A 57,671-nucleotide genomic window follows, 5' to 3' on the forward strand; every position below is an offset into this window, starting at 1 on the left:
ACGGTTTGGAGCCATATAGGCAGTGCTGGGTTTTTTTCGATTTTACGACGAAGGCGGTTGATCTGCACATCAATGGCACGTTCACTTATATTGCTGTCATCGGTTGCGAATTTATGGCGCGGAATTGTATCGCCTGCATTTTCGGCAAACATGACCATCATTTCTTGTTCTTTATCTGTTAATTTAATAATTTCTCCTCCTTTTTTGAGTTCGCGTCGTGAAATTGAAAATATATAAGGACCAAAAACTATTTGCTCAATTTTAGGTTGGTGAGGGGGAAAACCACGTCGTAAAATGGCGTTGATGCGAAGGAGAAGTTCACGAGGGTCAAACGGCTTAGCCAGATAATCATCTGCCCCTGCTTCTAATCCACGGATACGATTGTCTATTTCTGATAAAGCTGTTAACATAAAGATAGGGACATCTTTTGTTTGGCGGAGTGAATGAGTGAGATCAATACCGTTTTCGCCAGGCATCATGACATCAACAATAAGAAGATCAAAATCTAAACTTGCTAACAGTCGTCTTGCTTCATTCGCATTAGCTGAAACTGAAACACGAAATCCATTTTTAATGAGAAACTGAAATAAAAGATTGCGAATACGTGTATCGTCATCAATCACAAGAAGGTGAGGGGCATCGTCACACAAAACTTGAACGTGATTGCTCATTCTTAAAAAACCTTGATAAAAATTTAGTTTACACAAAATGCAAGTTTACATAAGTTGTATAAAGCTGTCGAGCAGCACCTTTACCTTAAAGGAAAGAAAGTTTTATTTATAAATTTAAAAAAGTTATTTTTGAAAAGGATATTATGGGTAGTCTTAATATACATATTATTCCAGTTACGACATTCCAACAAAATTGCACTTTGCTTTTTGATAGTGAAAGTAAAACGGGGGTCCTCGTTGATCCTGGTGGTGATTGGCCACGAATTCAAGACGTAATCGAAAAGAATGGTGTTATCGTTGAGGCTATTTGGATAACACATGGTCATTTTGATCATGTAGGAGCAGCAATGCAAGTGAAAGAAGCGCTTAATGTAAAAATTATCGGTTCACATCGCGATGATAAGCCTGTGATGGATGCCGTGAGCGAAAGCGCAAAAAATTATGGCATCACTGATGCTTGCATCTGTATTCCTGACCAATGGTTAGAAGATGGTGAGTGCGTTCATTTTGCTGGACATGTGTTTAAGGTTTTTCACACCCCAGGACATTCCCCTGGTCATGTTATTTATTTCAATGAAAAAGAGCGCTTAGCCCTCTTGGGTGATGTTCTCTTTCGTGGTTCTATTGGACGTACGGACTTCCCCTTCTGTTCTTATGAAAAATTGATGCAATCTCTTCGAGAAAAAGTTTTACCCTTAGGCGATGATGTTTGTTTTATCTGTGGGCATGGTCCCAAAAGTAGCATAGGCTATGAGCGCCAAAATAATCCTTTTCTTCAAGATTTTAATATATGAGCAAATAAAAAAAACGCTTTGAAGCGTTTTTTTTGCCATTTAAGACTTTTTAGTAGGGCAGAACAGAAGTTAATTTATTGGGGCATAACAAACGTGTTCCAAACCATTACGGTCTCGGAAAGTTCCTGTTTTAGGGTTGAAAGAACGGTATTTTTTCTTGCAATAGTTAAGCCAATCAGATTCTAATGATTGTTGTACTGGCTCATATTCCACCGTTTGCGGAGCTTCATAAATTATCTGTTCCTGTGGAACCTGTTGATATACAATTTGATGCTGTGGTGCGGTTTGATAAACCACTTGTGGCTGTTCTGATTTTTTAAAAATTTTGCCGAGAAGTGCACCTGCTGCAAGAGCAAGAATGCCCATTGCTAAAGCTTCTCCTGAGTTATTTATATTAATACTACTGTGTTTTGTCTTTTTGCGCTCGACATAATGATATGTCTTGTGTTCAACATGATGGTGTTGTTGTGCTCCCCATTTATGGCTAACATAATGACGCGTGTGGGGATTATCAAAAGAGTGATGTTCACTATGAGAAAAATGGGAGCTAAAATTGTGAGACGGTAAACCAGCCTCCCTTCTCATGTCATAGTTATGATACCATGCCATATCTGCAAGCGTTGGATTTAATGGCATCAAAACGGTTGCAGTAGACATTGCTGATAATACCGCTAATCTGATCACTTTTTTCATAATGATGCTCCTTGTGTAAATTCGTATTTTTCACATCCTACACGTTTCAAACTGAATAGAGCCTGAACAATTTTGGACTTTATTGTGACAAAAAAATAAAAATTCATTTAGTTAAAACATTGCCGGTACAGTAAAATAAAATCATGACAGAATTTTGATTTCAATTAATGTACTCTTCTTAAGGTTAATTAAGCAGCTTGTATTTAGAGCACCAGATTTTTTACTATTGGTTATAAATTATTTATTGATGAGTACTTTTTTATTGCTTGATACAATATGAATTGAACAATAGGTGTATGAACAAAAGTTATCGTTTTTTATTATAGGCTTATGGTGCTAAGATAGAACCTTATTTGTGTGATTGAATACAGTCCTGTTTGACTACTCTCTTGTGAGGCTAAATATTGAGTTCGATATCATATTATAACTGTATAAATATAATATATTGCGGGAACTTTTTTGATATATGGGAAACATTCTTGTTGGGATATGGCTGTTAGTTTGACAGTATTGGCATGACAAAATGCATTTGACACAATATTGCTGATGAGACGCGTGAAGGCACGTGGACGTGCTTGTATTTGTGTAGGGCTTTCAATGGTGTAGGAAAATTGGCGTTTGTGAAGATGTGCATCGGTAGAGAATTTTTGCATAAGAGCATTTAAATCAAAAGTTTTAACACACTCACTTTCTTCACTACGGGCAAAAGCAAGGTAATCTTCTAACATATTTTACATGTCGCTCACATCTTGTTCAAGCTGCTTAATATCAAAGTCAGTATTTGCTAATGTTTGCTGAAGTTTAAAACGGGTGAGAATGGTTCTTAAATCATGGCTTACACCCGAAAGCATCGTGGTGCGTTGTTCGATATAGTTAGAAGATGGTGAGTGTGTGTATTTTGCTGGACATGAGTTTAGGGTTTTACATACACTGGGGCATTCCCTTGGTCATGTTATTTATTTCAATGAAAAAGAGCACTTAGCCCTTTTGGGTGATGTTCTCTTTCGTGGTTCTATTGGACGTACGGACTTCCCCTTCTGTTCTTATGAAAAATTGATGCAATCCCTTCGAGAAAAAGTTTTACCCTTAGGCGATGATGTTTGTTTTATCTGTGGGCATGATCCCAAAAGTAGCATAGGCTATGAGCGCCAAAATAACCCTTTTCTTCAAGATTTTAATATATGAGCAAATAAAAAACGCTTTGAAGCGTTTTTTTTTGCCATTTAAAACTTTTTTAGTAGGACGGAACAGAAGTTAATTTATTGGGGCATAACAAATGTGTTCCAAACCATTACGGTCTCGAAAGGTCCCTGTTTTAGGGTTAAAGGAACGGTATTTTTTCTTGCAATAGTTAAGCCAATCAGATTCTAATGATTGCTGGAGTGGCTCATATGCCACTGTTTGCTGCACTTGATAAACTCTTTGATTTTGCGGAACTTTTTGATAAATTACCTGATTTTGTGGTACTATTTGATAAACCACTTGTGGCTGTTCTGGTTTTTTTAAAATTGTACCAAGAATCGTACCTGTTGCAAGACCAAGAATACCCACCGCTAAAGCATCTCCTGAGTTATCTATATGAATATTACTGTGTTTTGTCTTTTTGCGCTCGACGTAATGATATGTTTTGTTTTCAACATGATGATAATGGTGGTGGTGATGATGATGATGTTGTTGTTGTTGTTCCGTCTTACTCTGTTTGGCTACAGACCTTTCATGTTTGGCTTTAAATCTTCTCTTGTCGTCATCAGAACTCTTGTGGAAATCATCAACAAACTTTTGGAAATCATCAGATAAAAAGCTACGTTTTTTATCAGAACAATGGGAGCGAGAAAAACCGCAAGGCAGAATATCAGCTTTCTTCCTCATTTCCCTTATCGCATCATCTGTTTCTTTACGCATCTTCCTCATCATATCATCTATTTCTCTCGAGATAGAGTCACTACGATTCCATGCCATATCCGCAAGCGTTGCATTTAGCGGCATCAAAACGGTCACAGTTGACATTGCTGATAATACCGCTAACCTGATCACTTTTTTCATAATGATGCTCCTTGTGTAAATTCGTATTTTTCACATCCTACACGTTTCAAACTGAATAGAGCCTGAACAATTTTGGGCTTTATTGTGACAAAAAAATAAAAATTTATTTAGTTAAATCTATCGCGGAGACAGTAAAATGAAATCATAACAGAATTTTGATTTCAATTAATGTACTCTGCTTGAGGTTAATTAATAAGTTTGTATTGAGAGTCCACGATTTTTTACTATGGAATATAAACTCTTTATTTAGGGATAATTTTTTATTGTTTGGTACAATATGAATTGAACAATAGGGATATGAATAAAAGTTATCATTTTTTATCATAGGCTTATGGTGCTATGATAAAGTCTTATTTTACTTTATTTGTGTTATAGGACAGTGTCCTATTTGAATATTTTCTTGTAAGGATAAATAATATTGAGTTAGATATCAGAGTATAACTGTATAAAGATAATATATTTTAGAAATTTTTTATAAAATGTTTCCACTCATGTTGTTTTAGACAAATTGAAGCACCCTTGATGTTGGAGGTTGTCTATTTTTCGGATAACGCTGTTTGCTTTTGAGCTTTCGTCTTTTTTTAGAAGAGCTGAAGATTATTTTATGCGGTTTGAAATTTTTTGCTCCTTCATTGATTGCGTTTTTTTCGTTTTATTGTTGCTTGATTAGGGGTGTTTTTACGAGATTTTCCTTTTTGATTTTCCAAAATACCAGTGTCCATGGTTGGTCCCATGTGTGCAAGGTCTGGTTTGGAGAAAAGACTTGGTTGTAATACGCGCTCATGGGTGGATTGTTCGCTATGATGTGTTAAGGGATTTTCCGCGAGTTCTAGTTCTATCTTTTGTAATTGTTTGATTTCATCGCGAAGGCGTGCTGCTTCTTCAAAATTAAGATCAGCAGCTGCTTCATGCATTAATTTTTCGAGGTGTTTAATATGAGATGCTAAATTGTTGCCAACCATATTTTTTTTCTCGATGACATCAGGGATATTTGTACGAATATGGTTGTTTTCATAGCCTGAATTGAGAATATCTCCGATATTTTTTTTGATACTTTTCGGTGTGACATGGTGTTCTTCATTATAGGCTATTTGTTTTTGTCGACGTCTTTGTGTCTCCTGTAAGGCTCGTTTTATGGAACCAGTGATCGTATCTGCATAGAGGATAACACGGCCATCTACGTTACGTGCAGCACGTCCGATTGTTTGTATGAGGGAAGTTTCAGAGCGCAAAAAGCCCTCTTTATCGGCATCTAGAATGGCAACAAAACCACATTCTGGAATATCTAAGCCTTCTCGGAGCAAGTTGATACCGATGAGGACATCAAAGGTGCCAAGCCGAAGATCGCGTAGAATCTCAATGCGTTCTAATGTATCAATGTCAGAATGCATATAGCGTACACGAATACCTTGTTCGTGGAGATATTCCGTTAAATCTTCGGCCATACGCTTTGTGAGAACTGTCACCAATGTACGGTAGCCTTTTTGAATTGTTTTACGAATTTCATTCACAACATCATCGACTTGATTTTTGGCTGGACGAACCTCTGTTGGTGGGTCAACAAGCCCTGTGGGGCGAATAACTTGTTCTGCAAAAGTACCGTGAGATTGTTCTATTTCCCACCGTCCAGGTGTTGCGGAGACAGCAATCGTTTGTGGGCGCATAGCATCCCATTCTTCAAAGCGTAAAGGACGGTTATCCATACAAGAAGGGAGGCGAAAACCATATTCTGCTAAGGTTGCTTTTCTACGAAAGTCACCTCGGTACATGCCACCAATTTGGGGAATGGTTACGTGGCTTTCATCGATAAAAACAAGAGCATTATTTGGAATGTATTCGAACAAGGTTGGTGGTGGTTCTCCGGGTTTTCGTCCCGTTAAAAAGCGTGAATAATTCTCGATTCCAGAGCATGAGCCGGTAGTTTCCAACATTTCTAAATCAAAAATTGTACGTTGTTCTAAACGTTGTGCTTCTAAAAGACGTCCAGCCGCATTTAATTCATCGAGGCGTTGAACGAGTTCCATTTTGATCGATTTCATTGCTTGGTTAAGTGTTGGGCGTGGTGTTACGTAGTGTGAGTTGGCATAAATTTTAATCGATTGAAGATCACCTGTTTTTTGACCCGTTAGAGGATCAAATTCCGTAATTGTTTCCACTTCATCGCCAAAGAGCGAAATACGCCAAGCACGATCTTCGAGGTGGGCAGGGAAAATTTCGATTGTATCCCCTCGTACACGAAAGGAACCACGAACGAAGTTGATATCTTGTCGATAATACTGTTGAGAGACTAAATCAGCCAAGAGTTTTCGTTGATTGAGTTTGTCCCCTTTTTCTATTTCGAAGGTCATGGCCGTATAGGTTTCTACGGAACCAATTCCGTAGATGCAGGAGACAGATGCGACGATAATAACATCATCACGCTCTAAGACAGCGCGTGTTGCAGCATGGCGCATACGGTCGATTTGTTCATTAATTGAGGATTCCTTTTCAATATAAGTGTCTGAGCGTGCAACATAGGCTTCTGGTTGATAATAGTCATAATAGGAAACAAAATATTCGACGGCATTATGGGGAAAAAAACTTTTAAATTCCCCATAAAGCTGCGCTGCTAGAGTTTTATTGGGAGCTAAAATCAGAGCTGGACGCTGTGTTTTTTCAATGATATTGGCCATTGTATAGGTTTTCCCTGAGCCGGTAACACCCAAAAGCACTTGTGTACGTTCATTTTTTTGAATTCCCTCAACCAGAGTTTTAATGGCTTGAGGTTGATCTCCCGCTGGTTTAAAAGATGTTTCGAGTTGAAATGGAATACCACCTTCAGATTTTTCAGGACGAATGGGGCGGTGAGGTGTCCATAATGCACCATTCTTAAAAAGAGGATTACCTGAAGCAATAAGAGCAGAAAGAGCTTCTACTGTTGCAGTAACACCATTTTTCATTGTTGTATCCTTTGATAGAAAAGTGCTGGTGATTTTAAAGAAAATACTAATTTTTACAAATTTATTACGACAACAGCAAAACGTTATTGAACAGATTTATTTTGGTTTATTAGAGCTTTCATTAGGATATTGATCAAGTTTTTTATGAGACAAATTCTTCGAAGTGTTTCTTTGGAAGGAGCATATTTGTGGTTGTTCGTGAACACTATTGCATTTTTGCCATGATGATATTCAAGAGGGCATAAGTTATTATGGCTGTTATGGAGAATAATCGGTACGTTTGGGCATTAAAGACATTGTATATGTGTGATAAAGATCATTTCCATCTTTAAATGAAAGATAACGAGATGACACCCAACCTATTTGAGTGTTATATCGGATATGGCACCAATTTCCTTCACAGTTTTTAACAAAAACTAATTCTCCAGCAGAGATTAAGCCGCAAAGTGCATATTGAGTGCTGGGACCTGTTCTAAAATTAAGATTTCTCGTAACAAAAGCATCTGCTGCCTCTGATATTGTTGTGGCTAAAAAGAAAGAGCCAAACATAAAAAAAATGACGATTTTTTTCATTTTTCTGTAAAGAATTTCTTTAGAGATTTTCTATCCTTCTCTCTTCATATTCTATATAATTTCTTTTACTAGATTATGATAAAACAGAAAAAAATACAATTCTTTCTTCTTTAGGACACTTTAAAGAGAAGAGTGAAGTTTAACGTTTTAAACACCAAAATGAGATGTTTTAATCACTATTTGTGCATGTTTTGTTTCCTTTATTTATTTTTATATGGAAAACAGCGATACTGTACTATATAATAAAAAAGATCGTAGTTTTCGGATTCCAAAAGTAATTTTGGAAGCCGTTTTTTGTATTTTTATTAAACCTTCCGTGTAATAGAAAGGGACGGATTATGGAAAAAGTTCCGATGACTACAGCTGGTTTTGAGAGTCTTAAAGAAGAGTTGCGTTGGCGTCAACAACAGGAGCGTCCGCGAATTATTGAAGCAATTTCTGAGGCGCGTGCGCATGGTGATTTATCTGAAAATGCTGAGTATCATGCAGCTAAAGAAGCGCAAAGTCATAATGAGGGGCGTATAAATGAGCTTGAAGATTATATCGCACGAGCAGAAGTTATAGATGTCTCGCGTCTTTCAGGTGACAAAATAAAATTTGGCGCAACCATTAAACTCTTGGATGAGGACACTGAAGAAAAAAAAGTGTATCAGATCGTAGGAGATCAAGAAGCTGATGTAAAGGTTGGTAAAATCTCTATTTCTTCGCCTATCGCACGTGCACTTATTGGCAAGCAAGAAGGTGATGTGATTGAGGTGAATGCACCAGGTGGTGCGCATAATTACGAGATCATTAAGGTTCAGTACATCTAAATAACATATGGATTATTATGCGTGTATCTTTGGACGAAACTGAAATTATTGCGCCTCACTTTAAAAGGCGTTTGTCGGGAGTAACATCTACGATTATTCAGCTTATTCCACTGCAACGCGAACAGGGTGTGCGTATATCCACTTTGGGGTTTGGTTTACCACGAACTTTGCCAACTCTTGCCTTTAGGGACCTTTTCGGACTTTGGAAAAGTCCGAAAGGGAAGCCGTTTCGTATTTGGCATGCACGACGCAATATTGAGATGCTTTGTGGGATCTTTTTGCGCGATGTTTTGCGAATGAAGCTGAAACTTATCTTCACATCGGCTTCACAACGTCATCATAAGCCTTTTACCAAATGGTTGATTCGCTGTATGGATAGGGTTATCGCTACCAGTACACGTACGGGCGTCTATTTAGAAGTGCCTCATAAGGTTATTATGCATGGGGTGGATGTGAGGCGTTTTACTCCACCACACACTCTTGATGATTGCTTTTCTTCGACAGGATTTCCAGGAAAATATGCGGTAGGATGTTTTGGGCGTCTGCGCTACTCAAAGGGAACAGATTTATTTGTTGATGCCATGATAGCATTATTGCCTGACTATCCTGAATGGACAGCACTTATCGCTGGTCGTACGACAGAGCAATATTATCATTTTGAAAAAGAATTACGCCAAAAGATTGCTAAGGCTGGTCTGGATGATCGCATTATTTTTCTTGGTGAGATTCTGGACATCCCTTTATGGTACCGTCGTTTAACACTTTATGTTGCACCCTCTCGTACAGAAGGTTTCGGTTTAACACCATTAGAAGCAATGGCATCACAGGTTGCGGTTGTAACGAGTGATGCAGGAGCTTATAAAGAATTGGTTGTAGAAGCGACAGGAACAGTTGTAAAAGCAGGAGATGGAGCGGCTTTAACAGCAGCAATTGAACCTTATTTTGCTGATGTAGAAAAAACATTGGCAGCCGGAAAGAAAGCTTTAACCCATGTTCGTACTCACTTTCCTTTGGAAAAGGAGACTGCGGAGATTGGGCGTGTCTACAAAGAACTGTTTGCAGAAAAAACACTTTGATTATTATATCAAAAATCTTTTTGAGGAATGATAAAAGTATTTTTCTTAAAGGTTTTTCATAGTCATTAAGAAAACAGCTCAATGATATAAATGTTATTTTACAAAATTTATATTGTCTTTAGTAGCACGCTATAAAAAGTTCTCAAAATTTTGGATAAAATATTAAAAATGTATACGCTTGAGAGCGATATGTAGTTTATGATAAAGCATACTAGGAGAGAAGAAAGCTACTTTTATTCATTGATATTTTAGAATAAGAAAATAATGCTTTAACTCAAGTCTGGGGATTTATGCACTATCTTATACGGTGTCGTGCTGATATTGTTCGTTTTGTAAGACTTAAATAGATAGCAAAAAAAACGTTTTCTTGTCTTAAAAAGATAATGATGGTATCTCCATGGATAAAATAGTCGTACATATTTTCAATAAATTCATAATAAGATGGATTTAAGATCAATATATATATATATGATTTTTATAGATAATTTACCTTTTCAATTTGAATAAGAGCTTTGAGTACCGTAAGATTTTCTCATGTAAAATCTGTTGATATTAACAATGAGAGCTATCTTCTTGTACATCACAATTGGAAGAAGGCATGTGGTGGATAAAAACTATTGAAGACAGGGTGTAAAGAGATTTCTTATAAATTGTCTGAAATGCAGGCTGTTACGACATTAATAGAAAGAAAATAATATGGTGGTACTAATTTATATCTTATTTTTTGGTACCGACTTGCACCTTATTGTTATTTAAGTAAAAATGATGGTGCCCATTTTATATCTTTCATGAGGGCTGTCGTGAAATGGGGGTGATGAGTATTGTGAGATGTTTTTTTATAAGCTTGTGAGTTCGTAATATAATAGCATTTTATTTTCTATAAGGGTGTAACTCTATTAAAAAGAAAAAACACTTTTATCAGCAAATGTTCATATTTTTGCATGAGAGATTATTTGTAAAAAAGAATGTTCTATGCGTCCACTTTATTTGATAAAGAAGATCAATAAAGGGAAGTTTTATATGTTATGGCTTTGAGAATATCGGTATTTGATTGTTTTTGTTGAATTATTTTTATATCATTGATATGATGTTTTGTATGAAATTTTAGGAAATCTTCAGTAGATTGGGTGAGGAGTGAATATTATGACGCATACTGTTCTCACCTTTTTATCTTGTAAATTTTTTATCATGGTAGCATAAAATATCTCTGCATTAGAATTGTTCACGCCAGAAAGCGGGAATAAAAAGGACGAATATTGTTATGATTTCAAGGCGTCCAGCTAACATTAGAAAACTTAAAATCCATAAAGCATGATCGTTGATTGTAGAGAAATTACCAGTGGGGCCAATAATATCTCCAAAGCCTGGACCAACATTTGAAAGTGCGGTTAAGACCCCCGTAAAGGCAGAGGTAAAGTCAAGACCGGTTGTAAGCAAAAGTGCAGTGCCGATAACAAGGCAAAACATATAAAGACAGACAAAAAATAAAACGGCTTGAGCAACATCATTTGATATATTTGAGTGATCGTAGCGCGCTTTTACAACGACATTAGGAGAAAGAAGTTTTTCTATATTTGTTTGTGTAATACGCCAAAGAATAATGAGGCGATTGATTTTCATGCCACCAGAAGTAGAACCAGCACATCCGCCTGTAAAAGAAACAATAAAGAAAATTCCAAGCGCAAACGGTCCCCAAAGTTGATAATCTTCAGCGCTGTAACCGGTGGTGCTAATAATGGATGAAAGGTGAAAAATGACATCAAGAAAAATCAAGTGGAACGCGCGATGATCATAAAACCGTAGCCATGCCGCTAAAGCAAAGCTGAAAAGGAGAACGATATGGAGAAAAACAATCACTTGTGGGTCAAGGAAGCGTTTGGAGTGTCCAGGAAGGACTAATTTAACATAAAGTACGAAAGGTAAAGCAGAAAGCAACATGAAGATTGTTGAAATAATTAAGATGGCTGGTGTATCAGAAAAATAGCCAAAAGAAGCATCATGCGTTGAAAAACCAGCTGTTGCTACTGTACTCATTGCATGGTTAATGGCATCAAATAAATTCATGCCTGCAGCAAAATAAGAAAGCATACAAGCCAATGTTAACCCAACATAAGCGATGATAATTCCGTTAGCAATTTGGTTGATGCGAGGCAATATTTTTTCAGATTTATCAGATGATTCCATATGAAAAAGTCGCACGCCACCCACACGCAGTGAAGGCAAAATTAAGAGGGCTAAACCGATAAAACCAATGCCCCCAATCCAGCATATAAGAGAACGCCATAATAAAATACTTCGCGATAAATTATCAAGATCAGAAAGGACTGTGGAGCCTGTTGTTGTAATTCCAGAAACAGATTCAAAAATGGCTCCTGCTAGAGAAATGGGAAGAGGAGAAAGATAAAGAGGTAAGGCACCTACGATGCTTCCTGTAAGCCAAAGACAAACAGTGAGCATAAAGCCAAGCCGTGCTGAAAAACGACAAGTAGCTCCCTTAGTTGCTAAAAGAATCAGCGTTGCTAACATGGTAGTTATGGCACAAGAATAGAGAAAACTTATCCAATTACGATTGTTGTCGTGCAAATCCACAAAAATTGGCAAAAGCATTGCTCCTCCCATGATTAAGGCAAAACGTGCACAGACATTGATAATAAATTGAAAAATGATCGTTCCCTATCTTTGTATCTCTTTTTATTATGGTTTTGTGCTCATAAGAAGTTACATTTTTCTCTTTATAGGATAAGGATTAATTCTTAACATTAGCGTGCCTTGATGAATTAGTAATCAGACCTTTTCATAAAACTTGAAAAGAAGTATACATAACATAATTAGGGCTCTTGAAAAATATTTTTTTAAAAGGCTGCATTCCGTTATCATTTATAGAATAATTAATTATAATAAAGTGAAGGGGATTTAATGGTACAATCGCATATTCGTCTGCTGATTATTGGCTCAGGTCCGGCTGGTTATACAGCGGCGATCTATGCAGCAAGAGCAATGCTTAAGCCGGTTTTGGTGACGGGCTTGCAGCAGGGTGGACAATTAACAATTACAACTGATGTTGAGAATTATCCAGGTTTTGCAGATCCCATTCAAGGACCATGGTTGATGGAACAAATGGCGAAACAAGCTGAGAATATGGGGACAAAAATTGTCTATGATACAATTATAAAGGCTGATTTGTTGAAGTATCCTTTTGTCTTATATGGGGATTCAGGAACACAATATTCTTGTGATGCACTGATTATTGCAACAGGAGCTCAAGCGCGCTGGCTTGGTTTAGAAAGTGAACAGACCTTTATGGGCGGAGGTGTTTCCGCTTGTGCTACATGTGATGGCTTTTTTTATCGTGATAAGGACGTTATTGTCGTGGGAGGAGGAAATACGGCTGTTGAAGAAGCACTTTATTTATCGCATTTGGCTAAAAGTGTAAGCGTGGTTCACAGGCGGGGACAGTTTCGGGCAGAAAAAATTTTACAAGATAGGTTGCTGGCTTGTAATAATGTGCGTGTTCTTTGGGATCATGTGGTTGAAGAAATTGTGGGGCTGCCAGCTCAAGATTCAAAGGGCGCTGTTGTAACAGGGGCACGTCTGAAAAATGTTAAGACAGGTCACGAGATGAAAGTGAATGCAGAGGGCATATTTATTGCCATTGGGCATGATCCTGCTGTTTCTCTGTTTGAAGGACAGCTGAAACAAAAACGAGGCGGCTATTTATGGACAGCACCCGACTCAACAGCAACAAGCATTGCTGGTGTTTTTGCTGCTGGGGATGTGACAGATGAAACATTCCGCCAAGCTGTAACAGCTGCGGGAAGAGGATGTATGGCAGCGTTGGAAGCAGAACGGTTTTTGGATATACCCAAGCGTTAGTCACTCATTGAGAACATAGAGAATATAGAGGTAGAATTAATTGTGGCGCCACCGTTGGATTGGGATAAGTTAAGGGTTTTTCACGCTGCAGCAGAAGCGGGATCTTTTACGCATGCTGCTCAAAAACTTCATTTATCTCAATCAGCCGTTTCACGACAGGTTTCGGCTTTAGAACAAGAGGTTGGGGTATCCTTATTTCAACGTCATGCGCGTGGTTTGATTCTTACAGAACAGGGAGAAACTCTTTATCGTACAGCTCATGATGTTTTGATGAAGCTTGAAAGTGTGCGTTTGCAATTAAGTGAAAGCTATGCAAAACCAACGGGGCACTTGCGTGTGACCTCGACCTTTGGAATGGGGGCAGGGTGGATTGCAGAGCGTATGCCAGAATTTCTTAGTCTTTATCCTGATATGCAGGTTCAGCTTTTGCTTTCCGATGAAGAGCTTGATTTGACAATGTGTCATGCGGACTGTGCTGTTCGCTTGCATCAACCCAAACAACCTGATCTTATACAAAGAAAACTCTTTACAATTCATATGCATGTTTATGCTTCGGAAAAGTATATTGCAAATTATGGAAAGCCGGAAAAATTGTCTGATCTCGATGAGCATCGTATTATTTCGTTCGGTGAACCTGTTCCACCTTATTTGTCTGGTTTAAATTGGTTGGAAAAGGCTGGTAGAAGTGATGGATCATTGCGCGTTTCAGTTTTACAAATCAACAATATCATCTCAATAAAGAATGCGCTTATGCGTGATCTTGGGATTGCTGTGCTTCCTGATTATATCGTCAATAATGATGAGCATTTAGTGCGTCTTTTTCCTGATATGGTTGATATTCCTTCTTTTGATACTTTTTTTTGTTATCCTTATAATTTAAAGAATTTGGCAAGGTTAAATGCTTTTCGAGATTATATTTTTTTAAAAGCTCGCCAGTGGTCTTTTTAATATTAATATCTTAATTTATAAGGAATAATTAGCTGTGCGGGTAAATATTTTTGAAAAGAGGGATAAATGTTTTTTATGAATACTAGCAACCATGAGGATTATTATATATTGAAAAATGGACAATCGTGTGATGGTGTAGTTAACATTTTTACTATTTAATTAAAGAGAGTGGTACATGATGGAGACAAATTTAAAGCTATGTGTTTATTGCATAGCAGATACGCTTAAGTCTTTGTTGTGCTTTTCCTTATAAAATGACATAGAATATTATCTCTTGATTATGTTGCCTCCCAGTTTCGTTTTCTTGAGTGTTCCCTTACGAAGATCTATCAGATTGATTTTATCTCTGAGGATTTTCCAAATTTGCCGGACATATGTCCGGCTTTTTTTTAATTTTTGAAAGAGTCCCTAGAAATTGCAATATATGGGAAGATGATAAAGAAAAAATTTCGAAACTGGTGGATATCCAACAATTTTTTAAGAATACTAAAATTCAATGAGGAGTTTGAGAGGGGGTATTCTATTGTACTGTAAAAGTCTGTCTTTTAGGGGCGTGATATAAAATATTTAAAACCTTATACATGAAGTGCTTTTTATTAGAATGTGAGGTGAATATTTAAGGCAGGTCTTGTTCATAAAGCCTATGAAGTAAATCAAGTAGTTATTAAATAGAACTTAAAGGAAACTGGATTGTTTACACAACGATGGGAGGTGGCTTCTTCTTCGTTTTAGGACGAAGAAGAAGCTGAGAAATAGAAGAGATTTTATTGTAAGGGCCTTTGATTATAAGGGCAATTGTGTTTAAAAGTGCTCGGTCTTTTTTAGAGTTATAAATTGAATGGAGAAAGTAGAATAGGCTTGTCATCTCTTATGATAATAGACCGATTCATTTATTTGATAGCTAAATTTTTTTGATCTTTATCTACAGCATCTATTTTTGTGTTTATTCATAGATATTTTTGCTGAATCGATAGATTTAGACCATGACACAGTTTCAGATATTTTCTCGGATATACTAACATTCGGCAAAAAACAATCACAAGAGATGATATTAAAAATTTTAAATTAAACTGTTGCAAAAACGCTGTATACGTATACAAGCTTTTTCAAGTAATTCTTCTGATGTTGCATAAGAAATACGAAAAGCTGATCCAAGTCCAAAAGCAGATCCTTGGACGACAGCAACAGCTTCTGTTTCTAGAAGCGCTATGGCAAAGTCTTCATCATTCGTAATACGTTGACCATTGGGTGTTTTCTTTCCAATAAGTCCGGTGCAAGAAGGATAAACATAAAAAGCACCCTCAGGCGTTGGACAGTGAATGCCAGGAGCTTGATTTAGCATGGAGACAACGAGATCACGGCGTGCTTGAAAAATATTTTTATTTTTAGCAATAAAGTCTTGTGGCCCGTTGAGTGCTTCAACCGCAGCCCATTGTGAAATGACACTTGTTCCAGATGTTTGCTGTCCTTGAATGGTATCCATGGCTTTAATTAATTCTTGTGGTCCGCCTGCATAACCGATTCTCCATCCCGTCATCGCATAGGCTTTAGAAACACCATTCATTGTGAGTGTACGCTCATAAAGCGCTGGTTCTACTTGAGCTGGAGTCACAAAGGTAAAACCCTCATATGTGAGATGTTCATATATATCATCGGAAAGGATATAAACATGAGGATATTTTACTAAAACATCTGTGAGTTTTTTCAATTCATTATGTGTATAAGCGGCACCTGATGGATTTGAAGGAGAGTTAAAGATGAACCATTTGGTTTTGGGGGTAATGGCAGCTTCTAGCTCTTGTGGTTGGAGTTTATAAGAAAATTCGGCTTTTGTTTCTAAAAAGACAGGCGTACCATCGTTGAGTGCGACCATTTCTGGATAACTAACCCAATAAGGGGATGGAATGATGACCTCATCTCCTTTATTCAAAGTTGCCATGAATGCATTAAAGAGAATTTGTTTTCCACCAGTACCAACAATAATTTGTTCTGGTTGATAAAGAAGGTTATTTTCTCTTTTAAACTTTGCAGAAATTGCTTGGCGCAATTCTGGAATTCCAGATATGGGAGGGTATTTTGTTTTTCCCCTTCGAATAGCTTCAATAGCCGCGTTTTTGATGTTGTCTGGGGTATCAAAGTCTGGCTCTCCAGCACTTAAAGCAATAACATTGCGCCCTAATGCTTTTAAATGACGGGCCTTTTGAGAAGCAGCAATTGTTGCAGAAGGTTTGATACGAGACAGTTTGTCGGCAATAAAAGCCATAATTTTAAATCCTTATATTATATCAACAAATGGTTATTGCTTTAAGGATATTCTATAAGAGATTATATTGTATGCAATAAAAAACTTCCAAAATACTCTTACACGGGCTTTATATTCTTCTTTTTTGAGATATTTTACAAGATAATCTCTTCGTAGATTTTATGAAAGTTTTTGAGGAAGTATAAAAGAGGTTTGATGAATTGTGCAAAGGAGATAAACAGTCTTTTATTTTAACAAGGTAAAATAATGCTTTATACAAAATAAAAAATCTTCGTCTCTACAGACGAAGATTTCTAAATAAAATATTGCAGAATTTAAACTTTAAAGTGCTGCAAGGTTACCAGCGGCAAATTTTCCTGAACGACGATCTTGAAGAACATCATAAGAGATTTTTTGCCCTTCATTAAGACTGTTTAGACCTGAACGCTCGACGGCAGAAATGTGTACAAATACATCTGCACTACCATCACTAGGCTGAATGAATCCGAAACCTTTTGTTGTATTAAACCACTTAACTGTTCCTGTAGACATAGGAAACTCCTTAGAATATATAATTATATTGAGCATTGAAGCTTTTATTCCTTCAATACGGTTGTAGATCGAAATTAGGTGGGAGAAGTTTCGTCGAAAGTGCAGATTGCACAGGAAAGAAAGTCACGTAACCGAAAATTCGATGAAACCTCTATAAAAGTTTTTAGAACAAAAAGCAAGTCTTAATCAATTTTTATATAAAGAAAAAATAAGAAAACAGTGTACATTTTGCTAAGTAGAAAAAAATTCAACTAAAATAACTTTGTAGTGAACGTACCTCAAGGTGCCTTTTTTTGAGTGCTTTGATCGCTTCTACGACGGCTTCGGCTCCAGATATTGTTGTATAATAGGGAACATTTTGCATGAGTGCTGCATAACGTAATGATTTTGAGTCTGAGATGGCACTGGCAGTGCTAGTTGTATTAAAAATCAATTGAATTTGGCGATTACGAATAGCATCTTCAATATGGGGGTGTCCCTCTAGAACTTTGTTGATTTTTTTTGCTTCAACGTGGTGTTCGGTGAGAAATTTTTGTGTTCCACTTGTGGCGACAACAGAAAAGCCAAGCTCAGTTAAACGTTTTACAGGATTTAAGATGCGTTTTTTATCTTCATCCCTTACAGAAACGAACAAAGTTCCCTCTTTAGGGAGTTTTACACCAGCTCCAAGTTGGGCTTTAGCAAAAGCAAGCGAAAATTCATAGTCAAGACCCATAACTTCACCGGTTGAGCGCATTTCTGGACCAAGAAGTGTATCAACACCTGAAAAACGAGCAAAAGGAAATACTGCTTCCTTGACAGCAATATGTTGTTTTTTCTGCAAAGAAGGTAATCCACCATAAGCTTGAAGAGCATCATGAAGCGTTTCTCCTGCCATAATACGTGCAGCCATTTTAGCAATAGGGCGACCAATCGTTTTTGCAACAAATGGGACAGTACGTGAAGCACGGGGATTGACTTCTAAGACATAAATGGTGTCATCTTTTATAGCATATTGTACATTCATTAAGCCGCGAACATGAAGTGCTTGTGCTAATGCTTTGGTTTGGCGCTCTAATTCAGTAACTATTTTATTTGAGAGCGTATGGACTGGTAAAGAACATGCTGAATCACCAGAGTGGATACCAGCTTCTTCAATGTGTTCCATAATACCAACGATTAGTGTTTCTTTGCCATCACATAGACAATCGACGTCTACTTCAATTGCTTCTGTTAAATAGGTATCAAAGAGAAGCGGATTTTTACCAAGCAATATATTGATTTGTCCTGTTGTGTCGTTAGGATAACGGACTTTGATATCTTCTGAAATTAATTCGGGGACACTCTCAAGTAAATAATTTTGTAAGCTACGTTCATCACGGATAATTTGCATAGCACGTCCTCCTAAAACATAAGAGGGACGTACAACCAAGGGGAAGCCTAGTTCGTGGGCAATGAGGCGTGCCTGTTCAATGGAGTGGGCAATACCATTTTTAGGTTGTGTTAAATTAAGTTTAAATAACAGTTTTTGAAAGCGATCTCTATCTTCTGCTAAGTCGATAGCGTCAGGTGAAGTACCTAGGATGGGGATGTTGTGTTTTTCTAGAGCGCTTGCCAATTTCAAGGGTGTTTGTCCGCCAAATTGGACGATGACTCCAACCAAATCTCCTTTTTCCTGTTCTGCTTCTAAAATAGCGATAACGTCTTCTGTTGTTAAAGATTCAAAGTAAAGGCGATCAGAGGTATCATAGTCGGTTGAAACTGTTTCAGGATTACAGTTAATCATAATCGCTTCAAATCCTGCATCACGCAGTGCAAAAGCAGCGTGGCAGCAACAGTAATCAAATTCAATACCTTGCCCAATGCGGTTTGGTCCACCGCCTAAAATAGCAATTTTTTTGCGTTCAGAAACGTGTGCTTCCGAGTGCTCTACACCTGCAAAGGGAACTTCATATGTTGAATACATATAGGCTGTAGGAGAAGAAAATTCAGCGGCACAAGTATCAATCCGTTTGAAGACGTGTTTAACATTCAGTGATTTGCGTAAAGCTGCGATATAATCGGGTTCTTTCCCTGTAAGGGAGGCTAATCGCGCATCTGAAAAGCCCATAGCTTTTAACATACGTAAGTTATCTGCGTCTTGGGGTAATCCATGAATGCGGATACGCTGCTCCATTTCAATGATGGAGGCTATTTGTTCTAAAAACCACGGATCAATTTTGCTAATTTGGTGAATCTCATTTAAGGGTAAGCCTGTGCGCATGGCTTGAGCAATATAGCGTAGACGATCAGGGCTTGGTATGGCAATGGCGGAGCGTATAGAACTTTTTTCATCACCTTCAGCATGCTCTGGAATCACAATTTCATCAAGACCCGTAAGCCCTGTTTCAAGTCCACGGAGTGCTTTTTGTAACGATTCTTGAAAAGTGCGTCCAATTGCCATGACTTCTCCTACAGATTTCATCGCAGTTGTGAGGACAGGTGATGAACCGGGAAATTTTTCGAACGCAAAACGAGGAATTTTTGTCACAATATAGTCAATAGAAGGCTCAAATGATGCTGGTGTTGCACCACCCGTGATATCATTTTTTAATTCATCAAGTGTATAACCAACAGCCAGTTTAGCCGCTACTTTAGCAATGGGAAACCCCGTTGCTTTTGAGGCAAGCGCTGAAGAGCGAGAAACACGCGGATTCATTTCAATAACAATGAGGCGCCCATTTTCAGGATTGACAGCAAACTGTACATTGGATCCCCCCGTTTCAACACCAATTTCACGCAAAACAGCAATCGAATCATTACGCATACATTGATATTCTTTATCGGTTAAGGTGAGAGCAGGTGCTACAGTGATCGAATCACCGGTATGAATCCCCATCGGATCAATGTTTTCAATAGAACAAACGATGATACAATTGTCGTTCTTATCACGAACAACTTCCATCTCATATTCTTTCCACCCTAAAACACTTTCTTCAATTAATACTTCTGTTGTTGGTGAAGCTTCAAGCCCACGTTCAATAATTTCATAGAATTCAGAGCGGTTATAAGCAATTCCACCACCAGTTCCACCAAGGGTAAATGAAGGACGAATAATAGCTGGAAGCCCGACAACATCAAGAGCTTGAACTGCTTTTGCTGTTGCATGGGCGATATAATGTTGTTTGCGATCAGCTTCGGTATGTCGCCAGTTGCGCTCAAGTTCTTCGAGTGCTTTGTCAAGCGCAGCACCAGAAAGCTTGGCTTTAAGTTCAGCACACGTTTTTGCGTGTTGTTGGCGATTTTCTTCTTTCAGTTCTGTTGCATTGGCTAACATAGAGCGTGGCGTTTCCAAACCGATTTTTGCCATCGCTTGGCGGAATAAAGCACGATCTTCAGCTTTATCAATAGCATCAGCATTGGCTCCTATCATTTCAACATGATAGCGGTCTAAAATACCCATACGCTTTAATGATAAAGCAGTATTGAGGGCTGTTTGTCCTCCCATAGTGGGTAAAAGGGCATCGGGACGCTCGTGGGCAATAATTTTGGCAACTATTTCAGGAGTAATGGGCTCTATATAAGTTGCATCAGCTAGATCTGGATCTGTCATAATCGTGGCAGGATTAGAATTTACCAAAATAATTCGGTAACCTTCTTCTTTTAATGCTTTACAGGCTTGAGTGCCTGAATAATCAAATTCACATGCCTGACCAATGATAATAGGTCCTGCTCCGATGATAAGAATAGATTTTATATCTGTGCGTTTGGGCATGACTTTTTCCTATGACAAATATCTATGTGCGATTGTTGCGGGCAAAATATTTCAGTTCTGAGGCTACAATCATTTTATAAGTTAAGTGACAAAGAAAGTAAGCATTAAAATACCTTTTCCATGCTTTTTTTCATAAAATTGAAGATAAATTTCTTTTTTGAGTTGAGTCATCTCATCAGTCTATCAAAAGTATGACCTTTGATAAAAAAATAATAACAGTGCTCCAACAAATTAGAATATTCAAGCATACGTGGAGCATAAAAAGCCAGAACATCTTTCCAATCCATTGCCGGCATATTTTGTGTTTTATGACGTTTTTTGCTTAAGAGAGCACGCGCTTTTTCTGTTGCTTGTAAAACATAAGCCATTATTTATGGTTCGATGGGATTTCGTAAAATGAAATGGGAAGCTTATCGTGTTTTTCCGTAAAATACTGCCGTTTAGAGCTGTGATATAAGGTATGAAAATTTACCACATTAAGGTGTTTTTTGTTAGAGTGTATGATAGAATTCAGGACAGGATTTGTCTGTAGAGAGCTTATGAAATAAACCATATAAAATGGTTTCAGTTGGAATCTGTTATATAAAAAGCAAGATTGTTGATAGATCGGCTCTGGTCGAAGTTTCTGTTTTAGGGTAGGAAGACAGTCAATCTATGTATCTTTCCATTTCATAAAAGGGTGAGAGTGTATTTTAATACAATGGCTAAGGATATAATTTCAGAATGATTTTGTTTGTTTTTAAAAGATAGTGAATACTCTCCTTTTACTTTATTGATGATGTTCAAGACTTATTTAAAATATAAAGAAGGCTAAAATGCTGAACATTTCCCAAACAAGAGTATTCTGTTTGAAAGATGTATCAATAGGAAAGCTTTTGGTGGCTAGGTCTCAAAAAGGGATTTGTCATATAGCGTTAGGAGACACTATAGAGCAATTATTACAGGAGTTTACGATACGCTTTGGTGATGCACAACAAGTTGTAGGTGACAATACATTTAAGAGAGAAGTTGCCCATATTATAGCCATGATAGAAACACCTAAGCTGGTAAAAAAATATAATTTTCCCTTAGATATAAATGGTACAGTTTTTCAACGACAAGTATGGGCAGTATTATGTGATATACCATGTGGTGAAACAATTTCCTATGAGATCTTAGCGTGCCGTATTGGTATGCCGAAAGCTTTTCGTGCCGTTGCTAATGCCTGTGCACGTAACGAATTGGCTGTTATCATTCCTTGTCATCGTGTTGTGCGTAAAAATGGTTTTATTTCAGGGTATCGTTGGGGGGACAAACGGAAACAGATTTTACTACAACGAGAACAAAATGGAGAAATTTAACTTTGTGTGATGGGCATTATAATCGTTACAGTTGTTCCTTTCATTTCTTTTGAAGTAATTTCAAGTTTTCCTTTGTGGAGTTCTAGCAAGGAGCGTGAAATGGCTAAGCCAAGACCTGAGCCCGTATGAGATTTAGTAAGCTGATTTTCAACTTGTTCAAAAGGTTGCCCAAGTTTTTTAATTGCTGATTGGGGAATACCAACACCTGTATCTGTAATTTTAAAAATAAGATTATTTTTTTTCTTGAAAGCGCAGACATCAATATTTCCACCAGAAGGCGTAAATTTAACGGCATTAGAGATGAGATTAAGGAAAATCTGTTTCATTGCACGACCATCAACTTCAGCATGAAGTTCTGGGGTAATGTTTGTTGTAACAACAATATTTTTTTCTTGAGCTTGAGGCGTTAATGTTCGTACTGCTTCACTAATGATGGGCTCAAGATCGGTATTTTTACAATCAAGCGTAAATCTTCCTGCTTCGATTTTTGACATATCAAGGATGTCATTGATAAGGGTTAGAAGATGGGTTCCTGAATTGTAAATATCATGCATATATTCCTTATAGCGTTGTGAACCAAGAGGACCAAAAGTTGATTGCAACATGATGTCTGAAAAACCAAGAATAGCATTCAGAGGCGTGCGCAATTCATGAGACATATTGGCTAAAAATTCTGATTTAGCCTTATTAGCACTTTCGGCGCGTTCTTTTTCTGCTTTCAAACTTTTATTAAGTTTTTCAACTTCTGTTGCGCGTTGTTGAGCACTCCCTCGCGCGCGCTTGAGTTCTTGAATGAAAGAAAAAAGACGCCTTTCACTGTCTTCAAATTTTTCCTGTTGTTGTTTAAGCTCAGAAATATCAGTACCAATACAAACCAATCCTCCATCTTGGGTTCGTCGTTCGTTAATTTTGAGCCAACAACCATCTGCCGTTTGGCGAATACTGGTTAAGTTACCAGTACCATCATCTTTAAGGGGATATTCACTGAGTGCAGGGCGTGCCATGGCTTCGACGGTTGCACGTTGGATACCTGATTGTAGAATTTGTTTAGGAATAGCGGCATATTCGCAAAATTTGCTGTTGGACATGACTAAACGTCCTTCAGCATCCCACAAGACGAAAGATTCTGAAATGTTTTCAATCGCATCACGGATACGAAGGTCGGCTTGCGCCGTTTGTTCAGCCAATTGTTGCTGTTCACTAATATCGAAGGAAATACCAACCAAATGGGGTTCTTCTTCTTCAGTCACTTCGGCACGAATGCGCATCCATACATAATGACCATCAGCATGACGCATAGGAACGTTAATATCGATATGCTTTTTTTTACCGCTCATTAATTCCTGAGCAAGGTCAAAAAAATTCGCATCATTTGGATTGATAATGGCGCTAATTTGGGAAATTGAGAGCAATGCATCTTGAGGGACATAGCCGAGCATTTCGTACATTGCTCGTGACCAGTAGACGCGTCCACTTGCCATATTCCAATCCCATAGTCCACAGCGTCCACGCATCATTGCCATATCAATACGGTTTTGAATTTTTTCTGAAACAAGATCTGTTTTGCGTGCTCGTACAATTTGGTTATAATAAGCATAAAGAAGAGCGAGGATAACGCCACTAGTTCCAATGAACATGGTTATATTTAACGAGAGAGCTTTCCGCCATTCCATGTAAATATGTTGCATTTTTTTACTGATGAATACCCCATATTGTCCATTTTCTGTTTGCTGAAAGGAAGCAAGAGCAGGAATATCTTTTCCTATTGTAATTTTCATGATTCCAGCATGTTTTCCTAGAGCTTGTAAAGTAATGCTTTCAGAGGTAAAATCCTGTAAGGGTTTTCCTAAGACAATCTCGGAACTTGATGAAGCTAGGACATTGCCTTTTTGATCGACAATAGCAATAACAGCGCTGGTTTTTATAAAACCTTTGTTACGAAAATTGGTTAGGATATTTTGTAAATGATTATGAGAAAGAGCAGCAGCTTTTCCTTGTCGAGTGGCGGCAAGTAAGTCACGGTCGATTGTATTGGTAATATGAGAAGCTAAGAGAGTGATGGTAGAATGCGTGTTTTTATCAATTGTGTTGCGCCAATCATAGATTGATAGGAAACGGATTGCTGCTAGTATAACAAGAAATGCAAGAATTACAAATGGGAGTGAACGTCGCAGCCAAGATTCAATAAAAAGAAGTTTTTTATAGGCAGAACCAGAAAATAGATTGGTACGCTCTGTCCGCTTCTTGCGACTTTGAGCGCTTGATTTTGAATCAGCATACACCTCCCTTGGCGCATTATATGCGTCCAATTTAGCCATCTCGCGTTCCTTTAATTCTGGAATAATGTGATTTAAAAACTGCTTCGATATTCATAGTAACCCCATCGAGTGCAATGAATCAAAACAGGAGTCTTCTGTCCAGTCTTTTTTTTAAAAAAAATAATTTTACTTTTATGATTTTGGAATATGAAAAGAAAAAAGTACTTTAAACGTGATCTATAAACAGGCTTAGATTGCCTGTTTATAGATTTAATGATGATCGAATAGTTTATAGAATTTATTTTAAAAAATATTATAGCATATTGATTTAAAATATTTTTTTGTTTCAAGTGAGCAGACGGTTGATGATATCAGCAACATCGCTTGATAATTTTGGCGCAGCAGCAATCATTTTTAATTCAGTTTCAAGTTTTTGTTGTCGAATAGGTTCTAATTGTCGCCAAGAGCGCATCATTGTTAATAATCGTGAAGCAAGCTGTGGATTTTTTTTGTCAATTTCCAAAATGACTTGGCAAAGAAAATGATAAGACGCTCCATCCATCCTATTAAAGCCCGTGAGATTGTTAGAGGCAAAAACACCGATTAGGGAACGTACACGATTAGGATTATCTTGTGAAAAAAGCGGATGTTGCATGAGCTTTTGAACATTCTCGAGTGTTGATGTGCCAGCAACCATTGCTTGAATAGAAAACCATTTATCCATGACCAAAGGGTCATGCTGATAGCGGTTTTCAAAATCATTTAAGGCATTTTGTGCCTGCTCACTTTCATTAAAACGCTTCACGAGAACAGCGATACTCGCCATACGGTCAGTCATATTATCAGCTGTTGCATACTGTATAGCAGCTCGATTTGGATTGGCTTCAGCAATGGAAAGGTAATCCAGTATGATATTCTTTAATGCTCGCTTTCCAGCTTGTGCTGTGTTTGGTGAATAGGGCTCTTGGGTTTGCATTTGTCCATAGAATTTTGTTAAGAGCTCTTGATGAGTTTGTGCAAGTGAAGCTAAAAACTGATGGCGGACATAATGAATACGATCTGGATCAATATTTTTACCGATTGTATGAGCAAGCTCAACTTCACTAGGTAAATTTAAACAGAAGGCACGAAATTCAGGCTCTAAGGTTTCATCTGTTATGATCGTTTCAATCAGCTTTAGCAAAGCAGAAGGGAGTGTTGCTTTTTCTTGTGTTTTATCTTGAATGCTGTGAATCAAAGCTTGCGTCATTAAATGATTAAGAGATTGCCAGCGATTGATGTGATTGTCATCATGTTGTGCAAGAAAAATAAGTTCTCTTTCATTGAATGGAGTGTGTAGAATGATTGGTGCTGAAAAGTCTCGCAGCAGTGATAAAACGGGTTTTTCATGCAGTCCCTTTAATGTAAACGTTTGGCTTTCCTTGGATAAAAGCATAACATTTGATTGAATATCTGTATCTGCTTCATAGGTGAGGTTTTCTCCGTTAGATCCTAACAAGCCAAATACGATAGGGATAAGCATAGGCTTTTTTGTATTTTGTTGTGGGGTTGCGGGAATATGTTGCTTTGTATGAATTGTTAAAACACCATCGCTATAATGACTATCGATTTCTACATTGGGTGTTCCTGCTTGTTCATACCATAGCATGAATTGGGAGAAGTCTTGACCAGACACTTCAGCAAAACAGGTAATAAAATCTTCAATTGTACAAGCTTGTCCATCATGACGTTGAAAATAAAGATCAGTGCCTTTACGAAACAGAGTAGGACCTAAAATAGTTCGTATCATGCGAACAACTTCAGCACCTTTTTCATAAACAGTTGTGGTGTAAAAATTATTAATTTGGCTATATTGACGAGGACGTACAGGATGCGCAAGAGGTCCTGCGTCTTCTGCAAATTGCGTCGCTTTTAATGCTTTTACATTTTCAATTCGCTGTAGGCTGCGTACATTTTGATCTGATGAAAATTCCTGATCACGATAAACAGTGAATCCTTCTTTTAAACAGAGTTGAAACCAATCGCGACAGGTAACACGATTACCGCTCCAATTATGGAAATATTCATGTGCAATGACACGTTCAACATTTCTATAATCCTGATCGGTTGCTGTTTCAGGATCGACAAGAACATATTTATCATTAAAAACGTTAAGGCCTTTGTTTTCCATTGCTCCCATGTTAAAGTCGGACACAGCAACAATATTGAAAACATCAAGATCATATTCGCGTCCGAAACATTGTTCATCCCAACGCATGGAACGTTTAAGAGCATCCATTGCATAGGTTGCGCGTTCGGTTTTTCCTTTTTCTACATAGATACCAAGCTCGATACGTCGTCCAGATACAGTTGTAAAATGGTCTTCTAACTTATCAAGATCTCCACCTACTAAAGCAAAGAGATAAGATGGTTTGGGATAAGGATCTTCCCAAATGGCAAAATGGCGATTATTCTCTAAAGTTCCTGTTTCCACCAGATTACCATTTGAAAGCAAGATTGGGATTGTTTGGGTATCTGCTTCAATTTTCACTCTATAGGTAGAAAGAACATCTGGGCGGTCGTAAAAATAAGTAATACGACGAAAACCTTCCGATTCGCATTGTGAGCAATAAACACCATTTGAAAGATAAAGCCCCATAAGTTGGCGGTTGCTTTCAGGATTCAGTTCCGTAACCAATTTCAATGTAAAAGGAGCCGTTGGTGGCGTTGTAATTTCTAAACGTGAAGGCGTCACTTTATAAGTGTTTGGGGCTAATATCTCATCATTAATAGAAACAGAAATTAAAGTAAGATCATCACCAGAAAGAACAAGAGGTGCTAATTCTTTTGTATCGTGACGGGATTCAATAGACAATATGGCTGTAACATAGGTTTTTGTCGGTGCTAATTGGAAAGAAAGTTGTGTTTTAGGGATAACGTAAGGGGTTGGTTGGTAGTCTTCCAAACGATAAATAGATATTATTGGCTGTTTCATAGTTTTTTCCCATTTGTATTTTAAGAGTTAAAGAAGGGTGTGTTAATTTTAGAAGCAATATAGGATTAAAGAATTACAAAAGGCTGTCGAGGCGATTTTTTACTTCTAAGAAGTCTATCCATGTAAGCTTCTTTTGACTAGGGGTTCTAAGAAGGTAAGCTGGGTGGAAAGTTGGCATAACAGGTATTTTTATATTATCCTCGCTTTCATAGATATGCCATTTCCCTCTTGTTCGGATAATCCCATTTTGAGATCCAGTAAGAAACTGTGCAGCAACGCCTCCCAGTGCTATAAGAACACGAGGACGCGCTAAATAAATGTGCCGTTCAATAAAAGGGCGGCACAAGGCAACTTCTCTTGGTGTTGGTGTACGATTTCCTGGTGGACGCCAAGGAATAGTGTTGGCAATGTAAACATTATTTCTTGTTAAGCCAATTGATGCGAGGATTTTATTAAGCAACATCCCAGCTTTTCCCACAAAAGGAATTCCTTGTATATCCTCGTCTCGTCCTGGTGCTTCGCCTATAAGCATCAGGGGGCTTCCTGCTGTTCCATCTGAAAAACAGGTATTTTTTGCTGTCAATTTTAATGAACAGCCATTAAATGCAAGGAGAGCAGATTTTAATTCATCAAGTGTCTTTGCACTTTTTGCACTCTCTATAGCTGTGGATTCATTTTGTATAGTCCTAGAGTTATGCAGCTGATGATGATCTAATTTTACGGTTGGAGATGTTTTGGGAGATGCTTGTTGATTATGAGAAATGTTAACAACAGGCGTTAATTTTCTCTCTGAACAAGCAGACTGCTTAAAACGATCAATAGGAAAATCTGTCAGAACGGCATCCGCACCACTTTCTTTATAAAAGTTTAAGAGTTCTTCATAGGAAATTGAGCAAGGCGTTTGATTTAACATTTTACTTTTTCTAATGATCTAGCGATTATAGATCAAACAAAATTATCCTTCAAGTTTTATTAAATGTATTCGCTAGCCATTAATGTATAAGAACGCTGATAGGCTTCTCTCTTTTCACAAAAAAGGCAAATCGTAAAATGCGAGTGTTCGCGATTATATGCATCTTTAAATGTATAATTTGTTTAAATTGCGCTATTTTAACTTTTTAAACAGACTAAACTCACTCATAATAAAAGAATTTTTTACTGAATGCAAGTGGTGTGATAATATTTTTTATCATTATATTCTATATTCAATACTTAATGAAAGTGAATTTTGTATTATTTTATTTATAAAATTAAGTATAAATTTTATATTATTATATTTTTTAATAACTTTTATTAAAAATATTAAATATATTAATTGAAATATATAAATATTACTTTTATATAAGAAAATACTAAGACGTTATAAACTATTTTTACAATGGGTTAAAAGCAATGTGTGGATATATGCTTTTGCTTTTTTTACAGCTGAAATGAGAGGTTCATTTAATGCTAAATGCGCTGCAATAGCGCTTGAGAGAATGCAACCTGTTCCTCGCATTGTTCCTTTTAAACGTGGAGTAGAGATATTTATGACTTCAGTTTTGTCAATGAAGCTATCAATTGCAAGAGGACCTTCTGCATGTCCCCCTTTTACTAAAATAGAGCGAGCTCCCAATGACAAAAGTTTTTTTGCTTGTTGTATTGCTTGCTTATCATGAGATGCCAATGGACTTTGGCTAAGAAGAGCGAGTTCTTCTCTATTCGGTGTTAAAAGATCAACATGAGGAAGCAGTTTATCGATCATAGTGTCGATGATTGTTTCCGTTATTAGTTTTCCTCCTGATGAAGCGACAAGTACAGGGTCCAAAATAACTGGAACATGGGGATAGTCTTTGAGTACGTTACAGATTGCTGCTATAATTGCTTTTGTCCCCGTCATACCGATTTTTATTGCGCTTATTGGATTTGCTTCTAGGGCAGCACGCATTTGCGCAGCGACGAGGTCTCCACGCATTGGAATGATTTCGACAACGCGATTATCATCTTGTACGTTAACACAAGTAATTGCTAAATTTGCTTTTATTTGAAAATGCGCAGTGGTTTCTATATCACGAACAATACCAGCACCTCCTGTTGGATCAGTGCCCGCAACAATAAGAATGGAAGGTATCAACGCCATGTTTGTGTCACTTTTATCCACTGCTGTACACGTTCTTCAGGTTTTTTATGGAGGATAATATCAGTCACAACAGCAGCACTATTTGCTCCTGCTTTTAAAACACCAACTGCGCGTTCTGGTGTTAAACCACCAATACCCACCAAAGGTAAAGCACCAATCCGCTTTCTCCATTGTTTGATTTTCTCTAGTCCTTGCGGCATCCATTTCATTTTTTTTAAGATTGTCGGATAAATAGGACCAAGTGCAATATACTCAGGATTAGCAGAGAGTGCGGTATCCAATTCATATTCATCATGTGTACTAAGACCAACTTTTATACCACTTTTACGAATTGCGTGAAGATCAGCATTGCTCAGGTCTTCTTGTCCCAGATGAATAAAATTACACTTTTCATCAATTGCTATTTCCCAATGATCATTAATAATTAATTGTGCTCCCAATTTATTGCATATGTTTTTTGCACGCTTAATATGTTGACGGATTATTTGTTGATTTTCATGTTTCATACGCAATTGTACGAGCTTGATACCAAGAGGAAGCAAACGTTCAATCCAATCAGCGTTATCAACGATGAGGTAAAATGGATCCAGTTTCATGAAAATACCGCTTTTCCAATGATTGGTGTTGAAGGGACTGCTACATTGCGTGCTTCGATCATGCCAGCTTTATATCCCATACGTCCTGCTTGAACAGCTTTAGAAAATGCTTCAGCCATTAAGACAGGATCAGCTGCTTTAGCAACTGCGGTATTAAGCAGTACTGCATCATAACCTAGTTCCATCGCAATGGCGGCATGTGATGGGCGTCCAATGCCGGCATCAATAACAAGAGTAGCATCAGGAAGGTAAGCACGGATAGAACGCAATCCATCAGTATTATGAGGTCCTTTGGCAGAACCAATAGGAGCACACCAAGGCATAATAACATGGCAACCAATGTCGAAAAGTTTTTCAGCAACAATGAGATCATCCGTTGTATAGGCAAAAATTTTGAAACCTTCATTGTTTAAAATTTGAGCAGCTTCGATTAAGGAAAAAATATTTGGCTGTAAGGTGTCTGAATTACCGATAATTTCGAGTTTAATCCAAGCTGTTTTAAAAAGATCTCTTGCTAATTGCGCTGTGGTTACGGCTTCTTTAACAGTATAACAACCAGCAGTATTAGGAAGTACTGTTACCCCAAGATCTTGAAGAAATTGCCAAAATTGTCCGCCTTGTTTTCCTCCTGCAGTTTCACGGCGCAAGGAAACAGTTACAATTTCCGTATTCGATTTATGAATAGCATCACGAAGGATTGCTGGTGAAGGATATTGCGCTGTACCTAATAGAAGACGGGAAGAGAATTGTCGTCCATAAAGATTCAGCATAATTTTAGCCTCCTTGCATTGGGCTTAAAATTTCAATTTTATCTCCTTCATGCAAGACAAATTGGCTTCGTGCATCTATAGGAACAACTTCAGCGTTAACAGCAGTTGCAAGCCAATTCCCTTCATACCCCAATTCTTCAAGCAAGAGACCGAGAGTCATAACTTCTGTTTGGACTGTTTCACCATTAACAAATATTTGCATGCTTTATTCCAATGCCAATTTCATTGCTCGTTTTGCCATTTCTGGAGACAACAGAAAACCATGTCTATAAAATCCATTAATAGAAATAAAGTTACCATCTTTATGCACAGAAGGGAAGTTATTAGGATAACATGGACGAACACCAACGCCAGATTCAATAATTTCTGCTTCAGCAAAAGCAGGATGTAAAGTATAAGCCGCGTTGAGCAGTTCCATCATTGATCTTACAGAGATTGCACCATCAAAGTCACTTTCAATCATCGTTGCACCAATCATAAAAATATTATCTTGTCGAGGTACAATGTAAAGAGGAAACCGTGGGTGAAGAAGACGAATTGGACGCGAAATTTTAATATCGGTGCAGCGCACGAGAAGCATTTCACCGCGTACGCCCCGTATATTTTTATCTTTTCCTAAACGTGCTATTCCTGTCGCATCAATAACAATATCAAAATTTTTTTCAGCCTTCTCTACATCAACAAAACAGGCTCCATTGTTGAGAAGCTTTTCTTTTAAAGCCATAAGTGCTTTGCGAGGGTCAATATGGGCTTCATTTTCATAAAAGAGTGCACAGTTAAAACGTTCAGAAAGATCTGGTTCAAGATGAGCTATTTCTGTATTATCTATGGTTTTGTGATTATGCGTACGCACAGAAAATCGTTCAAGCTCTCCTCTATCTCGTGTAGGTGCAACCACTAAAGTACCTTTTTGTATGACAAGGTTGGGGAGCGTTTTACGCCACCATTGTATAGCTTGTACACCAAGATCTTCAACAATTTGTTCTGCACTTTCCCTTTCACAGTAAGGTGCGAGCATTCCTCCTGCATACCAACTAGCACTTCCTATAGGTGAATGAGAGGGGGCTGATACAGTAACAGAAGCACCTTTTTGCTTTAACATAAAGGCAGCTGTTAAGCCGCCTACACCTGCACCTTTGATAAGAATGTTCTTCAACTATTTACTTTCTTTTTTTGAGGAGGAACAATTTCCATATAAAGGTCACCATTTTTCTGATATTTTTCGGCCATGGCGATCATACCTTCCCCTTTTGTTTTTCTTATTGCGGCTGCCTCACGAATATCATGGGAAATACGCATAGAACAGAACTTTGGTCCACACATGGAACAAAAATGCACCAATTTATGGGCTTCTTTAGGCATTGTCTCATCATGAAAGGCACAGGCTGTTTCTGGATCAAGAGAAAGGTTAAATTGATCATGCCATCTAAAATCAAATCGTGCACGCGAAAGAGCATTATCGCGCAATTGTGCTCTAGGCAAACCTTTGGCAAGGTCTGCGGCATGAGCAGCAATTTTATAAGTGATCACACCAGTTTTTACGTCATTCCTATCGGGGAGTCCTAGGTGTTCTTTAGGTGTTACATAACACAACATAGCAGTTCCAAACCATCCAATCATAGCGGCACCAATTGCTGATGTAATATGGTCATAACCAGGAGCAATGTCTGTTGTAAGAGGTCCCAAAGTATAAAAAGGCGCCTCATGACAAAGATCTAATTGTTGCTCCATATTTTCTTTAATTTTGTGCATTGGGACATGCCCAGGGCCTTCAATCATAACCTGTACATCTTTTTTCCAAGCAATTTTTGTCAATTCTCCCAAGGTTTTAAGCTCTGCAAATTGGGCTTCATCATTGGCATCGGCAATAGAGCCAGGACGCAATCCATCCCCCAATGAAAGAGAGATGTCATACGTTTTTGCAATATCACAAATTTCATCAAAATGTTCATAAAGAAAACTTTCTTTATGATGATGCAAACACCATTTTGCCATAATAGAACCACCTCGTGAAACAATACCTGTTACCCGATCAACGGTCAAAGGGATAAAAGGTAGTCTTAATCCCGCATGAATGGTAAAATAATCAACCCCTTGCTCTGCTTGCTCAATAAGGGTATCACGGAAAATGTCCCATGTTAAGTTTTCGGCAATACCCTGTACTTTTTCGAGTGCTTGATACAGAGGAACAGTCCCGATGGGAACAGGGGCATTTCGAATAATCCACTCACGAATATTGTGAATGTTTCGACCTGTTGAGAGATCCATAACTGTATCTGCTCCCCAGCGAATGGCCCAAACCATTTTATCAACTTCTTCTTCCATAGATGAAGTCACTGCTGAATTGCCAATATTGGCATTAATTTTAACACGAAAATTACGTCCAATAATCATGGGTTCGCATTCTGGATGATTAATGTTTTGTGGGATAATGGCGCGTCCACAAGCAATTTCATTGCGAACAAATTCCGCAGTATAAATTTCTGGTATTGATCCAGCAAATGTTTCATTTGATGGTACATTCTGCCGTTCTTCTACTGCTAATCCTTCATTTTCTCGTATAGCCACATATTCCATTTCTTCGGTAATAATGCCTGCGCGTGCGTAAGCCATTTGTGTAATTGCTTTGCCATTTTTTGCTCGTAAAATAGAACGTTTTTGCTTAAAGGCTGGTGTAAGGTTTTTATCAGAAGTCAATCCATTATCTTCAGGTTTAACTAATCGTGCAGGATAAGTTTCAGTATCATCCCGCTTAGAGAGCCAAGGCAAGCTAATTGCTGGCAGGCCTTTTGTAATATCAATGATCATATCTTTATCTGTGTAGGGGCCAGAAGTATCGTAGACGTTTAAAGGTTTTTCACCACTGCCATCAGCCAGTGAAATTTCACGCAATGGTACGCGCACATCAGAAAAGAGAAGGCTCTGTTGATAAATTTTGCGTGAAGCGGGAAAGGGGCTACAATTAATTGATGGAGTATTTTTCTGCACAAACTTTTTCCTTATAGACACAGAGTTCAAAAATAGGTTGCGATGTTAATGGAGTTATGATGTTAATGGAGATGTATTCAAATTATCAATTACGAGCATTCAGAAGAATAGGGATAGTATTGCTTTATAGCAAAGAAAACCCAATACATCTCAAGAAAAATTATTTTGAAAAACTAAAACAATATCTATTCTAATATTTGCATGCCTCCTCCCACTTGAAGTATTTTTGTTAATACGAATATGGTTGGCTTAAATATCTATATTGTCAATCATAAAAATATATTTTAAACAATTTTGGTTTGTTTTTAAGAGTGAAAATAGATATTATGAAGTGATAAACTATGATATTGAAGCTTTTATAAACCAGAATAAAGTTAAAAACGGATTATCAGGGAAAAGTAGATAGTTTATGGCTCTGATTGAGATTTTTTTCATATTAAAATAATAACTCAGAATACCATAAGATCCTCTCATCATATATCTTTTCATATAAAAACACTTCCTTGCACGTCATAAGTGGGAGCGTATGGGGCAAAACACTTGAAGAAAGGAAGCCAAATGATATTTAATGAACATTCTAAGATGTGAGGCTGTCAAAACGTGGGGGACAACAAAATGTATGATGGATTCCACTTGTATCTTCAAAAGCTTAAAGCTGATGATCTATAATGGCTTGCTATTGTATCATTGACGTGCGCTGTCATAAAATAAAAGGAGTATATTTTGAGCAATATTTCTTAAAAAGTGCGTAATATGCAATATCATTATATTTTGTTTGGGGTACTTTATTCTTTATGAGGGGGATGTTCCCATTAAGAATGCGATAAACAAAAGCGTGAAACAATACCTAATCTTTATTATAAAAATAATATTGCCTTGAATTAAGAAGAACACCAATAATTGCAAGATGTTGTTTAGAATGATTTATTGTTCTTGCAAAAAAAATATACATATAATAATATATAGAGGTAGATGTGTTAACTGTGGGAGGGGAAAAGTTGGTTATGGGGCGTTTAAAAAACAAGGATATTGTTCATAAAAATTGGGGGAGAGGCTAGGTTATGCTTTTTAATTTTTTCCGGATCGGATACAACCTTCAAATTTTGTGAAGGTGTGTGATATTTAATATTTCAAAGTATTTTATTTCCAGTTTAATGAAAGTGTGGAGCAAATGTCCATATTGAATATATTCTCTGTGATACATTTAGATTGAACAAAAGCTTATTCAAAAAAAACATTGATGCTAATCTTGTGACACAATTTCAGAAATCAATTGAATAAAATAGAACAAACTATCTGCATGTGAATAAAAACATAATGAAGCATGCAAAAAATTTGAAGCTAATTTTTAAAGTTTTAATACAAATGATAGCCAAAAGATAGAATTTCTTTGTTTAAAATATATGGTATAAAATATCGACGAGATAGATTTAAACTATTGAAAAAAATAAAAAAAGATAATGTTTAAGTCAGAAACTTTCTATGTGGATGATAAGTTATTACATTCAGTAATGGTTATATGAAATCCATAATAAGGAAAAATTTGAATAGTATTTATAAATTTTGCAACAAGATGCAAGATGCAAGATTTGAAAAATAATTATATAACAACAGCAAAGCAACAAAACAAGATATTAAGTAACATCAGATGAGGTGGTTACATTATACATTAGAAGAGAAAGCATTAATACTAATGTTATGAAAAGCGTCTGGTGAATTTAGGTTATAAAATTGGAAGGAGTGAAGAGAGATAAAATGCGTAAATAAGGATGGTGCAGTGGTTATGATGTACCAATAAACAGCGGCAGCACATTTTAGTGCACAGAACGAGAAGTTGTTAGAAAAACTATGAAAATAATGGGGGATTTAAAATGTCTAATATTTACGATTGGTCTCTAAAGGCTGATGAAAATGCTTATTCAGATAGTATCATTAATTGGGCAGAAGGACAGCCGCCTAGTTCTGTTAATGATAGTGCACGGGCGATGATGCAGCGCGTGCGCGAATATCTTGCAGATAATGGTGGATCTATTAATTCAAGCTTTATAGTAAATTTGGAAGATAAAACAACATTAATTACCTTAAAGACAGTTTCGCCTATAAAGAAATACAACAATGATATCGTCATACGTTTTAAAGCTTGTGGTGTAAATATTGGCGTGACAACAATAACTGTTAATAATATAGGAGAAAAGCTTATCTATAAAGCCACTGATGCGGGGATTATACCATTAGAAGGTGGAGAATTTCAAACAGATGGCATTTATGAAATGGTATACAATAATGGTGTTTTAATAAAAGAGCATGAGGGTTGGTATTTATTAAACCCTACACCACCTAAGATAGAAAGTTTCCCCTCTGGATTCATTGCAACATTTGCTATGCAAAATGTGCCAAATGGTTGGCTTTTATGTGATGGTAAGGCCTATAAGCGTGAAGATTATCCGCAGTTATTCGAGGCAATAGGTGATAAATGGGGAAAAGACAGCAATAAAACTTTTAAAGTTCCTGATTTTAGAGGTATGTTTTTACGCGGCTTTGATAATGGTCGGGGTTTAGATGGTGGTAGAAAGTTTGCAGATGAACAACAAGATAGCATAAAATCACATACGCATATTGGGAGTATTGAAAACGCAGGCGAGCATGCGCATAATTTTGAGTATCAAGGGGTAGGATGGCCCGTTGGTGATATTGGGAGACTCCCGAATCATTATACTTATAATGCGACCCTGAAAGGGAGAACAGCTTCTGCTGGTGCACATACACACAAGGTAACTCTTTCCCATACGGGTGAGGCAGAAACGCGCCCTGTTAATACAACCGTTGTCTATGCTATAAAATCATGAGTATGTTTAAGTAATAATAATAATCTATACACCTTGATAATTTTGTTAACGCGGAGCAATTCCGCGTTATTTTCTATGCATATGAAAAGGAAATCTATATTGTTAATAGGATACTTGAGAGAGTCAAAAAACAATTTTAAAATGATTGAAAGAAAGAGTTAAGGATATAATTTATTATAAAAAAAAGAAAATCATAACTTTTTTATAATTGTACGATAACATAGGGAAAATGTGTAAAAATCATTTAAACTGTGCCGTGAAGAGATCTGGAGATATATTTTTTCATAAGGTGTTTTGATAGGGGAAGGTAATAAAATTATTCAACCTGAGGCATAAAAAAGTACAATATTTTTAGCGTTTTTTGTGCAAAAATAGCATAACCCTGTATGAGTTAATTCATCTTATAAAGATATTTTTCACCTTGTTGTCGATTTCATTTCTTTGCATTGCCATGGTAGGAGGCTTTATCTGTAAATGATAGTGTACCCCTTTGAGTGGAATCATCGTTATGCTTGTGAAGCAGCAGAGCAACGCTATTTCTATACTCTCTCCTCATCCCTATATTCCGTATTGTTTTTGCATTAGGGGGCTTACAAGAAGCGTTATTGAGTTTATTTTAAAGTTTTTATTCAATAGGTTAATTCTTTATGATATGCCAATAAACAATTTTTTAATAGAGAGAGAAAAGTAAAAATATCATTGTAAATAAATATTTATTTATAAAAAAAGCTAAAGTATATGTGTTATAAAGAAAACATTACCATTAAAGCTACAAATAAATCTTTTATGGAGGGAAGAAAGGTACTTGATTTCTATATAGTCCTTAGAAGATATAAATAATACACCCGTTATTATAACAAAGGCATTTGTATGTATTTCTTGAATCATTTTTATAAAGATAAAAGTGATAGAAAGAGTGAGAAAACGCATATTTATGTTGTATAAATTCGTATTATCTAAAAATTTGATAACAAAACAAAACTTCACATGTTTTTAGTTACGTAAAATCTTGAAAGATTTTAAACTGGTATTTTTTTCAAAAAATATCTTTAGGGTAATTGGTCTTCTTTTTTTATGATAGATGACAAAAAGGAATTCATATAAAAATAAAAAAGATTCTTGAATATTTGCGTGTTTTATTTTGCTATGGACTTTAGTTTTTAGATTGAAGCCGATAGCTTAGAGATCTAATTTCATAGGAGGATGTCGTTTGAGGGAGTATAAAAGGGATATCTTCTTTAGGTAATTCAGAAACGTTTAAAGAACAATGATAAACATTGCGGAGATTTTGTGTTGTCAAAACATTAGTTGCATTTCCTTCGCAATAAATCTTACCTTCCTTGAGCAAGATCATGTTATCTGCATAATGTGCCGCGAGATTGAGGTCATGAAGAACAGCAAGAACACCGCCACCAGAATGAGCAAATTGTTTAGCAATATCCATAACGATGATTTGATGTTGAATATCGAGGCTAGCAATAGGTTCATCTAATATCATCCAGCGAGGAATCCCATTATGAACAGGTTTCCAGACTTGGCAAAGTACACGGGCAAGTTGCACTCTAGCTTGTTCTCCGCCTGATAATTGGTGATAATACAGGTTGCCATAATCAGAAAGGTCAACGCACTCTAAAGCTTTCTGGATAAGATTTTGCAATTCGGCTTTGGCAATGCTAAATTGGTTTACAGAAAGGCCAAGCCCTACAACTTCATGGACTAAGAATGGAAATACGAGCGTTGTTGATTGTGGTAGTACAGCGCGCATTTTTGCCATTACATGAGTTTTTGTTTGGCATACATTATAACCATTTAAGGTTATTTTTCCACTGTAAGGAATTTCACCACTCAGAGCTTTGATAAAAGTACTTTTTCCTGATCCATTAGGACCAATAATAATGGTAAAAGCACCACTTTTAGCTTGAAGATTAATGTGTTTAAGAATCTGCTTCTTTCCGCGCTGAACACAAATATTTGTCGCTTCAATCATGAAAAGTCTGTTCCTCGTTTGCATATAAGGATCCATAGAAAGAAAGGTGCACCAAAAAGTGCTGTTACAATCCCAATCGGCAATTCTGCGGGGGCAACAATTAAGCGTGCAAACATATCAGCAAAAATAAGTAATGCTGCTCCCAAGAGAGCAGAGCAAGGAATGAGATAGCGATGATCAGGACCAATGAGCTGACGTAAAATATGAGGAACAATAATACCAATAAAACCAATACCACCACTGACAGCAACAGCACTGCCGCACATAAGAGCAACAAGAGGAATAGCAATATTTTTGACGCGTTGAATATGGAAACCAATATGGCCAGCAACAGCTTCTCCAAGAGCAAGGGCATTAAGTGCTCGTGATAAAAAGGGAGAGAAAAGAAGACCAATAACGATAAAAGGGAGAACGAGCCATACTTTCAACCATGTAGCGCCCGCAAGAGAGCCCAGACTCCAAAAAGTGATATCACGCAGTTGTTGGTCATTTGCGACAAAAATCAATGTTCCGACAACAGCACTGCTTAATGCACCAAGAGCAATGCCAGCAAGCAGCATGGTTGCAATAGAGGTAAAGCTGTTATGCGTTGCTATTATGTAGAGAATAATCGTTGATAAAAGTCCACCAAAAAAAGCACCTATGATAACTTTATAAGGCTCTAGAAAAGGTGCAAAAGAAACAGGAAAAGCAATGCCGACAACAATTGCTAAGACTGCTCCAAGTCCAGCACCTGCTGATACACCTACAATTCCGGGATCTGCAAGAGGATTACGAAAAAGCCCTTGCATAAGAACACCGGAGACAGCTAAAGCTGCTCCAATCAATAATCCCAAGATAACACGGGGAAGCCTTATGTCGATGAGCACGAGGTAATCACGCGTTTTACTACTTACCGAAAAATCTTGTGTAAGCATCACATGGAGGAGATCAACGAAAGAAACCTTTGCTGCACCATTCAAGAGCCCACCAAAAATACTGAAAATAAGGAATATTATTAAGCTTAATAATAAAATCTTCCCCTGTTTTGAACGGTTTATTTTTTTACCTTCTTTTTCTTTAGGTAAATGCATCCTGGATGTACCGTCTACCATTTTTATCAGCTCTTACCGTTTTGATGTGCACCATAAAGTATCTCAATAAGTTCTCTTGATGCGTCTGCAGTACGTGGACCAAATCCCAAAAAATACATAGCATCCATCTGTTTTATGGCATGATTTTTCGCTGCAGTTGTTGCTTGAACTGCCGGTATGGCTAAAATCTTATCAATGCTGGTTGATCTTGCACCATGTTTTACAAGCAAAATAACATCAGGATCTGATTTCAATAATGCTTCGCCGTTGAGAAGTTTATATCCTTTATAATCGGTGATAGCATTGATAGCGCCTGAAAGTTTGATCATACTATCAGCTGCAGTACCTGTTCCAGATGCCATGACGCGTCCATTTTGCACAGAGAAAACAAAAAGAACACGCTTTGGTGTTGTTACTTTCGCCAAAAGCGCATCGTTGTCTAAAAAATTACGCTTCAATTTCTCAATTAACGCCGCGGCTTGCACTTCCCGATGAATGGCTTGACCAACGAGGCGAATCTTTTCTATCACATTTTCACGGGAGTAGTCTTCTGGTATGATCACCAGAGGTATCGATGTTTTTTTGAGAATATCAATTGTTGAAGCGGGACCACTTCCTTCAACAAGCAATATACCCTCTGGAGCAAGTGATAAAACCCCCTCAGGTGAAAGAGCACGCATATATCCAAGCACAGGAAGCTTGAGCGCTTCTTGTGGGTAGACGCTTGTACTATCACGGGCGACAAGTTGATCTTGGGCTCCCAATGCATAGACAATTTCTGTAAGTGCTCCGCCGATAGAAACAATTCGAGCATTTTCAGGAAAACGCGTTGCAGGTTCAGCAATTACTTGTTTAGAAAAACAAGTAAGAGAGAGCAGTAAACACATAAGAAAAAGGTTTGATAACCTATGTAAAAGAGATATGAACATGTCTAACCTTATCTTAGTTACTGCTGTTTTCTTGGCATGATGGCAAACTATTCAATAAAGAACGCCAATCTTCACGTTCTTTTTGACCCTCCTTGCGTACGCCAAAGAATTGAATAACCATCTCATCATCTTTATCGAAAACTTCAAGTGAACTGACATAACCATCACGGGTAGGTTTGCGAACATGCCATACTCTAGCAATTCCGGACGTGAGTAAATGAAGGTCAAATCTTGGATCAAGAACATTAAGCCAAGGTCCCATTTGCTTAATATTTTTTACAGTCCCACTAAAAATTTGAATACACCCTTTATTCCCAACAAAACACATGATTGGCAGTTCTTGTTGTGCGACTTGGTTAAGCATTATTTCAACAGCATTTACCTGTAATTCATCGGCAAATTCATTACCAACATATTTTACAGCATGATGTCGATTAATTTTAAATTCGGAAATAATTTTGTGAAGTTGGTGTACATCTGTCATTTTCCGCCAACGATCCCGAAAACTCTCAATATCCAATTCTGTTATGTCACATTGGGCTGGGAGAAAAACGGGAAGAATGTTAAGAACAGGAGACTGATCTTCAAGAAGGAGCTTTTCAACAAGTTTATTCCACTCTTCCATATTTGTCATATCTTTAGAATAGACCTTTAAAATAGCAACGCCATGTTGATCAAAGAATTGCAGACTTTTTGTAGGTTTTCCAAGAATAACGACATCATATTCAAAACCGAACTTCCATTGTTTTGTAAAAATACGCAAATCAATTTCACCAAGTGTGATAGGAATATGTTCGTTTTGAACAATTTTTTCAAAACGTCCCGTTATTTCGTGAACAGCATATTCATTGCGAGTTAAGACCATGACGGTTCCAAGTCGAGGTGCATTTTTCAAGAGAGTAGCAACATCAGTTTGTAGCCTTTTTGCTTTTCCAATGGTACAATAAGCCGCAATAAGCTCTGCTTCAGATATACCAATCGAAACCGCAAAATCGCGGTTTCGCATTTCTTTTTTTTCTTCACGCAAACGAAGAATCATTTCAGCTGTATGTGCCATGAATTTACCTTATGTTACTTAACTCAAAAACTAACTTTCAAATTTTACAATTCCAAGGCAATAAATTAAATTCTTTTAAGAGTTCAATCTATCACAAAATAACACTCTATCGCCAACAGCTGAGCAATCAAAAAACGATAAAACAGAAAGAATTAAAACTTTTCTACCAAATCTTTGTAATTTAAAAGATGTTGAAAATAGAAACACAATAATTAATCCTTTTATCAATACGATTTTATTGACCGAATAATTAACAGAAGTGACTAAAACTTTTGTACAAACGACACCTTAAAGTTACGACCAGGCTGGCTATAATAATCTTTTGGTGTTGAACTTTTACCTGAAGGAAGTTCAGATACATTCCAATATTTTGTATTGAAAAGATTATAAACACCGGCTCTTAGAATAGGTCCCGTTTCACCGAATGGTTTCCACCACCCTGTCATATCAACGACATGATATCCTGGAATTTTTTGGTAATCAGATTCTCCGGCTACTTTGTCACGTTTAGCTGCCAAAGTAAGGATAATATCGCTTCCCCAAACCTCTTTTGCATATCCTAATCCGATAACTGCTTTCAAAGGAGGAATTGAGTTAAGATACTCCTTTTTATCAAGATCTTTTCCTTGTGAATAAGCAAGAGCAACATTGCTATGAAAACCATTTTTAAGAACTAAATGGGCTTTTGTTTCAACACCAAAAATTTGCACGTGAAAACGATTCATGTAATGCCGACGCGCAAATCTAAATTCCTCTGATGGCCCTCTATCCTCAGTATCTATGAAATTCTTATATTGATTGAAAAAGGCATTGAAGGAACCACCGAAATTTACATTTCCATACCGTAGACCAACATCATACCCATTGCTTGTTTCTGGTTGAAGATCAGGATTCCCTTTCACATAATAAGCAGAAGGTTTGATATAAGAGACGTAAAGTTCTGAAATACGTGGTGCACGAAAAGCCTGTGCCCACTGAGCATAGAGCGTTACTTGATTACGAACATCCCACTCCACGCGTAATTTAGGAGAAAAGCGTGAACCACTTCTTTCTGGAGGGAATTTATCAGAAATCAATGCTTTCTCATAAGAAGGTGTTTTCTGAGGAACATATTTGTACCAATCATACCGGATTCCCGGTATTACACGAAAACGATCATCAACCAACCCAATTTCATCTTCAAAAACAAAACCTAAATTGTAACCATTTGTGTCTGGTGAATCTGATCGATTAGCAGGAACAAAAAGACATCCCCGAGCGTATTCTTTTATATGACAGTTGTCTTTACCTAACAAATAGTGATGAAATTTAGATGACGAAACATTCATTACAAACTTTAACGTATGGTTTATAGTGCCAAAATCCACTTTTTTAAGGGCATCAGCATTGAAACCATAATTGATATTACGCAAGAAATTATCTCTCAAATAATCCCCTTTGGGTGCTGAAACACGAACGCCTGTCATAACGTAACGACTTGATTGCCTTTGCCAATAAAGCTGCCCATTAAACACATCAAGAACTGCATCACCATTACCACTATAATTATAAGAAAGAGAAAAGCGCTCACGAAGTTTATTATCCTGCTCATAAACGGAACCTGGAGCGTATCTTTTAGACGAATTTAATTCATGTGTGTTACTATTATGACCAAAACGCTCTGCGGTAAAACCAAGGCGGTGATTATCACTCAAATATTGATGAATTTTAAAAAGCAAGTTATTTTTATCAAAGTGAGAAGGGTTTTTGCGCGTGCGTTCTTCATACCCTTCTACTGTTCCCATATTTTTGCGCTCATGACCTTCTACATAAGATCCTTGAAAAAGTAAAAATGTCCGGTAATTACGCACAGCAAAAGTTTGATCGATGCGCCAGCTGTTATCAACAGAATTATAACCACCTTTTATAAGGCTTCCCCAATTCTTTTCTTCCACGATCAGGTCTTCAGGATCAAGAGTACGCAACGCAATGATTCCCCCTAAGGCGCCAGAACCATAAAGACTAGAATCTGATCCTTGAATAGTATCAAACGTAGAAAGAGCATTGAAATCAAAAGTTGTGTTTCCACCTCCACCACGGAATATATCATTAAACCATGGAAGAGAAATACCATCCATTGTCGTAAGAACACGGTTTGCATCTAAACCCCGAATAACGAAACTGTTATTTTCTGAGTTATAGGATACGGAAGGATTAAGACGACTCACATCATAAACATCAGTTATTTGTCTTTCATCAATATTCTTGTTGGTCTTACGATCAGTCAGAATGGTTATTGAATTTGAAGCATCTTCTATTTTTTTTCCTTTAATAAGGATTGGTTTAAGTTCAGTGACAGCACTTCCATCTTTATTTTGTGCAAAAACAAATGAAGGTATACAGACCGATAATGCACTTAAAATTACACAGCTTTTATAGATATTTTTTCGTCTTATTTGCATAACACATCATAACCCTTTTAACCATCCCCTCTCTGTTTTGAAATTTTTTTAATACAAAAAGGCTGGACTCACTGATTAAAACTTGCCAGCCAAGTAGGAATGATTTTGACAACGGCACAAAATCATTAGAAGACCATATTAAACATGACAAAATCAGTCAAGAAAAAAGTTGCAATTTCAAAATAGCCTGTTTTAATGAGATTGAACACCAATATTAAGCTTAAAATAGTGGCAGAAGAAACGATGAATTTTGCAAATACGAAACAATTATTAACTCTTTGGATTGGTGCATTTATTGGGGCTTTCTTTTTGCATGTATTATTAGCAGCACAGTTTTATTTTCAAAGTACTGGTATAAGTAATGGTTTGCTCTCGTCGGAGATTATGCTGAATTTTGTGCAAGAAACTGTATATCCGGATGTTGATACAGATTTGCCAGATATTCATAGAGAGTCGGATATTAATACAGAGCAAGAAGTATTACAGTCTGATCTCCTAGAGCAGGAGTCAGAAGGATTGGAATCCGTGGATGAAGTTCAATCGGAAGAACCTCAGCATATAGTAGAACAAGATGACTTAAAGCCTTTGGAAGAACCCCTACCTCAAAAAGTGGAGCATAAAGCGTTTATCAAAAAAACAATACCGATGCCAAAGGCTGTAGTAAAGCGCTCCAATGCAAAGGCGGTACGTTCTTCTTCCATCAACAAGGGCGGTGGTACAGCAGGGCTTGAAGATATGTTGTTAATGGAGTGGTTAGCAAAGGTACAGTCACAATTAGAAAGGCAAAAAAATTATATTGTGGGACAGCGCACCAATCGTACAAAAGGAACGGTGAAGTTAGAATTTATGGTGCATGAGCAGGGGAGTATTTTTTCTAGTCGTGTAGCAGTCTCTGCTGGTGATCCGGAACTTGATCGATTAGCGATGGCAGCCCTTCAACGCGTTGGTTCTTTTCCACCACCACCACCATCAAAAGTGAATAAAACAATTAGAGTATCCCTAATATTTAGCTGATTTTTTATGCGGGGCGCTTTTCTTATAATATATTGATTTATAATGATTGTTTATAATTTTGATGAAAGTTCAAATATAATTTATTCGAATTTTTTTGATGTTGAATCAATCAAAACCATCTGCTTACTTATGATACAAGTTGAGGAGGAGCATGAATAAAAAACTTCTAAAAAGCAGTGAATATACTTCTTATGAGTGCTCTAAATGAAAGGGCTTTTGCAACATTGGGAGTTAAGGGATGATAGAGCTATAGGTTTTATTAATTAAAGGTTAATCGTGTCTAATCGATTTTTATACCATTCGTGAGAGGATTTTCGTAAGTACTTTTCAGATACACCGTTGTGAAATGGACTTAGAAACATTAAAATAAAACAATAATATAAATAAGAAAAACATACTATTTTGGGATGCTCTGTTTTGTGTGAAGGGTGTGAGCTTATATGTAAAAATGAGAAAAAAAGCAAAGCTTCATCTTCATCATTAAAAGATATTGACATATTTAAAAGTCGTAAAACCGAATGAAAAGGGAAGGGGCAGAAGAGAATTGTTTGTCTTTAAGGCTTTCTAACTCAATGTGTCTCTCTTTCTGTTATCAGAGATAATCTAAACGATATACACAATAATGCGCCCCTATTGGGTATAGAAATATTGTAAGCAGAAAAAATAGTCTTAAAATAAGCTGTTTCACAAGATTTGAATATTGACTAATAAGCAACAGTAAAAGGATGAGCTATTTGTTTCACTCTTCTCTTATATTTGTAATCTCTATGATATTGTCGTCTATGTTGAGAAGAAATGAATTATTTGTACTACCTGTTGATTTATAATGATAATTCATCATTTTGTATTTAAAATAAAAGACCCAAATAGCGTAGGGTTTTCTCATTCCGAATTTATTAATACTGAATCAATTAAAATTACTTTCTTATACGTCCTAAGAAGGTGGGTATGTGGGTACTATTTAAAAAGGAATAAAAACACTTCTTATCAACGCTTTCAAATGCTATTTGGGAAGTTAAGGCATATTATTTCCGTCGACCAGAAAGCAAGTCGGTTTTTATATCTATTTTCCCAGTGAGTCTTGCTTTGTAGACACCATAATTTTCCATGACACGCATCACGTAATTACGTGTTTCTGTATAAGGAATACGTTCAATCCAATCAATGACGTTATCGAGAGATTGTCCTCGAGGATCGCCATAACGTTTTATCCATTCATTGACACGACGGGGACCCGCATTATAGCCAATAAGAGTTAGTATATAGGATCCATTAAAACGTTCTAATTGTTCATTGAGAAAATGGGCACCTAATGTTGCATTATAATGAGCATCACTGCTAAATTTTTTAGGAGACCATGCGATTGAGTATTTTTTTGCCAGTGCTTTTGCTGTTGTAGGAAGCAATTGGAGTATACCTTGTGCACCTGCTTTTGATATGGCTGTTGGATTAAATTCGCTTTCTTGGCGTGCAATGGCATAGATAAGCGATTTTTCTTCTACAGAAATATTAGCAGAAGCTGGTATAGCTCCCAGAGGATGAGAGAGTGCACCGACATTTTTCCCCTGAAAAACAGCCATTTTTCCAATTTTGAGGCTGGTATAATAGTCTCCATTTTTTTCTGCCATAACAGCCAGAAGAGCTAATTCACCGGGGCTTTCTATTTTTTTTCCGAGCTCTCTATAAAAAAATTTAGCAAAATCAGCATAGCCGGCTGCTTCAAGACGTTGAATTGCTTTGATCGCTTTTCGTGCACTAAAATGTTGTCGCTCAGCGGTTGTTGGTTTGGGAAAGAAAACTTTAAGCTTTTTTTGGTTGAGTCGTGCAGCGGCTAATTGACCATAGTAAGTTGCACCAAAATGAGCTGCGCGATGAAAGTATTGCTGGGCATTTTGATGTTCTTTTAGCGTTTCTGCTGTTCGTCCCATCCAGTAATATCCACGTGATGCATAAAAAGGTAAAGAAGAGAGTTGAGGAATACGTGAAAAATGCTGCATTGCCAATTTAGGGTTATGAAGAAACCGTAGTGCATACCATCCTGCATGAAACTCAGCATCGACGGCTAATGCAGATGTTATACCAGTGTGCATTGTAACAAGTTGATAAGCAATTTTGGGTTTGTTTAAATCGAGCATTTCACGAGAAAGGGCGCGTTGTTCTTTCCACAATGAATGAGGGTTCATAAGGTGGAATGCATCTTTTGATGTTTTCATCATGAGTGCTGCTGCAGCATCATATTGCTCTGTTCGTCGAAGATGGCGTATTCGAGCAAACTGAAAAAGAGGATCTTTTTGCCATGATCTCTCTACAACTTTTAATTTTTGTGTAGCTCTAGGATCATTTTTTTCAACGGCCACAAAAGCATTAAAAAGAGATTGAGCATGGGCTAATTTTGCAACGCGTGCTGCTGAATCAAAACGATGTGCATACAGCATAAACTGCATGCGTTTCAAATGATCAATAGGTTTTAATGCAGCGTTTGCATTTTTAAGAACAAATACTTCTTCTTTTGCATTAAGCTGTGTTTTATGCCACCATGGCGCAATAACGTGTTGAGCACGAGTGGTTTGTCCCGTTGCGATAAGTGCTTTAGCGAAAAGAGCCATCCCTTGTGCTGTTTGGGGCGGGTGATGAGAAAATTTTTGGATGATTGCGCGTGTGACGTTGGTTTCGTTAAGAAAAGCACGTTCAGCATTGCGTTGCATCGTTTCTATACCAGGCCATCCTTTTAGCATGTTAATTGCATTAGATATTTCAGAGCTTGGTATATTATTTTGCTTTGATAGTCCTAGCGCCCATGTCAAAATATAACGATCAAGGCTATGTTTTTCCATTGAATTACGAAGATTTATTGTTTTTGCAATATTGTTGTTTGCTAGTGCATCTAATCCAGCTTTTAGTTGTTTGAGTGTCGCAGTATTGTGCGATGTCGTGTGTCTCTGTTGAAGAGGTTCTTGAGCTTCTTGTTTTATGGCAATGGGGGTAGGACGTGTCGAAGGGATTGGTACTTTCCCATGTAAAAGCGGTGTTTGTGCAAGTGCACTTGAAAATAAAATTCTTATTGCCAGTATAAGTGCAGTAAAGGTTGATACGAAAAGAGAGGTGGAAAATACACGCATAGAGAAAAGACCTTGAGACCTTGCTTTTTGTAAAAACTTAAGGATTTATAGAACACAAGCATGAAAAACGCGTTAATATAGACGGCTTATTTTAAAGAAATGTTCAACATTTAAGGAGGGACATTTTCATCTTATGGGGGCTTTTTTTGAAATTCATCTTGCTTCAATGATAGAGCAAGATTATGCTCTATTTAAAATTTATAAAAGGCGATTATAAAAAAAATAAAAGCAAACATTATAGGGAGTTTATCATGCTCAAGGGAGCTATAACTGCGCTTATCACACCGTTTGATAACAAGGGCGCGATTGATGAGAAGGCGTTTTGTGATTTTGTTGAATGGCAGATCACACAAGGGATTAACGGTGTAAGCCCTGTTGGGACAACAGGTGAATCAGCAACGTTAAGTCATGAAGAACATAAGCGGATTATAGAATTGTGTGTTGAGCAGGTTGCAAAGCGTGTTCCTGTTGTTGCTGGAGCGGGATCAAATAGCACAAGCGAGGCTGTAGAGCTTGCACAATACGCGCAAAAAGCTGGTGCAGATGCAGTTTTGGTTGTCACTCCCTATTATAATAGACCAAATCAATCTGGTTTATACAAGCACTTTTCTTCCATTGCCAAAGCTGTTTCTATTCCAATTATAATTTATAATATTCCTGGTCGTTCTATTATCGATATGGCTGTAGAAACGATGAAAGACCTTTATCAAGATTTTAACAATATCATTGGTGTTAAGGATGCAACGAGCAGAATTGAGCGCGTTAGTGAACAAGGTGAAAAGTGTGGAAAAGATTTTGTGCAGCTTTCCGGTGATGATTGTACGGCGTTAGGTTTTAATGCACATGGAGGTATGGGGTGTATTTCAGTTTCCTCTAATGTTGCTCCAAAGCTTTGTGCAGAGCTTCAAGCCGCTTGTTTTCGTGGTGATTATAAAACAGCACGAGAATTAAATGATCGCTTGATGCCTCTTAATCGTGCTGTGTTTATTGAACCTAGTCCAGCAGGTATTAAATATGCTGCTGCAAAATTAGGATTTTGTGGTGATACTGTGCGTTCTCCTATTGTTCCATTAACAGAAAGAACAAAGAAGATTATTGATGCAGCCCTCAGTCATGCTGGTCTTTTAAAAGCATAAAATGATATTGACAAAGCCATGAATAAAAAAAAGAACGCGCCCGTACGGAAAATAATTGCTGACAATCGTAAAGCACGTTTTAATTTTGAAATCCTTAATAATCTCGAGGCTGGTCTTGTCCTTCAGGGAGCGGAAGTGAAGTCCTTACGTTCTAATCATGCCAATATTGCTGAAAGCTATGCGAGTTTTGAGAATGGGGAACTATGGTTAATAAACAGCTATATTCCTGAATATACGCAGGCTAATCGTTTTAATCATGAACCACGACGTTTGCGCAAATTATTACTTTCAAAACGTGAGATGGCACGTTTTTTTAATGCAACATCTCGTGAAGGAATGACACTTGTTCCTCTCAAACTTTATTTTAATGAACGAGGGCGCGTTAAGTTGGAGATCGCTCTAGCGCGAGGGAAAAAGCTTCATGATAAGCGCGAAACGGAAAAAAAACGCGATTGGGGACGTGAAAAAGCAAGACTTTTAAAAAGGTATGGATGACGGATTCGATCTAGATATCCTTTATTTATAGCGCTATTTAAAACAGTTTTAGCATTGATCTAAGTATGTTTTTGCTGCTTGAAAGATTTGGTGAAACATGGCGTCTGTCAAGCGTCCAGTATTTGTATTATAACGAGAACAGTGATAGCTCGAAAAGATGCGTAATCTGCCGATGTTATTGATTTCGCCGTGTCCAAAAGGGTGAGCTAAAACTTTTGCATTAAGGGCACGTATCGTTGAATGGTGCGCAATGGTGCCTAAGGTAATAACGGCTTTAAGTTTGGGAAGATTTGTTAAAAGAGGTGAGAAGAAATAGCGGCACGTGTTAATTTCTGCACCGGTGGGTTTATTTTCTGGTGGAACACAACGAACAGAGTTAACAATTGCTGCATCAATAAGTTCAAGAGTATCGTCTGCTCTTTCTTCAAAGGTTCCTTGGGCAAAACCAAACTTTTTTAAAGTTGAATAAAGTAAGTGCCCAGCATAATCACCAGTAAATGGACGTCCAGTTCGATTTGCTCCGCGTAATCCAGGAGCAAGCCCAACAATAAGAAGGCGTGTTGTATCTGGCCCTTTATAAGGAAAGAATGGGCGCACCGGTGCGTTATACCAACTTGGTTCTTTTGCACGCCAGCCAGCGATAAATTGATGAAGCCTCGGACATAAATTGCAATTTTTGGGTGGTTCTGGGCACAGTGATGTTAATTGGCTATTCATGGTTTTAGGCATCAATCGTTTTTCTATTTTTTGAGTCTTTATAGCGTATATGACGGGTTATGTTTTGATAAACAATCTATAATCTATAATGAATATAAATAAACTTTTTTAGAAGAAAGTTTAATATAAACTTATTGCTCATTATTGTGTAAAGAGAGGTCATTTTTCAGTAATTTATTCGATGAATAAGAGTGCGATACACATGACGTTCAAAGAAAAAAAGTTCTCTCTTTAGATGAAGATATTATCATAAAAAGTATGTATAAGACTGCTGTTATTGCAAAGGATTTAAACAGCAGGTATTCTTTTTAAAAGGATAAGGACTCCAGACAAGTATTTTGTCAAGAAAGACCGTCCTTTGTTTGAAGTCAATCTATTGGAATGCTTTTAAAAGAAATTTTGATAACGAGCATGAATAGGTTATACATTTTTATAAATTTTCCAAGATTTTTTTTAAATAAGTTCTTTAATCAAAAAATATAAAAGTTTGTGTTGTTTTTCTTGTGTTTTATTTTGATTATTGTATATACTCCTTTATCCGCTATTAAATTTTTTTATTTGAGAAAGAGGCATAAATGGCCCGCGTAACGGTAGAAGATTGTATTGATAAAGTTGACAACCGCTTTGAATTGGTACTTTTAGCAGGTCATCGGGCGCGTCAGATTTCACAAGGAGCGCAGATTACGGTTGATCGTGATAATGATAAAAATCCAGTTGTTGCTTTGCGTGAAATAGCAGAAGAAGCATTGTCGCCTGCTGATTTAAAGGAAGACCTTATTCATTCGCTGCAAAAGCATGTGGAAGTAGATGAGCCAGAAATGGCAAGTGGATTTATTACCCATTCAGGTGAAGCTGAAAGTGTTTTTAATACGTCGTCGCAAGAAGAAGGTACTTCATTTGATCATATGTCAGAAGAAGAGCTTTTAGCGGGTATTGAAGGTTTGGTTGTTCCAGAAAAAAGTGACGATTATTAATTGCAGCAATTTATGTTACAGGGGTAAAGATACTTTGTCATGTAAGGAGCAATTATTTTTCGTGTCTTTTATTAATAGGACGTGTTCAATAAAGATTAGGGGTGTGAAAAGATAAAGGATATGCTCGTATGATGCGTCAGTGTGAGCTTGTTGGGCGTGTTCAACGTTACAAGTCTGACGTAGATGAGGCTCTTTTAAACAGGGCCTATGATTATGCAATGAAAAAGCATGCACATCAAAAGCGTGCGTCAGGTGATCTTTATTTTTCTCATCCTTTAGAAGTTGCTGCTATTTTGACAGATATGCGGTTGGATGAGGCAACGATTGCTGTTGCTCTTTTGCATGATACAATTGAAGATACAAGCGCTACACGAGCAGAAATTGATCAGCTTTTTGGTTCTGAAATTGGAAAGTTGGTTGAAGGGCTTACAAAGCTTAATAAGCTTGATCTTGTATCAAAGAAAGCCGTACAAGCAGAAAATCTTCGTAAACTTCTTATTGCTATTTCTGATGATGTTCGTGTTCTTTTAGTCAAACTTGCTGATCGTCTTCATAATATGCGTACCCTTGGTGTTATGCGTGATGATAAACGTCGGCGAATTGCTGAGGAGACGATGGATATCTATGCGCCACTTGCAGGCCGTATGGGTATGCAGGATATGCGTGAGGAATTAGAGGATCTCTCTTTCTTTTATTTAAATCCAGAAGGTTATCGTACGATTACAAATCGACTTTCTGAATTATTGAAACACAACCGTGATTTGCTTTCCACAATTGAAAATGAATTGACAAAACTTTTTTTCGAGCATGGCATTAAAGCAGATGTTAAAAGCCGTCAGAAAAAATCTTATTCAGTCTTTCGCAAAATGGAAAGTAAAGCATTATCTTTTGAACAATTATCGGATATTTTTGGATTTCGTGTGATTGTTGAGTCCGTGAATGATTGTTATCGTGCTCTTGGTGTCATTCATACGACATGGCCAATGGTTCCTGGTCGTTTTAAAGATTATATCTCTATACCAAAGCAAAATGATTATCGTTCTATTCATACAACAATTGTTGGTCCTTCAAGACAACGTGTTGAGTTGCAAATTAGAACGGCTACTATGGATGAAGTTGCTGAATATGGGGTTGCTGCTCATTCCATATATAAAGAGCACGGTTCCAATTATTCGACTGTGAAGTTATCAAGTGAAACGAATGCCTATGCATGGTTGCGTCAAACGATACAATCTTTGTCTGATGGAGATAATCCAGAAGAGTTTTTAGAACATACAAAACTTGAGCTTTTTCAAGACCAAGTTTTTTGTTTTACGCCGAAAGGTCGATTAATTGCTTTTCCTAAAGGAGCTACGCCTATTGATTTTGCTTATGCCGTCCATACAGATATCGGTGATTCTTGTGTGGGTGTAAAAATCAATGGTCGTATTATGCCTTTAATGACCAAATTAAAAAATGGTGATGAGGTTGATATTATTCGCTCACACGCTCAAATTCCGCCAGCAGCATGGGAATTTCTTGTTGTCACGGGTAAAGCACGTTCAGCTATTCGACGAGCAAGTCGTGCAGCGGTACGTAAACAATATTCGGGTTTAGGATATCGTATTCTCGAGCGTTCATTTGAATATATGGGAAAGCAATTTTCAAAAGACCTTTTGAAGAAAGTTTTGCCACGTTTAGCACGTAAAGATGTAGAGGATGTATTGGCTGCTGTTGGGCGTGGAGAGCTGTTTTCCGCTGATGTAATTAAAGCGGTTTATCCTGATTATCAAGATCACCGTGTGGTACAAAAGTCATCTTTTAAGCCTGGGGAAGAAGGTTGGTTTAATATTGAAAATGCTCAAGGTATGATTTTTAAAGTTCCAGAAAATGAAAAGAATGCAATGGTCGAGAATCATCAATCTAAAGCCTTGCCTATTAGAGGAACCCGTGGAGATATCCCCGTACGTTTTTCACCGGAAGGAGCAGTACCTGGAGATCGGATTGTTGGTATTATGCAGCCAGGAGCTGGGATTGTTATTTATCCAATACAGTCTTCAGCTTTGATGGCGTATGATGATCAGCCAGAACGATGGATTGATGTCCGCTGGGATATTGATGCCCAAATGAATGAACGTTTTCCTGCACGGATGAATATTTTAGTTGTAAATAGTCCTGGTTCTTTGGCTGAAATTACACAAATAATTTCTGCTAACGATGCCAATATCCAAAATTTATCTTTTATCCGTACAGCACCAGATTTTACAGAAATTATGATTGATTTGGAAGTGTGGGATTTAAAACATTTGAATCGTATTTTTTCTCAGTTAAAAAAGGCAGGTTCAGTAAGTACAGTACGGCGGGTTCATGGATAAAAAGAAAGATTTTGCAATGAATACACAAGATGTCATTGATATTTTTAAACAAGCAGATGCTATTCTAGAAGGGCATTTTATTTTAACATCGGGGCGCCATAGTGCGACTTATATGCAAAAAGCGAAAGTATTCATGCATGCTGACTTGACGGAAAAGTTATGTCGTGGATTGGCTGAAAAAATCAAAAAATCTATTGAGGGAAAAATTGACTATGTTGTTGGTCCCGCAATTGGCGGTCTTATTCCTTCCTATGAAACTTCACGTCACCTTGGTGTTCCTTCTCTTTGGGTAGAGCGTGTAAATGGCATCTTTGAATTGCGTCGTTTTGAAATCAAGAAGGGTGCACGGGTTGTTATTGTTGAAGATATTGTAACAACGGGTCTTTCCATTCGTGAGACTGTTGAAGCGCTTGTTGCAGCAGGAGCAGAGGTATTGGCCAGTGCATGTATCCTTGATCGTTCTGGTGGTAAGGTCAATGTTGGAGTTCCATTGATTGCGCTTGCTGAATACGAGATAACCTCTTATGCTAGTGATGCACTTCCTGCAGAGCTTTCTGTTCTTCCCGCGATTAAACCAGGCAGTCGAAATATTTAATTGTCGTTCTATTTTTTTTGTGCAAAAGCTTAAAAAGATTAATTTGGATGATATAGATTATTTCATCATCAAAAGATGTATATTGAGAGTCATATGCTTTTTCGTCGTCGAAAACCAATAGATTTTGTAACGCGTATTCGACTTTGGTTATGGCCACGTCGTTCATTTTCTCGCTCATTTTGCTACATACATAAACGTATTTTGCGTATATCAGCAACACCGCATGAAGTAGCATTAGGGGTTGCTGTTGGCGTTTTTTTAGCTTGTTCACCTTTCTTTGGGCTGCATATTATTTTGGCAATATTTTTTTCTTGGCTTTTGCGTGCAAACTTTGCTGCCGCAATCATTGGGACAATTTTTTCTAATCCACTCACATTTTTATTGATTGTCATGGCTGATTATAAAGTAGGGTATTTTTGTTTATCACTTTTTAGCGATGTCAAAGAGATTTCTCTTTCGCAAATTCGTGCTCTATTTAATGGTTTGACATTGTCAAATCTCTCTCTCCTCTTTAAAGGCGCATGGGACACAATTATGAGTCCTATGATTTTAGGGGGAACTCTTTTAGGTATTGTTTTTGGTGGTTTATCTTATATAGGTGTTTACAGAGCAACGGTTCGTTTTAAACAAAAGCGATATCAAAAGATTATAAAAAAAAGGCGTTTAAAGAAGCGCTCATCGTAAGAAAGATCGGGTAATATCTTATGATTATTGGTCTTGGAAATGATCTGGTTGATATACGACGTATTGAGAAAATGTTGGTTCGTTATGGTGAGCGTTTTATCCAACGTATTTTTACGGATATTGAAAGAAATAGATCTGAAAATCTCAAAAAAAGCTCCTCTTCCTATGCAAAAAGATTTGCTGCTAAAGAAGCATGTGCTAAAGCCTTAGGAACGGGAATCGCTTGTGGTATCAATTGGAAAGACATGGGGGTAGTCAATTTGCCATCTGGTAAACCAATAATGCAATTAACAAATCGTGCGCAAATACAACTTCAAAAGTTATTACCTCCTCATCATGATGCAGTTATTCATCTTAGTATAACAGATGATTTTCCTTGGGCACAGGCATTTATTATTATCGAAGCACTTCCACGTGGATAGATGGCGTGAGAGATTGTGCTTTTGTTATTTGAATATTATGATGAAAAAAATTATATCTGTGATGAGAAGGCAGTTGGTGATGATCCAAAAAGATAAAGTGCATAAAAAAGAAAAAAAAGGTGGGCTTCGTGAATTTATTTCTGTTTTAATACAGGCTCTACTTTTAGCAGCGTTTATTCGGACACTTTTTTTCCAGCCGTTTAGTATTCCTTCCGGTTCAATGCGTCCTACTTTGTTGGTGGGAGATTATCTGTTTGTTTCTAAGTATGCATATGGGTATTCTCGTTTTTCCATCCCCTTTTCTCCTCCTCTTTTTTCTGGACGGATTTGGGCATCTCAACCTCAACGTGGAGATGTGGTCGTTTTTCGCTTACCAAGTAATCCGAAGATTGATTATATAAAACGCGTCGTTGGGCTACCAGGTGATCGTATACAAGTCCGTCAAAGTGTCCTTTATATTAATGATGAGGCTGTTTCACGTCACTTTATGGGGGAGATTGATAATTCTGATATAACGGAAGTGAACTATCCTGTTGAGGTTTATCGCGAGACAATGCCTAACGGTGTCAGTTATGATACACTTGATTTAGCTTTCATCCCGAAAGTTGATGATACAGAAGTCTTTGAAGTTCCTCAGGGACATTACTTTATGATGGGGGATAACCGCGACAATTCAGATGATAGTCGTTTAGATGTAGGCTATGTTCCAGAAGAAAATCTTATTGGTCGCGCGAGCGTGATTTTCTTTTCTATCAGTAATGGTTCAAGTGCTTGGCAGATTTGGCGTTGGCCATTTGATGTGCGTTGGAAACGTTTGTTTTCTTTCATAAATACGGTTCATGATTTGCCGCTTATCAAGCAAGGAAACAACGATGAAACGTCTCATGATTGATCAGCTTTTCAAGCTGACGGGGCATCGTTTTAAAGATGAAGAGAGGTTAAAGAAGGCATTAACACACTCGAGTGTACAAGATTCGGAACAGGGGAATTATGAACGACTAGAGTTTCTAGGGGATCGGGTTTTAGGGCTTTTGATTGCAGAGATGCTGTATCAACTTTTTCCTCAGGCAAGTGAAGGTGAATTATCAGTCCGTTTAAATCATCTGGTCAATGCACAGACATGTGCTGATATTGCGCGTGAAATGAGACTTCCTGATATGATCCGTGTTGGTTTTGAGATGAAAAATTTTGAGGGGCGTCGACTTATCAATATGCATGCAGATGTCGTGGAAGCTTTGATTGCCGTAATATATCTCGATGGAGGATTGGAAAGTGTTCGCCCTTTTATTCAAAAATATTGGCAAAGTAGGGCAAAGAAAATGGATGCTGGTCGACGTGATGCCAAGACAGAATTACAGGAATGGGCGCATATCCAAGGCAATGCACAACCACATTATCAGGTTATAAAACGTTCAGGTCCAGATCACGATCCTGTTTTTATGGTAGAGGTCAGTATTTCTGGGTTTGCTTCAGAGATTGGGCAGGGAAGCTCCAAAAGATATGCTGAAAGAATGGCAGCTGAAAAAATTTTGCGACGAGAGGGTGTATGGAAAACAGTGGGAAAAAATAATCATGAGTGACGTTATGAAAACGCGTTCTGGGTTTGTTGTGCTTATTGGGATGCCTAATGCCGGTAAATCGACATTGGTTAATCAATTGGTTGGAACAAAGGTTTCAATTGTAACACATAAGGTACAAACAACACGAACTTTAATCCGCGGTATTGTCATTCATGATGATGTGCAAATTGTGTTGGTCGATACACCGGGTGTTTTTCGTCCCCATAAGCGCTTAGAACGAGCCATGGTCTCTGCTGCTTGGGGAGGGGCTAAGA

General features: G+C 37.4%; 44 protein-coding genes and 2 pseudogenes (2 of these 46 cut by a window edge). 19 read left to right on the top strand and 27 right to left on the bottom strand.

The window, feature by feature from the left end:
* On the bottom strand, positions 1-671 hold the 5' portion of the coding sequence (locus ACFIL2_RS08150; protein WP_375612976.1) for a response regulator. Its footprint begins 34 nt before the window's first position; 671 of the gene's 705 nt are visible here — the first part of the coding sequence; its start codon is at positions 669-671; the stop codon falls past the left edge of the window.
* Between the two features lie 143 nt (positions 672-814).
* Here ACFIL2_RS08150 and ACFIL2_RS08155 point away from each other — a divergent pair, with 143 nt between their 5' ends.
* Positions 815-1,465, top strand: coding sequence for an MBL fold metallo-hydrolase (locus tag ACFIL2_RS08155; protein ID WP_375612975.1), 651 nt, complete (start codon positions 815-817; stop codon positions 1,463-1,465).
* 69 nt (positions 1,466-1,534) lie between these two features.
* On the opposite strand, the gene ACFIL2_RS08160 is transcribed toward ACFIL2_RS08155, so the two are convergent.
* The gene (locus ACFIL2_RS08160; RefSeq protein WP_375638077.1) at positions 1,535-2,158 is read right to left on the bottom strand and encodes a BA14K family protein; all 624 of its coding nucleotides are present in this window, start codon (positions 2,156-2,158) and stop codon (positions 1,535-1,537) included.
* A 470-nt stretch (positions 2,159-2,628) separates the two neighbouring features.
* Positions 2,629-3,027 (bottom strand): annotated as a pseudogene (locus ACFIL2_RS08165) (sensor histidine kinase); the annotation flags it as partial.
* Between the two features lie 4 nt (positions 3,028-3,031).
* Between ACFIL2_RS08165 and ACFIL2_RS08170 the strand changes: the two are divergent.
* Positions 3,032-3,343 (top strand): annotated as a pseudogene (locus ACFIL2_RS08170) (MBL fold metallo-hydrolase); the annotation flags it as partial.
* A 69-nt stretch (positions 3,344-3,412) separates the two neighbouring features.
* Here ACFIL2_RS08170 and ACFIL2_RS08175 read toward each other — a convergent pair.
* The 3 genes from ACFIL2_RS08175 to ACFIL2_RS08185 all read right to left on the bottom strand — a co-directional run bounded on the left by ACFIL2_RS08175 (position 3,413) and on the right by ACFIL2_RS08185 (position 7,713).
* Positions 3,413-4,201, bottom strand: a complete 789-nt coding sequence (locus ACFIL2_RS08175; RefSeq protein ID WP_375680255.1) for a BA14K family protein — start codon at positions 4,199-4,201, stop codon at positions 3,413-3,415.
* 629 nt (positions 4,202-4,830) lie between these two features.
* On the bottom strand, positions 4,831-7,140 hold the full coding sequence (uvrB, locus tag ACFIL2_RS08180) for an excinuclease ABC subunit UvrB (protein WP_375680256.1): 2,310 nt from the start codon (positions 7,138-7,140) through the stop codon (positions 4,831-4,833).
* Positions 7,141-7,398: 258 nt separating this feature from the next.
* Positions 7,399-7,713: an SH3 domain-containing protein gene (locus tag ACFIL2_RS08185; protein ID WP_375612971.1), complete on the bottom strand. Its 315-nt coding sequence runs from the start codon at positions 7,711-7,713 to the stop codon at positions 7,399-7,401.
* A gap of 338 nt (positions 7,714-8,051) precedes the next feature.
* Here ACFIL2_RS08185 and greA point away from each other — a divergent pair, with 338 nt between their 5' ends.
* Positions 8,052-8,525, top strand: a complete 474-nt coding sequence (gene greA, locus ACFIL2_RS08190; protein ID WP_007347010.1) for a transcription elongation factor GreA — start codon at positions 8,052-8,054, stop codon at positions 8,523-8,525.
* A gap of 17 nt (positions 8,526-8,542) precedes the next feature.
* Positions 8,543-9,601 (top strand): glycosyltransferase family 4 protein, encoded by a 1,059-nt coding sequence (locus ACFIL2_RS08195; RefSeq protein WP_375680257.1) that lies wholly within the window; start codon positions 8,543-8,545, stop codon positions 9,599-9,601.
* A 1,212-nt stretch (positions 9,602-10,813) separates the two neighbouring features.
* Here the strand turns inward: ACFIL2_RS08195 and ACFIL2_RS08200 are convergent.
* Positions 10,814-12,208: a TrkH family potassium uptake protein gene (locus tag ACFIL2_RS08200; protein WP_375631664.1), complete on the bottom strand. Its 1,395-nt coding sequence runs from the start codon at positions 12,206-12,208 to the stop codon at positions 10,814-10,816.
* A 309-nt stretch (positions 12,209-12,517) separates the two neighbouring features.
* Here ACFIL2_RS08200 and trxB point away from each other — a divergent pair, with 309 nt between their 5' ends.
* Positions 12,518-13,474, top strand: a complete 957-nt coding sequence (gene trxB, locus ACFIL2_RS08205; RefSeq protein ID WP_375680258.1) for a thioredoxin-disulfide reductase — start codon at positions 12,518-12,520, stop codon at positions 13,472-13,474.
* 42 nt (positions 13,475-13,516) lie between these two features.
* A complete protein-coding gene (locus ACFIL2_RS08210; RefSeq protein WP_273791217.1) occupies positions 13,517-14,422 on the top strand; it encodes a LysR family transcriptional regulator in 906 nt (301 codons plus the stop codon).
* A 1,060-nt stretch (positions 14,423-15,482) separates the two neighbouring features.
* Here the strand turns inward: ACFIL2_RS08210 and ACFIL2_RS08215 are convergent.
* The 4 genes from ACFIL2_RS08215 to ACFIL2_RS08230 all read right to left on the bottom strand — a co-directional run bounded on the left by ACFIL2_RS08215 (position 15,483) and on the right by ACFIL2_RS08230 (position 21,317).
* Positions 15,483-16,685 (bottom strand): pyridoxal phosphate-dependent aminotransferase, encoded by a 1,203-nt coding sequence (locus ACFIL2_RS08215; RefSeq protein ID WP_375634192.1) that lies wholly within the window; start codon positions 16,683-16,685, stop codon positions 15,483-15,485.
* 321 nt (positions 16,686-17,006) lie between these two features.
* Complete coding sequence (locus tag ACFIL2_RS08220) at positions 17,007-17,216, bottom strand: cold-shock protein (RefSeq protein WP_012754908.1); 210 nt, start codon at positions 17,214-17,216, stop codon at positions 17,007-17,009.
* Between the two features lie 247 nt (positions 17,217-17,463).
* A complete protein-coding gene (gene carB / locus ACFIL2_RS08225; RefSeq protein ID WP_375680259.1) occupies positions 17,464-20,949 on the bottom strand; it encodes a carbamoyl-phosphate synthase large subunit in 3,486 nt (1,161 codons plus the stop codon).
* Between the two features lie 167 nt (positions 20,950-21,116).
* Positions 21,117-21,317: a hypothetical protein gene (locus tag ACFIL2_RS08230; protein ID WP_375634312.1), complete on the bottom strand. Its 201-nt coding sequence runs from the start codon at positions 21,315-21,317 to the stop codon at positions 21,117-21,119.
* A 447-nt stretch (positions 21,318-21,764) separates the two neighbouring features.
* Here ACFIL2_RS08230 and ACFIL2_RS08235 point away from each other — a divergent pair, with 447 nt between their 5' ends.
* Positions 21,765-22,289: a methylated-DNA--[protein]-cysteine S-methyltransferase gene (locus ACFIL2_RS08235; RefSeq protein ID WP_375620707.1), complete on the top strand. Its 525-nt coding sequence runs from the start codon at positions 21,765-21,767 to the stop codon at positions 22,287-22,289.
* Here the strand turns inward: ACFIL2_RS08235 and ACFIL2_RS08240 are convergent.
* The 9 genes from ACFIL2_RS08240 to thiC all read right to left on the bottom strand — a co-directional run bounded on the left by ACFIL2_RS08240 (position 22,286) and on the right by thiC (position 33,994).
* A complete protein-coding gene (locus ACFIL2_RS08240; protein ID WP_375640565.1) occupies positions 22,286-24,607 on the bottom strand; it encodes an ATP-binding protein in 2,322 nt (773 codons plus the stop codon). The two genes, ACFIL2_RS08235 and ACFIL2_RS08240, sit on opposite strands and share 4 nt — an antisense overlap.
* Before the next feature lie 286 nt (positions 24,608-24,893).
* A complete protein-coding gene (gene pepN, locus ACFIL2_RS08245) occupies positions 24,894-27,521 on the bottom strand; it encodes an aminopeptidase N (RefSeq protein WP_375680260.1) in 2,628 nt (875 codons plus the stop codon).
* Between the two features lie 73 nt (positions 27,522-27,594).
* Entirely contained in the window at positions 27,595-28,434 is an 840-nt protein-coding gene (locus ACFIL2_RS08250) for a uracil-DNA glycosylase family protein (protein ID WP_375634182.1), read from the bottom strand.
* 447 nt (positions 28,435-28,881) lie between these two features.
* Positions 28,882-29,640 (bottom strand): hydroxymethylpyrimidine/phosphomethylpyrimidine kinase, encoded by a 759-nt coding sequence (locus ACFIL2_RS08255; protein ID WP_375636251.1) that lies wholly within the window; start codon positions 29,638-29,640, stop codon positions 28,882-28,884.
* A complete protein-coding gene (locus ACFIL2_RS08260) occupies positions 29,631-30,236 on the bottom strand; it encodes a thiamine phosphate synthase (protein ID WP_375634178.1) in 606 nt (201 codons plus the stop codon). Before ACFIL2_RS08260 ends, ACFIL2_RS08255 begins: the two co-directional genes overlap by 10 nt.
* Positions 30,233-31,006, bottom strand: coding sequence for a thiazole synthase (locus ACFIL2_RS08265; protein WP_375636253.1), 774 nt, complete (start codon positions 31,004-31,006; stop codon positions 30,233-30,235). Before ACFIL2_RS08265 ends, ACFIL2_RS08260 begins: the two co-directional genes overlap by 4 nt.
* Before the next feature lie 4 nt (positions 31,007-31,010).
* A complete protein-coding gene (gene thiS, locus ACFIL2_RS08270) occupies positions 31,011-31,208 on the bottom strand; it encodes a sulfur carrier protein ThiS (protein ID WP_273791115.1) in 198 nt (65 codons plus the stop codon).
* A gap of 3 nt (positions 31,209-31,211) precedes the next feature.
* A complete protein-coding gene (gene thiO, locus ACFIL2_RS08275; protein ID WP_375680261.1) occupies positions 31,212-32,162 on the bottom strand; it encodes a glycine oxidase ThiO in 951 nt (316 codons plus the stop codon).
* On the bottom strand, positions 32,159-33,994 hold the full coding sequence (gene thiC, locus ACFIL2_RS08280) for a phosphomethylpyrimidine synthase ThiC (protein WP_375680262.1): 1,836 nt from the start codon (positions 33,992-33,994) through the stop codon (positions 32,159-32,161). The genes thiO and thiC overlap by 4 nt, the downstream gene beginning before the upstream one ends.
* Before the next feature lie 1,871 nt (positions 33,995-35,865).
* Here thiC and ACFIL2_RS08285 point away from each other — a divergent pair.
* Positions 35,866-36,840, top strand: coding sequence for a tail fiber protein (locus ACFIL2_RS08285; RefSeq protein WP_375679824.1), 975 nt, complete (start codon positions 35,866-35,868; stop codon positions 36,838-36,840).
* A 1,153-nt stretch (positions 36,841-37,993) separates the two neighbouring features.
* Here ACFIL2_RS08285 and ACFIL2_RS08290 read toward each other — a convergent pair.
* The 5 genes from ACFIL2_RS08290 to ACFIL2_RS08310 form a co-directional block, all read right to left on the bottom strand.
* A complete protein-coding gene (locus tag ACFIL2_RS08290; protein ID WP_375634176.1) occupies positions 37,994-38,827 on the bottom strand; it encodes a heme ABC transporter ATP-binding protein in 834 nt (277 codons plus the stop codon).
* On the bottom strand, positions 38,824-39,921 hold the full coding sequence (locus ACFIL2_RS08295; protein ID WP_375617630.1) for a FecCD family ABC transporter permease: 1,098 nt from the start codon (positions 39,919-39,921) through the stop codon (positions 38,824-38,826). The genes ACFIL2_RS08290 and ACFIL2_RS08295 overlap by 4 nt, the downstream gene beginning before the upstream one ends.
* A gap of 5 nt (positions 39,922-39,926) precedes the next feature.
* On the bottom strand, positions 39,927-40,829 hold the full coding sequence (locus ACFIL2_RS08300) for a hemin ABC transporter substrate-binding protein (RefSeq protein WP_375634174.1): 903 nt from the start codon (positions 40,827-40,829) through the stop codon (positions 39,927-39,929).
* A 13-nt stretch (positions 40,830-40,842) separates the two neighbouring features.
* Positions 40,843-41,886, bottom strand: coding sequence for a hemin-degrading factor (locus tag ACFIL2_RS08305; RefSeq protein ID WP_375680263.1), 1,044 nt, complete (start codon positions 41,884-41,886; stop codon positions 40,843-40,845).
* A gap of 263 nt (positions 41,887-42,149) precedes the next feature.
* Complete coding sequence (locus tag ACFIL2_RS08310) at positions 42,150-44,327, bottom strand: TonB-dependent hemoglobin/transferrin/lactoferrin family receptor (RefSeq protein ID WP_375680264.1); 2,178 nt, start codon at positions 44,325-44,327, stop codon at positions 42,150-42,152.
* A gap of 243 nt (positions 44,328-44,570) precedes the next feature.
* Between ACFIL2_RS08310 and ACFIL2_RS08315 the strand changes: the two genes are divergently transcribed.
* A complete protein-coding gene (locus ACFIL2_RS08315; protein WP_375661839.1) occupies positions 44,571-45,341 on the top strand; it encodes an energy transducer TonB in 771 nt (256 codons plus the stop codon).
* A gap of 1,025 nt (positions 45,342-46,366) precedes the next feature.
* On the opposite strand, the gene ACFIL2_RS08320 is transcribed toward ACFIL2_RS08315, so the two are convergent.
* Positions 46,367-48,460, bottom strand: coding sequence for a lytic transglycosylase domain-containing protein (locus ACFIL2_RS08320; protein WP_375680265.1), 2,094 nt, complete (start codon positions 48,458-48,460; stop codon positions 46,367-46,369).
* A 251-nt stretch (positions 48,461-48,711) separates the two neighbouring features.
* Between ACFIL2_RS08320 and dapA the strand changes: the two genes are divergently transcribed.
* Positions 48,712-49,596: a 4-hydroxy-tetrahydrodipicolinate synthase gene (gene dapA, locus ACFIL2_RS08325; RefSeq protein ID WP_375612952.1), complete on the top strand. Its 885-nt coding sequence runs from the start codon at positions 48,712-48,714 to the stop codon at positions 49,594-49,596.
* Positions 49,597-49,614: 18 nt separating this feature from the next.
* Positions 49,615-50,091, top strand: coding sequence for an SsrA-binding protein SmpB (smpB, locus tag ACFIL2_RS08330; RefSeq protein WP_273717588.1), 477 nt, complete (start codon positions 49,615-49,617; stop codon positions 50,089-50,091).
* Positions 50,092-50,139: 48 nt separating this feature from the next.
* Here smpB and ACFIL2_RS08335 read toward each other — a convergent pair whose 3' ends face one another.
* Positions 50,140-50,808 carry a uracil-DNA glycosylase gene (locus ACFIL2_RS08335; RefSeq protein ID WP_375654983.1) on the bottom strand — a complete coding sequence of 223 codons (669 nt, stop codon included), beginning with the start codon at positions 50,806-50,808 and terminating at the stop codon, positions 50,140-50,142.
* Between the two features lie 575 nt (positions 50,809-51,383).
* On the opposite strand from ACFIL2_RS08335, the gene rpoZ reads away from it, so the two are divergent.
* The 8 genes from rpoZ to era form a co-directional block, all read left to right on the top strand.
* Complete coding sequence (rpoZ, locus tag ACFIL2_RS08340; protein ID WP_375680266.1) at positions 51,384-51,782, top strand: DNA-directed RNA polymerase subunit omega; 399 nt, start codon at positions 51,384-51,386, stop codon at positions 51,780-51,782.
* Between the two features lie 128 nt (positions 51,783-51,910).
* Positions 51,911-54,136 carry a RelA/SpoT family protein gene (locus ACFIL2_RS08345; protein WP_375617636.1) on the top strand — a complete coding sequence of 742 codons (2,226 nt, stop codon included), beginning with the start codon at positions 51,911-51,913 and terminating at the stop codon, positions 54,134-54,136.
* Between the two features lie 16 nt (positions 54,137-54,152).
* A complete protein-coding gene (gene pyrE, locus ACFIL2_RS08350; protein WP_375634303.1) occupies positions 54,153-54,731 on the top strand; it encodes an orotate phosphoribosyltransferase in 579 nt (192 codons plus the stop codon).
* 93 nt (positions 54,732-54,824) lie between these two features.
* Entirely contained in the window at positions 54,825-55,415 is a 591-nt protein-coding gene (locus ACFIL2_RS08355) for a DUF2062 domain-containing protein (protein ID WP_375661818.1), read from the top strand.
* 20 nt (positions 55,416-55,435) lie between these two features.
* Positions 55,436-55,837, top strand: a complete 402-nt coding sequence (acpS, locus tag ACFIL2_RS08360) for a holo-ACP synthase (protein WP_375634162.1) — start codon at positions 55,436-55,438, stop codon at positions 55,835-55,837.
* A gap of 79 nt (positions 55,838-55,916) precedes the next feature.
* Complete coding sequence (gene lepB, locus ACFIL2_RS08365; protein WP_375611213.1) at positions 55,917-56,729, top strand: signal peptidase I; 813 nt, start codon at positions 55,917-55,919, stop codon at positions 56,727-56,729.
* Entirely contained in the window at positions 56,710-57,417 is a 708-nt protein-coding gene (gene rnc, locus ACFIL2_RS08370) for a ribonuclease III (RefSeq protein WP_375634160.1), read from the top strand. Before lepB ends, rnc begins: the two co-directional genes overlap by 20 nt.
* Positions 57,410-57,671: the start of a GTPase Era gene (gene era, locus ACFIL2_RS08375; RefSeq protein WP_012754937.1), read on the top strand. It continues 644 nt past the right edge of the window; the window shows 262 of its 906 coding nt (coding positions 1-262); its start codon is at positions 57,410-57,412; its stop codon lies beyond the right edge, outside the window. Before rnc ends, era begins: the two co-directional genes overlap by 8 nt.

This window comes from Bartonella sp. AP30XZML, assembly GCF_042195945.1.
GTDB lineage: Bacteria > Pseudomonadota > Alphaproteobacteria > Rhizobiales > Rhizobiaceae > Bartonella.

What these genes read in the sequence shown, in the direction of transcription:
- ACFIL2_RS08255 (WP_375636251.1), bottom strand. Translation starts at nt 29,640, where the DNA reads ATGGCGTTGATACCTTCCATTCTTATTGTTGCGGGCACTGATCCAACA.
- pyrE (WP_375634303.1), top strand. Translation starts at nt 54,153, where the DNA reads ATGAATACACAAGATGTCATTGATATTTTTAAACAAGCAGATGCTATT.
- ACFIL2_RS08220 (WP_012754908.1), bottom strand. Translation starts at nt 17,216, where the DNA reads ATGTCTACAGGAACAGTTAAGTGGTTTAATACAACAAAAGGTTTCGGA.
- acpS (WP_375634162.1), top strand. Translation starts at nt 55,436, where the DNA reads ATGATTATTGGTCTTGGAAATGATCTGGTTGATATACGACGTATTGAG.
- trxB (WP_375680258.1), top strand. Translation starts at nt 12,518, where the DNA reads ATGGTACAATCGCATATTCGTCTGCTGATTATTGGCTCAGGTCCGGCT.
- ACFIL2_RS08295 (WP_375617630.1), bottom strand. Translation starts at nt 39,921, where the DNA reads ATGGTAGACGGTACATCCAGGATGCATTTACCTAAAGAAAAAGAAGGT.
- rnc (WP_375634160.1), top strand. Translation starts at nt 56,710, where the DNA reads ATGAAACGTCTCATGATTGATCAGCTTTTCAAGCTGACGGGGCATCGT.
- ACFIL2_RS08200 (WP_375631664.1), bottom strand. Translation starts at nt 12,208, where the DNA reads ATGCTTTTGCCAATTTTTGTGGATTTGCACGACAACAATCGTAATTGG.
- ACFIL2_RS08175 (WP_375680255.1), bottom strand. Translation starts at nt 4,201, where the DNA reads ATGAAAAAAGTGATCAGGTTAGCGGTATTATCAGCAATGTCAACTGTG.
- uvrB (WP_375680256.1), bottom strand. Translation starts at nt 7,140, where the DNA reads ATGAAAAATGGTGTTACTGCAACAGTAGAAGCTCTTTCTGCTCTTATT.
- ACFIL2_RS08230 (WP_375634312.1), bottom strand. Translation starts at nt 21,317, where the DNA reads ATGGCTTATGTTTTACAAGCAACAGAAAAAGCGCGTGCTCTCTTAAGC.
- ACFIL2_RS08240 (WP_375640565.1), bottom strand. Translation starts at nt 24,607, where the DNA reads ATGGCTAAATTGGACGCATATAATGCGCCAAGGGAGGTGTATGCTGAT.
- ACFIL2_RS08290 (WP_375634176.1), bottom strand. Translation starts at nt 38,827, where the DNA reads ATGATTGAAGCGACAAATATTTGTGTTCAGCGCGGAAAGAAGCAGATT.
- ACFIL2_RS08345 (WP_375617636.1), top strand. Translation starts at nt 51,911, where the DNA reads ATGATGCGTCAGTGTGAGCTTGTTGGGCGTGTTCAACGTTACAAGTCT.
- ACFIL2_RS08335 (WP_375654983.1), bottom strand. Translation starts at nt 50,808, where the DNA reads ATGAATAGCCAATTAACATCACTGTGCCCAGAACCACCCAAAAATTGC.
- ACFIL2_RS08285 (WP_375679824.1), top strand. Translation starts at nt 35,866, where the DNA reads ATGTCTAATATTTACGATTGGTCTCTAAAGGCTGATGAAAATGCTTAT.
- thiS (WP_273791115.1), bottom strand. Translation starts at nt 31,208, where the DNA reads ATGCAAATATTTGTTAATGGTGAAACAGTCCAAACAGAAGTTATGACT.
- ACFIL2_RS08315 (WP_375661839.1), top strand. Translation starts at nt 44,571, where the DNA reads ATGAATTTTGCAAATACGAAACAATTATTAACTCTTTGGATTGGTGCA.
- carB (WP_375680259.1), bottom strand. Translation starts at nt 20,949, where the DNA reads ATGCCCAAACGCACAGATATAAAATCTATTCTTATCATCGGAGCAGGA.
- ACFIL2_RS08215 (WP_375634192.1), bottom strand. Translation starts at nt 16,685, where the DNA reads ATGGCTTTTATTGCCGACAAACTGTCTCGTATCAAACCTTCTGCAACA.
- ACFIL2_RS08265 (WP_375636253.1), bottom strand. Translation starts at nt 31,006, where the DNA reads ATGCTGAATCTTTATGGACGACAATTCTCTTCCCGTCTTCTATTAGGT.
- greA (WP_007347010.1), top strand. Translation starts at nt 8,052, where the DNA reads ATGGAAAAAGTTCCGATGACTACAGCTGGTTTTGAGAGTCTTAAAGAA.
- ACFIL2_RS08160 (WP_375638077.1), bottom strand. Translation starts at nt 2,158, where the DNA reads ATGAAAAAAGTGATCAGATTAGCGGTATTATCAGCAATGTCTACTGCA.
- rpoZ (WP_375680266.1), top strand. Translation starts at nt 51,384, where the DNA reads ATGGCCCGCGTAACGGTAGAAGATTGTATTGATAAAGTTGACAACCGC.
- ACFIL2_RS08355 (WP_375661818.1), top strand. Translation starts at nt 54,825, where the DNA reads ATGCTTTTTCGTCGTCGAAAACCAATAGATTTTGTAACGCGTATTCGA.
- ACFIL2_RS08235 (WP_375620707.1), top strand. Translation starts at nt 21,765, where the DNA reads ATGCTGAACATTTCCCAAACAAGAGTATTCTGTTTGAAAGATGTATCA.
- ACFIL2_RS08305 (WP_375680263.1), bottom strand. Translation starts at nt 41,886, where the DNA reads ATGGCACATACAGCTGAAATGATTCTTCGTTTGCGTGAAGAAAAAAAA.
- ACFIL2_RS08250 (WP_375634182.1), bottom strand. Translation starts at nt 28,434, where the DNA reads ATGTTAAATCAAACGCCTTGCTCAATTTCCTATGAAGAACTCTTAAAC.
- ACFIL2_RS08310 (WP_375680264.1), bottom strand. Translation starts at nt 44,327, where the DNA reads ATGCAAATAAGACGAAAAAATATCTATAAAAGCTGTGTAATTTTAAGT.
- ACFIL2_RS08195 (WP_375680257.1), top strand. Translation starts at nt 8,543, where the DNA reads ATGCGTGTATCTTTGGACGAAACTGAAATTATTGCGCCTCACTTTAAA.
- dapA (WP_375612952.1), top strand. Translation starts at nt 48,712, where the DNA reads ATGCTCAAGGGAGCTATAACTGCGCTTATCACACCGTTTGATAACAAG.
- ACFIL2_RS08320 (WP_375680265.1), bottom strand. Translation starts at nt 48,460, where the DNA reads ATGCGTGTATTTTCCACCTCTCTTTTCGTATCAACCTTTACTGCACTT.
- ACFIL2_RS08155 (WP_375612975.1), top strand. Translation starts at nt 815, where the DNA reads ATGGGTAGTCTTAATATACATATTATTCCAGTTACGACATTCCAACAA.
- ACFIL2_RS08300 (WP_375634174.1), bottom strand. Translation starts at nt 40,829, where the DNA reads ATGTTCATATCTCTTTTACATAGGTTATCAAACCTTTTTCTTATGTGT.
- ACFIL2_RS08185 (WP_375612971.1), bottom strand. Translation starts at nt 7,713, where the DNA reads ATGAAAAAAATCGTCATTTTTTTTATGTTTGGCTCTTTCTTTTTAGCC.
- ACFIL2_RS08260 (WP_375634178.1), bottom strand. Translation starts at nt 30,236, where the DNA reads ATGAAACTGGATCCATTTTACCTCATCGTTGATAACGCTGATTGGATT.
- pepN (WP_375680260.1), bottom strand. Translation starts at nt 27,521, where the DNA reads ATGAAACAGCCAATAATATCTATTTATCGTTTGGAAGACTACCAACCA.
- lepB (WP_375611213.1), top strand. Translation starts at nt 55,917, where the DNA reads ATGATCCAAAAAGATAAAGTGCATAAAAAAGAAAAAAAAGGTGGGCTT.
- smpB (WP_273717588.1), top strand. Translation starts at nt 49,615, where the DNA reads ATGAATAAAAAAAAGAACGCGCCCGTACGGAAAATAATTGCTGACAAT.